We start from the raw sequence: 57,671 nt of genomic DNA, 5'->3' as shown, positions 1-57,671 counted from the left end.
GACGGCGGCGCTGCGGTTCGGCTTCGAGAGCTGCGAGTCGGAGCGGATCATCAGCATCGCGCGGATCGGCAACACTGCCTCCGAGCGGGTCATGGCCAAGCTCGGCCTGCGGGCCGAGCGCGAGACCACCGTCCCCGGCAACGGCACCGCCGTCCGCGTCCACGAACTGACCCGCGCGCGGTACCTCGCCCGACGGCCTGCCTGACCGGGAAAACCGCTGGCCCCGCCCGGTGTTCGCCTCCTAGGCTCGGCACAGCCGAACACCGGGTCCGGGGGGTGCACATGAGCAGGGCCGAGGCGGTACGGGCCGCCAACGCGTTGGGGGAGCGCTGGGTCGGGCAGACCGAGCTGAGGCGGGGCACGGTGCTGATGCCGGCCGGGGTCTGGCCGCTGCTCGGGCTGTTGGCCCCGGCCGGAAGCACTCCCGTCCAGGGCGAGTTGGCGCAGGCGCTCGGAGTGCCGGTCGCGGCCGCCGCCGAGCGCGCCCGCGACCTGCTCGGCCTGCTGCGGGACATCCCGGCGGTGCGCTCCGCGCTGGGGGTCTGGACCGACGACCGGCTGCGGCTGCGCCCGGAGTGGCTGGCCTCCGTCCCGGCGGACGTGGTCGGGCGGTTGAGCGGTGACGTGGAGCGGGACAAGCCGCTGCTGGACGCCTGGGCGAGCGAGCAGACCGACGGCGCGATCGATGAGCTGCCGCTCGAACTGGACCCGGACACCCGCCTGGTGCTGGCCGCGGCGCTCACCGTCCGGACGGACTGGATCCGGCCGTTCAGCGACTACGGCGCCCTCAGGGGGAACGGGACGGACGGCTGGGGTCGGCCCGTCCACTACCTGTTCCGGGTGACGTCGCTGCTGGACCGCGCCGCCCTGCTGGAGACGCCCGCCGGCCCGGTGACCGAACTTCAGGTGCTCGGGTACGGCGACATCACCGTCCATCTGCTGCTGGGCGAGCCCGAGGCCGACCCCGGCGAGGTGCTGGCCGCCGGGATCGGAGCGCTCTCGCAGCGCCACCGCCGCACCACGGCCGACCGGTTGCCCGTCGGCACGACCGGTCCCGGGCTGACGGTCGGGACGCTGCGGCGCTACGAACCAGAGGACATGCTGGTCACGGGAGTCCCGCAGTTCACCGTGGAGGCCGACCACGACCTCCTGGCCCGCCGGGAGCTCTTCGGACTGGGGACGCTCGCCGTCCCGTCCGCGACCGAGGACCGGCTGCCCGGCCTCTCGGACGGCGTGCCGCCGCTGTTCGTCAACAGCGCGCGCCAGAAGGCCACCGCGACCTTCGGCGCCCGCGGGTTCCGGGCCGCCTCGGTGACGGCCGTGGGGATGGCGGCCGCCGGTGTGGGCGACGAGCGGAGGCCGCCGTACCTGCAGCGCTACGTCCGGGTGGACTTCGGCCGTCCCTTCGGCTTCCTCGCCGTCCACCGCCTCTCCGGGCTGGTCCTGGCGGCGGGTTGGGTGACCGAGCCGGACGCGGCGGTCGACCCCTGGGCGGCGATGCTGCACGGGTCGGAGGAGGAGGACTGAGCGGGACGGACGAAGGGACGGAGGAACGGACGGAAGAAGAAGCGGAAGCAGGGACGGAAGCAGGGACCGAAGCAGGACCGGGGCGCGGGCAGCCGGAGCGCCGCAATCCGGGTCGCCCACCGCAACCGCGCCCGGTGGTGCGTGCGCACTGCGAGACTGGGGTGAGCAGAGTCCGTCACGGAGAGAGGTCACACCCCGCATGCCCAGCAGCGCCGCCGTCGACAACCCGTGGTTCCGCCGGTTCAACCCGTCCGACTTCGCTCCCGCCCGGATCGTGATCTTCCCGCACGCGGGCGGATCGGCCAGCTACTACATGGACTACGCCAACGCGCTCGCGCCGTACGCCGATGTGCTGGCCGTCCAGTACCCGGGCCGGCAGAACCGTTACGCGGAGCCGACGATCGACTCGGTGCCGGAACTTGCCGAGCAGGTCTACCAGGAGCTGCGCGGGTGGGTGGACCGTCCGATCCTCTTCTTCGGGCACAGCATGGGCGCGGCGGTCGCCTTCGAGGTCGCCCGCCGCTTCGCCCGTGACGGCCTGGCCGGGCCGGAGCGGCTGTTCGTGTCGGCCGGCCGCGCGCCCTCGCTGCCCCGGGACACCGCGGTCCACCTGCTGTCGGACGACGGCATGCTGGAGGAGATCGTCCGGCTCGGCGGCACGGACGAGCGGATCCTCGATGTGCCGGCCCTGCGCGAGCTGATCATCCCGTCGCTGCGGGCCGATTACACCGCCATCGAGACCTACCAGGTCTCGGCGGACGTCGTCGTGCCGCAGCCGATCACCGCCCTGGTGGGGGAGACCGACGCCAACGCCACGGTGGAGCAGGTCGCTCAGTGGGAGCGGCACACCAGTGGCGGGTTCAGCCTGCGGGTGTTCCCGGGCGGGCACTTCTACGTCGCGGAGCAGGTGGACGCCGTGGTGCGGCTGCTCACCGCGCACCTGCGCGGCTGAGGCGGCAGGGCCGCTCGCGAACCGCCGCCCCCGGGACCCGACCAGGGGCCCGATCAGGGGGCGGCGGGCGTTCCGCCGGTGCAGCGGTGCAGCGGTGCAGCGGTGCGCCGGTGCAGCGGTGCGGCGGCGTCAGGTCGTGTAGGCCGAGTTGAGCTTGACGTACTCCTCGGTGAGGTCGCAGCCGTAGACCGTGAAGGCGCCGTCCGCGATGCCCAGGTCGATCCGGATCACCACCTCGTCGCCGCCGAGGTACCGGCGGGCCTCTTCGAGCAGGGCGTCGGTGGGCTCCTCCGGGTACATCGGGAGCTCGTCGAAGCCGATGCGGACGGCGGACGGGTCGATGTCGGTCTCGTCCCGGAGCTTGCCGACGGCCATGGTGATGCGGCCCCAGTTCGGGTCGGCCCCGTGCACGGCGGCCTTGACCAGCGGGGAGTTGACCACGCTCTTGCCGACGCGCTTGGCCTGGGCCGCGTCGCGGGCCCCGGTGACCCGGACCTCGATCAGCTTGGAGGCGCCCTCGCCGTCCGAGGCGATGTCGCGCACGAGGTGCAGCGCGCACTCGTACAGCGCCTGCTCGAAGGCGACCGGGTCGACCGGTCCGGCGAGCCCGTTGGCGAAGATCGCGGCGGTGTCGCTGGTGGAGGTGTCGGTGTCGATGCTGAGCGCGTTGAACGTCCGGTCCATGACGCGGCGGAACAGGGCGTCGAGCCGGTCGGCGGGGAGGTCGGCGTCGGTGAAGAAGAAGGTGAGCAGCGTCGCCATGTCGGGTTCGATCATGCCGACGCCCTTGGCGATGCCGACCAGCACGGCGTCGCCGCAGCGGCCCCGGACCTCCTTGTGGCGGGTGTCCGTGGTCATGATGGCCTTGGCCGCCGCGGTGTAGTCGGCCTCCGGGAACGGCCAGGTCAGGGCGGCGAGTCCGGCCCGGATCCGGTCCATCGGGTACGGGCGCCCGATCACGCCGGTGGAGCCGATGACGAGTTCGTCCGGCGAGATCCCGGCGACCTCGGCGACCCGGCGGCGGACCTCGGCGGCGTTCTCCGCCCCGGTGCGCCCGGTGGCGACGTTGGCGTTGCGGGACAGCACGACCATCCCGCGGCTGCGTTGGAGGGCGGCCGACTCGCGGCTGAGCACGACGCTCGGGCCGGCGAAGCGGGAGCGGGTGAAGACCGCCGCGGACCGGCAGGGGACCTCGGAGACGACGGCCGCGAAGTCGTCCTCCACGTCCTTGAGGCCCATGTTCGTCGTGACGGCCCGGAAGCCGCGGGGCCGGAAGCCGCGGGGTGCGACAGCTTGCATGGTGGATCGGTCCCTCTCCGAGTGGTCCCGGTTCGGTACGGCGCGGCGGGGCGACGTGCCGTGCCGTGCAGTGCCGAACCGCGAGTCGGTGAATAGATTTGCGGAGATCTGAATACATCAACCGCTTCGGTGTGGTCAATGAGTTATCTCAATGCATGACTATGCGAAGGAGATCGGTGGCTCGGACGGCCTGGACGAGGCCCGGGCGTTCCGTCGCGTCCGGCCCCTGCCGGTGGCCCGGCGGCTCGACTACTGTGCCTGTTGACGCACCGTCAACAGGTCGTCAGCGGATCGTCAACAGATCGTCGACAGACACCGGGAGGCCGTCGTATGCGCCGGATCGCCGTCGTCGGAGCGGGCCAGGCCGGCCTGCAGCTCGCACTCGGGCTGGTGGCCGACGGATGCGAGGTGACGCTGGTCGCCGAGCGCACCCCGGAGCAGGTGCGGGGCGGGCGGGTGCTGTCCACCCAGGCGATGTTCGGCCCGGCGCTGCGGATCGAGGCCGAAGCCGGGCTGGACCTGTGGGCGGGCGAGGCCCCGGCGGTGGAGTCGGTGGACGCGGCGCTCGTCGTCCCGCCGGCCACCCGGGCGCTGGAGTTCACCATGACCCTCGACGAGCCCGCCCAGTCCGTCGACCAGCGGATCAAGCTGGCCCGCTGGCTGGAACTGCTCGCCGAGCGCGGCGCCCGGGTCGAGTACCGCACGCTGGATCCGGCCGGGCTGCACCAACTGGCCCGCCGGCACCAGCTGACCGTGGTCGCGGCGGGCCGCGGCGAGCTGGCCGGGATCTTCGAACGCGACCCCGGCCGCTCGGCCTTCGACCGGCCCCAGCGCGCCCTGTCCTGCCTGTACGCGCACGGTGTCGGCTCGCCCGACCCGGCCGCCGGCCCCAGGGCCCGGATGCACGCCCTGCCCGGCCTGGGCGAGCTCTACCTCCAGCCGGCCCTGACCCGCACCGGCCCGTGCGACATCCTGCTCTGGGAGGCGCTGCCCGGCGGCCCGCTGGACGTCTTCGGCGACGGGCCCGCGCCGGAGGTCCAACTCGACCGGATCCGCGCCCTGTTGGCCGAGCACCTGCCGTGGGAGGCGGAGCTGTGGCGGGACGCCGAGCCGACCGACGAGGGGGCCGGGCTCTGGGGCGCGGTGACTCCGACCGTCCGCCGCCCGGTGGCCGAACTGGGCTCGGGCGTCGACGCCGTGCACGTGCTGGGCCTGGGCGACGCAGTGGTGGTCAACGACCCGATCACCGGCCAGGGCGCCAACGGCGCGGCCCGCGCGGCGGAGGCGTACCGGCGGGCGATCCGCGAGCACGGCGACGCCCCGTTCACCGCGGACTGGATGTGCCGCACCGCCGAACGGTTCTGGCAGCGACACGCCCGCCACGCCGTCGAGTTCACCGCCGCCATGCTGACCATGCCGGACCACCTCCAGGGCGTCTTCGCGGCCGCCGCCGAGCACCCGGAGGTCGCCCGCCGGCTCGCCAACACCTACGCCGATCCGAGCGACCACGCCGCCTGGCTGGCCACCCCCGAGCTGACCGCCGCGTACCTGGCCTCCGTGTAGCGCGCACCCGGCCTCCGGGCAACGGCAGCAGCGGCAGCAGCTGCAGCCCGCACTTGCCCCCGGCCCGCTCCCGGGACGACGCTGGAGGGAGGACGGCAACGGGTGCGGGAGGCGAGCTCGTGGACGGTCACCAGCCCGCGGACCGGTCCGAGCGCGGTCACCGGAGCGTGCCGCACACGGCGGACCTGCGGGTGGAGGCATGGGCGCCGACGGCCGAGGGCTGCATCGGCGAACTGGTGCACGGCGTCGTCGGCAGCTTCGCCGACCTGTCCGGCGCGCGGATCGTCGGCGAACGCGCCTGCACGGTGCTCGCGGTGAGCGACCCGGACCTGCTCGCGGGTGTCCTGGAGGAGGTCATCTACCGGATGGACGCCGACGGCGAACTGCCCGCCGCGCTCGTGCTCGGGCCGGTCCACGGCCTGGACGGCGCCCGGAGCATCGAGGTGCGCTTCCGGATGGCCGACACGGCGACCGCCGCCCTGGTCGGCGCCGTGCCGAAGGCCGTCTCGCTGGAGGGCCTGGAGCTGGGCGAAGGGCCGGGCGGCTGGACCTGCGCGGCCACGGTGGACGTCTGAAACGCGCTGCGGGAACCACGCGGCTACGGGAGCGGGGTGAGCGAGGTGGAGATCGCACCCGTCGAGGCGGGCCGCTACCGCTGGCGGATCGAACCGCGCCCGCCGATGCGGGTGCCGGGCGTGGTCTTCGCGAGCAGCGCACTGCTGCCGCAGGCTGCCGGGGACCGCGCGCTGGAGCAGGTCGCGAACGTGGCGACGCTGCCCGGGATCGTCCGCGCCTCCTACGCGATGCCCGATGTGCACTGGGGCTACGGCTTCCCGATCGGCGGGGTCGCCGCCACCGACGTCGAGCAGGGCGGTGTGGTCTCGCCCGGCGGGGTCGGCTTCGACATCTCCTGCGGGGTCCGGTTGCTCGCCGCCGGGGTGGACCGGGACGAACTCGACGCCGAGCGGATCCGTCGGCTGATGGACCTGCTGGACCGCAGTGTCCCGCGCGGGCTCGGCCGCGGCGGTCTGTGGCAGCTGGCCGGGCCGGCGGAACTGGACGAGCTGCTGCTCGGCGGCGCCCGCTACGCCGTCGAGCACGGCCACGGCGTGCCGCGCGACCTGGAGCGCTGTGAGGACCGCGGCGTGCTGGCCGGCGCGGCCCCCGGCGAGGTGAGCCACCGGGCCGTCGAGCGGGGACTGCAGCAGGTCGGCAGCCTCGGCTCGGCCAACCACTTCCTGGAGGTGCAGGCCGTCGGCGAGGTGTACGACGCGCAGACGGCCGCCGCGTTCGGACTGCGGGCGGGCCAGGTCTGCGTCATGATCCACTGCGGCTCGCGCGGGCTCGGCCACCAGATCTGCACCGACCACGTCCAGGCCATGGAGCGCGAGCTGCACCGCTACCGGATCGAACTCCCGGACCGCCAACTCGCCTGCACCCCGGTCGACTCCCCGCGCGGCCGCGCCTACCTCGGCGCCATGACCGCCGCCGCCAACTACGGGCGGGCGAACCGCCAGCTGCTCTCCGAAGCCTCCCGGCGGGCCTTCGCCACCGCCCTCGGCGTCGGACTGGAGCTGGTCTACGACGTCTCGCACAACCTCGCCAAGCTGGAGACCCACGAGGTGGACGGCATGGCGCGCCGGCTGTGCGTCCACCGCAAGGGCGCCACCCGGGCCCTGCCGCCCGGCGACCCGGACCTGCCCGCGGACCTGGCCGCGGCCGGGCAGCCGGTGCTGGTGCCCGGGACGATGGGCACCGCCTCGTACGTCATGGTCGGCCTGCCCGGCAACGAGGCCTTCCGCTCCGCCTGCCACGGCGCAGGGCGGGTCTGGAGCCGCCACCAGGCGCTGCGCATGGTGCGCGGTGAGCGGCTGATGGGCGAACTGGAGGCGCGTGGCATCGCCGTCCGGCCCGCCTCGATGCGGGCGCTGGCCGAGGAGACGCCCGAGGCGTACAAGGACGTGGACGCGGTGGCCGCCGTCACCGAGGGCGCCGGACTGGCCCGGCGGGTCGCGCGGCTGGTGCCGCTGGGGGTCTGCAAAGGGTGAGCGGGTGAGGCGTGGTCGGGCCCGGGCGCGTCCCCCGCCCCGCCCGGGCCCGGCGCGCCATGGTGGTCCGATGCGTCGGTGCGGCGCGTCGGTGCGGTGCCTGGCACGCGTCGGTCAGGCGCCGGTCAGGCACCAGTCACAGGAGGTGGGCATGCCGGGGAGCACGGTCGGGCCGGTGATCGAGCTGCGCTCGCTCACCAAGCGCTACGGCACCACGATCGGCATCGAGGACCTCGACGTGACGGTCGAGGCAGGCGAGGTGTTCGGGCTGCTCGGCCCCAACGGCGCCGGGAAGACCACCACCCTGCGCTGCCTGGTCGGCCTGCTCGGACCGAGCGCGGGCCGGGTGCGGGCCGGGTGCGGGTGCTCGGCCTGGACCCGGTGGCCGACCACGGCCGGCTCGCCCCCGCGCTCGGCTACCTGCCCGGCGAGCTGCGCCTCTACCCCGAACTCACCGGGCAGCAGACCCTCGACCTGCTCGCCGCCCTCCAGGGCGCCCCGGTGCCCCGGCAGCGCGAGCTGTGCGAGCGGCTGAAGCTCACCCCGGCCGAACTCGCGCGGCCGGTGGGGGAGTACTCACGCGGGATGAAGCAGAAGCTCGGGCTGGTCCAGTCGCTCCAGCACCGGCCCGCCGTGGTGGTGCTGGACGAACCCAGCGAGGGGCTGGACCCGCTGGTCCAGGAGACCCTCTTCGAACTGCTCGCCGAGGAGACCGCGGCCGGGCGCACCGTGCTCCTCTCCAGCCACGTACTTCCCGAGGTGCAGCGCACCTGCGGCCGGGCCGCGATCGTGCGCAGCGGGCGACTGGTGACCGTCCGCTCGGTGGCCGAGCTGCGCCGGGCCCGGGCGCGCCGGGTGCGCCTGGTCTTCGCCGACGGGCGGGGCGCCCGGCCGCTCGGCGCCGCCGAGCGGTGGTCCCCGCGCTGGGAGGGCCGGTGGGTGGAGCTGCTGGTGCCGCCCGACGAGGTGGTCCCGGCCGTGCGCGGCCTGCTGGCCGAACTGCCGGTGGCCGACCTGACGGTGGAGGAGGCGGGTCTGGACGAGGCCTTCCTCGACCTGTACCGCTCCACCGAGCAGGAGGACCGGCCATGACCCCGGCCACCGTCAGCCGCCGCCTCCCGCTGGTCTGGCTCGCTCTGCACCGGCGGCGCCGGATGCTGCTCACCCTGCTGATCGCCATGGTCGTCTTCGAAACCCTGATCGTGGTGATCGCCGGAACCGTGCCGAACGGCGAGCTGTTCGGCGCCCGCCGCACCCCGCCCGGTGCGTTCAAGGCCTTCAGCGGTTCCAACGGCGACGTCTCCATCGCCAGTTACCCCGGGCTGCTGGGCGCCGGGCTCACCCACCCGGTCTGGATCGCGCTCCAGCTGACCGTGATCGGCTCGCTGGGCGCCGCCGCCGTCGCGGCCGACGTGGAGTCCGGCACCATCGAGCTGCTGATGACCCGCCCGGTCTCCCGGCGCCGCCTGCTCGCCGAACGGGCCGGTGCGCTGATCGCGGCCTCGGTGCTGCTCAACGCCGCCGCCACGCTGGCCGTCGCGCTCGGGGTGGCCTTCTCCCCGAAGCTGCGTGCGGCCGTCCCGGAGGGCGGGGTGTTCAGTGCCGGACTGCTGGGCTGCGCCCTCGCCTTCTGCCTGATCGGGCCGGTGCTGGCGGTGTCCGCGCTCAGCCGGCGGCGGGCGCACGTGGTCGGCGCCGCCGTCGCCCTCGGCGCGGGCGGCTTCGCGCTCAACTTCGTCGCCCTGGCCTGGTCCCCGGCCCGACCGCTGCGCTACCTCAGCCCGTTCCACTACTACGCGCCGGGTGACGCGCTCGCGCACGGCGGCCTGCCCTGGACCGCGCCGGTGGTACTGCTCGGGGTGGGGCTGCTGGGGCTGCTGGCGGCCTTCCGGCTGCTGGAGCGGCGGGACCTGGCGGTTTAGGGGCGTCCCGGGGCTGGACCCACCCGGCCCCGGACCCACCCGGGCCGGGAGCGTCAGACCAGGTCGAAGCGGGTGGGACCGCCCTGCGCCCAGACGCCCCGGGAGGCCTGCCCGGGGTAGCGGACGGTCTCCGAGCGGGCGCTCAGGACCCGGGTGAGCTGCTGCTCCGGCTCGTGGGCGGCCCAGCCGGGATCGCCGGTGGTGACGAAGCCGATCCAGGCCCGCTGGAGCTCCCGGGAGACCTCGACGGCCTCCGGCGCGGGCGGGTCGCCGAGGAAGTGCCGGCCCATCGGGCTGTCCAGGGAACCGAAGGCCAGTGGGACGTCCAGGCCGTGGCAGGCGCCGAACACCCCGCCCAGGGCGGGGGCCGGGTAGGCGAGTTCGAAGAGGTGGGAGGTGCCGCCGGCCGCGGTGTTCCCCTCGGCGAGGTGGAGCGAGGGCATCCGGAACAGGGAGTCGGAGAAGACCGCCTCGACCAGGGCCTCCGGGGAGGCGCCGGGGAAGGCGGCGCGGTAGGCGTCCGGGCCGTCCGGGCGCGGGGCCAGCTGAGCCAGGGCGGTGCGGGCGTCCTCCTCGGTGAAGGAGCCGTGCCGGCCGGACAGGACGGCGAACAGCCGGAACTCCTCCCGGGCGTGGCCGACCAGCAGCTCGATGCCCTTGGCCCGCCCGGCGGCCAGGGCGGTCCAGGGCTCCTCGGTCAGGACCTCGCCGTCGACCACCGGGACGGTGGCGACGCCGGTGTGGGCGAGCCGGCCCCAGCGGTCGAGCTGCCCGGGGAGGGCGGCGCCGAGCTCGGTGACGGCCGCGGCCAGCTGCCAGGGGTCGGTCCCGGCGAGGGCGGCGGCGGTGGGCGCGGTGCCGAGCCGCTCCGCCAGGGCGACGGTGACCTCGGCGGCCAGCGCGGGGGTGGCGAGGTTGCCGCCGACGGAGTGGGCGATCGCCCGGTGGAACAGCCCGCGGGCCCGGGGCATGGTCAGCAGGGCGGCCACCGAGGAGGCCCCGGCCGACTGGCCGGCCACGGTGACCCGGTCGGGATCGCCGCCGAACGCGGCGATGTCGGCCCGCACCCACTCCAGCGCCGCGATCTGGTCGAGGAAGGCGCGGTTGGCCGGGGCGCCGTCCAGCAGCGCGAAGCCCTCGGCGCCCACCCGGTAGTTGACGGTCACCACGACCAGTCCGGCCCGGGCGAGTTCGGTCGGGTCGTACAGCGGGTCGCCCGCGGTGCCGGAGATGAAGCCGCCGCCGTGGATCCAGACCAGCACCGGCAGGGCGGCCGAGCCCGGGTCCGGTGTGTGGACGTTGAGCGTCAGCCAGTCGGTGCCGGTGGTCGGTCCGGCCTGGAGCGGCCCGGACTGGGGGACGACGGGCCCGAACTCGAAGGCGTCGCGGACGCCGTCCCAGGGCTCGGGCGGGGCGGGGGCGGCGAAGCGGAGCGGGCCGACCGGCGGGCGGCCGTAGGGGATGCCGCGGAAGGCGGCGAGCCCCCGGTCCAGGAAGCCGCGGACGGTTCCCCCGGTGGTGTGGGCGACGGGCTGAACGAGCACGGGACGCTCCTCCCTCGGAATGCCACCAGCGTTATCGGTCAGCTGTATTATGTCAAGCGTATGGAAAAGGCCCGACCGGGACCGGCCGATTGGTCGATCGGTCGGTCGGGAGTCGTCGAGGAGTGCCGGGCATGCCCAAGCAGGTGGACCACCAGGAGCGCCGCGAGACCATCGCCCGCGCGCTGTGGCGGGTGGTGGAGCAGCGCGGCGCCGCTCAGTTGACCCTGCGCGAGGTCGCCCGGGAGGCCGGGATCTCGCTCGGGCAGCTGCAGCACTACTTCGGCACCCGGGCGGAGCTGCTCGGCTTCGCGATGGACCTCGCCGGGGAGCAGAGCGGCCGCCGGGTCGCCGAGGCGCTGGCGGGCCTGGGCGAACGGCCGCACCCGCGCGCGGTGCTGCGGGCGATGCTGGTCGAGCTGCTGCCGCTGCGGCCGGACTCGCGCGTCACCAGCCGGATGAGCGCCGCCTACGTCCTGGAAGCCCTGCATGACGAGGAGGTCCACGCGCGGGCGCGCGAAGACCTGGTGCGGGGGCGCGAGGCGGTGGAGCGGGTGGTGCGGCAGGCGATCGCCGACGGGCTGGTGGCGGCCGACCGCGACCCGGTGGTGGAGACGGACCTGCTGCTCGCGCTGACCGGGTTCACCACACTGCTGGAGCTGGGCGTGGTCGGGCCGGACGCCGCGCTCACCGCCGTCGACCGGCACCTGGACCGGCTCTTCGCCGGGGAGGACCGCCCCGGCGGGGAGGGCCGGTCGGGTGGCCGGTGACGGCGTGGCACGCTGGGCGGGTACCGCTGCCGGACCGTACGGCGCCGGCCCCGCACCGTACGGCCTCGACCCCGCGACCCCTTGAACCCACGACCCCTTGACCCCGCGACCAGGAGCACCCGCATGGACCGACCCGCCGCCCTCCGCCTCGACGCCACCGCCTCCGGGCACCCGGCGGGCATCCTCGACGCCGCCGAGCAGGCCGAACGCCGGGGCATGGACCGGCTGGTGGTCGCCGAGACCGCGTACGACCCGTTCCTCCAGCTCGCCCGCGCCGCCGACCGCACCGAGTCGATCGAGCTGGCCACCGGCATCGCGGTGGCCTTCGCCCGCACCCCGATGACGCTGGCCTACCAGGCCTGGGGGCTGCACGCGGCCTCCGGTGGACGGGCCGTCATCGGGCTGGGCTCGCAGGTCAAGCCGCACATCGAGAAGCGCTTCGGGATGCCCTGGGACCGTCCGGCGGCCCGGATGCGGGAGTACGTGCACGCGGTGCGGGCGATCTGGCACAGCTGGCAGACCGGTGAACGGCTGCGGTTCCGGGGCGAGTTCTACACCCACACGGTGATGACTCCGGTGTTCTCGCCGGACCCGGTCCCGTCGGGGGTGCCCCGGATCCTGCTCGCGGGCGTCGGGCCGCTGATGACCCGCACCGCCGGGGCGGTGGCCGACGGCTTCCTCGGCCACCCGTTCTCCTCCACCGCCTACCTGGCCGAGCAGGTGCTGCCCGGGCTGCGGGAGGCGCGGGCGCAGGCGGAGGCCGAGGGGGCCGAGTGGACCGGGCGGCCGTTCGAGGTCGTCGGCAACGTGCTCACCGCCACCGGCCGGACCGAGGAGGAGCTGGCGGCCAACCGGGCCGGGGTGCGGGAGCGGCTGGCGTTCTACGCCTCCACCCCGGCCTATCGCCCGGTGCTGGCGCAGCACGGCTGGGAGGGACTGCAGGAGGAGCTGCACACCCACTCGGTGCGCGGGCGCTGGGCCGAGATGACGGCGCTGATCTCCGACGAGGTGTTCGACACCTTCGCGGTGTCCGGCACGGTCGAGGAGGCCGCCCGGGAGATCCACCGCCGGTACGCGGGGCTGGTCACCCGGCTGTCCGTCAACCTGCCCGAGGACGCGGACCCGGTGCTCGGGCTGGACGTGCTGGCGGCGGTGCGGGCGCTGGGCTGAGCGGAAACGGTCCGGAAGCCGCCGTGGAGGGACGGCGATCGATCATGAACTGATCAAGATGAGACACATTCGGGCAAGCGGCTTCCGCCGGTCCGCCCGGGCGGGAGGATCGCGCTGAGCAGGTCAACCGTGCCCGGTCGGCGCGAGCCTGTCATGTCTTGGCCATTCGCTCTTGGCCGTCCGCCGACGATCGTGGGGGTGCCCGCGTGTCCGTGTCCGACGATCGCACCGCAGCCGACGACCCGTACCAGACCTCCGAGGATCGCGGCGCGGCCGACGACCCGTACGAGCCCTACGGCCCCTGGGGGCCCGTCGAGGAGGACGAACTCGCCGACCTCGACGAGTTCCTGCGCGTCTGCGCCGAACTGACCGGCTTCGACGTCCCCGAACTGCGCGCCACCGGCATGGCGGACGAACACCACCGCACCGCCCTGGCCCACCGGGTCCGCGACGAGCACGCCCTCGTCCACCTCTGGTACGTCGGCTCCTGGCCCGGCGAGGCCCCGACCTCCGCCCGCGCCCACGACCACGGCCTGGTCTGGCGGACCTTCCGCGCCAGCCCGCCCGGCGCCACCGCCCCCGGCCACGGCAGCTGGGCCGAGGCCCCGTACGGCGGTGAGCAGCGATGAGCGCCCGAACGGACACCTGGGACGCCGTCGTGGTCGGCGCGGGCTTCGCCGGCAGCCTGGTCGCCCAGCGCCTCGGCGCCCGGGGCTGGCGGGTGCTCGTCCTGGAGGCCGGCCGACCCGTGCCGGGGAGCAGCGCGACCTCCGCCGCCCACCGCGCGGCCGGCGGCGGCCCGCCCACCTCGCCCTACCCGCACAACCCCGACGCCCCCTCGCCCGACGTCACCGACCTCACCGGCCTCCCGGACGGCGGCTTCACCGCCACCGGCCACCTCCGCCAGTACGGCCCGCTGCCGTACGCCAGCGGCTACCTGCGCGCCAACGGCGGCACCGGACTGCTCTGGACCGGCCTCGCCCCGCGCATGCACCCCGAGGACTTCCGCACCGGCGACCTCGGCCACGGCCGCAACTGGCCGATCGGCTACCACGACCTGGAACCCCACTACCGCGACGCCGAACAGGAACTCGGCGTCGCCGCCGACGCCGAGGAACAACGCCGAGCCGTCGGCCTGCCCCTCCCCGACGGCTACGCCTTCCCGATGCGGGCGATCCCCGCCAGCCATCTCGACCGGCAGCTGGCCCGCGCCCTCGACGGCCGCACCGTCCGCGACCCCGCCATGACCGACCCGGCCCGGCTCGCCGTCACCCTCACCCCGCACGCCCGCAACGGCCTGCCCACCCGCCCCGGCACCGGCCACGGCGCGCCCTGCGCCGGGAGCGCCAGCTGCGTCCCGGCCTGCCCGAGCGGCGCCAAGTACACCCCGCTGCGCACCCAGGCCCGCTGGGCGCCCGGCGTCGAACTGCGCACCGAGGCCGTGGTCAGCCGGGTGCTCGCCGACCCGGTGACCGGGCGGGCCACCGGGGTCGAGTACCTGGCCGGCGGGACGGCGCACCGGGTGACCGCCGACCTGGTGGTGATCGCCGCGCACGCGATCGAGAACGCCCGGCTCCTGCTGCTGTCCGGCCTGGCCAACCGCAGCGACCAGGTCGGCCGGAACCTGATGGACCACCCCGCGCTGCTCACCTGGGGGCTGATGCCCCGCCCGGTCGGCCCCTACCGGGGGCCGGGCTCCACCAGTGGACTGGAGGCCTTCCGCTTCGGCGGCGCCCGCCACCACCGGGCGCCGTTCCGGATCGAGATCGGCAACTGGGGCTGGTCCTGGGCCGGCGGCACCCCCGAGGCCGAGGCGGCCGCGCTGCTCGCCACCGGACTGCGCGGCAAGGAGCTGCGCGAACGCCTCGGCGACCGGCTCGGGCGGCAGTTCTCGCTCCAGTTCGAGCTGGAGCAGCCCGCCGACCCGGCCAACCGGGTCACCCTCGACCCGGACCGGCGCGACCCGCTCGGCCTGCCCGCCCCCGCGATCCACTACGACCTGGGCGGCTACGTCCGCGAGGGCATGGCCTCCGCCCGCGCCGTCTCCGACCAGCTCTTCGCCCTGCTGGGCGCCGAGGACCACACCGCCTACCCGGGCGCCGGCTGGCCCGGCCGGCTGGAACACCGGGGCGCGGTGTACGGCTACCGGGGCGCCGGCCACGCCGGCGGCACCCACCTGATGGGCGGTTCCCCGGGCACCTCCGTGGTCGACCAGTGGCAGCGCTGCTGGGACCACCCCAACCTGTACGCCGTCGGCTGCGGTTCGATGCCCTCGCTCGGCACCTCCAACCCCTCGCTCACCATGGCCGCCCTCGCCCTGCGCAGCGCCGACCGGATGCACCAGGACCTGCTGGCGCTGCGCCGGCCGGCGACCCTCTCCCCGCCCGTGCCCCCCTCGCTTTCGGAGCCCTCATGACCGGCCTGCCGCTGCCGCCCGTCCCGGAGCCGTACCACCTGCCCTTCCACTACGGCGCGCTGCACAACATCGGCGTCGACTACCTGGTGGACCCGGAGCGGGCCCGCCGCCTGCTGGACAAGCGCCACCCCGGGCTGAGCGCCGCCACCTTCGACGGCGGGGCCTGCGTCTCGCTCAACTACCAGCTGTACTTCGCCCAGTACCCGAACGGCGGCGGCATCACCGAGGAGCTGGAGATCAACCTGATCGCCCACCCGGTGTTCGCCGAGGAGCGCATCCCGGTGGTCAACTACGGGCAGTACGCCCGGGGTTACGACCAGACCAAGCTGCTCGGCATCGCCCGGCTGCACGTGCTGTGCGACAACCCGCTCGCCATCGACGCCGGGCGCCGGCTGTACGCCGAGCCCAAGCACCCGGGCTGGTTCGAGACCACCCTGCCCTCGCTCAACGCGCCCGCCGTGCGCGAACGGTGGAGCATCTCCTGCCGCCGGGCCGAGCTGGGGTCGGACGGGCTGGGGTCGGACGGGCTGCACCGGCACCAGGAGGAGATCCTCGCCCTGGACGTCGACCTGGTCGGGCTCACCCCCGAGCCGGTGAACAACACCCCGATCACCGGCTACGGCACCGACGAGGAGGGCAAGCTGCTCGCCGGGCCGCTGCACGTCCACCACCCGTACCGCTACTACGCGTTGGACGACCGCACCGCCGACCGGGTCCGGCTCGACCTCGGCAACCCTGCGGAGGAGGCCGCCCGCGACCTCGCCCAACTGGTCGGCGAGGCCCCGGCGGCCGGGGTCTGGACCTACCAGTCCGCGCCGGTGGCCGCCCACCACCGCGCCTACTACGTCCGGTGACGGTGCGCCCCTTCCCGGGAGGGAGCACCGCCGTGCGCCGGGACGTCGTCGACGGGCGGATCTGGACGGCCATGCCGTACACCGTGCTCGCCGACGACGGCACCACCCTGACCCTGGCCGCCCGCCCCGGCACCGAGAGCCTCGCCCCCGCCAGCTGGACCACCTCCCGGCGTGACGGGGACGTCGCCGCCCGCAAGCGCGGCATCGACGACCTGGCCGCCGGCACCTGGGAACTCGACCGGTGGACCTGGCGCGACACCGTGGTGATCAGCCGCTTCACCGCCGGGGAGCCGTTCAGCGTCCACCGCTTCCTCAACCCCGAGGGCCGGCCGTTGCGCTGGTACGTCAACTTCGAGCTCCCGTACCGGCGGACGGCCATCGGCATCGACACCTTCGACCTCTTCCTGGACCTCGTCGTCACCCCCGACCTGGCCTCCCGCACCTGGAAGGACGAGGACGAGTACGCCGAGGCCCGGCGGCTGGGCGTGATCGACGAGGCCACCCACCGGCAGGTGGACCGGGCCCGGGACCGGGCCCTGGCCCAACTCCACGACCGCACCGGCCCGTTCGCGCCCGACCGGGCGGCCTGGACGCTGCCCCCGCCGGGGCCGCTGCCCGTCCTGCCTGACACCGCGCTCAGCACCCCGGCCGCCCGCTGGGGGTAGGCTCACGTCCCGACATGGACGACACCCACGAGATCGACGGACTGAGCGACGTCGAGGCGCTCGACCACCTGCACGAACCCGGGGCCTACCTGCGACTGGCCCGACGGACCGCCGACCCCGGGGTGCTGCGCGTACTGGCCCGGTGCGAGTACTCCTTCGTCTGGCACGCGATCGCCCGGAACGCCGCCGCGCCCGTCGACGCACTGGTCGCCCTGGCGCCCCGGCGGCACGACAGCTGGGACGACAACTGCCTGCTGCGGCTGCTGGCCGCCCACCCGGCGGTGACCGGCGAGGCCCTGGACGGGGTGGCCGAGCTGGTGGCCGAGCGGCTGAGGGAGGGCGAACGCCCCTTCGCCGCGGTGCTGGAGCTGGCCCGGCGGCCGGAGCTGACGGCGGAACGGCTGAACCGGCTGGGGCACCTGGCGGGTGCCTCCGGCCGGCTCCGCCGGGGTCTCAGCCGTGCGCTGGCGGCCCGCCCGTCCGGCTGAGTTCGGCCGTCGGCTGGCCGCCTCCGCCGGCCGGGGCCGGTGCGGGCGCCTTGGCCCAGCGGCCGGCGAGGACGGTGCCGACGACCAGCTGGAGCTGGTGGTAGGCCATCAGCGGCAGCACCATCACGCCCGCCTCCGAGCCGAACAGCACGGTGGCCATCGGCAGTCCGTTGGCCAGGCTCTTCTGCGAACCGCACAGCATCGCCGCGATCGCGGCCGGGCGGTCGAGCCCCAGCCCGCGCGCGCCGAGCCCGGTGACGGCCAGGGCCGCGGCGAGCAGGGCGAGCAGGACCACCAGCATCCCGAGCAGGGCGAACGGTGTCGCCCGCTGCCAGATGCCCTGGGCCACCGCCGCGCTGAACGCCGTGTAGACGACCAGCAGGATCGAACCGCGGTCCACCGGGGTCAGCAGCCGTTTGTGACGGGCCACCAGGCCGCCGATCCACGGCCGCAGCACCTGCCCGAGCAGGAACGGCGCCAGCAGCTGGAGGCCGATCCGCAGCAGCCCGTCCGCCGACAGCCCGGAGTGCGAGCCCAGCAGCCCGGCGACCAGCAGCGGGGTGAGCAGCAGTCCGGCGAGGCTGGAGTACGTCCCCGCGCAGATCGCCGCCGGGACGTCGCCCCCGGCGGCCCCGGTGAGCGCCACCGAGGACTGGACGGTGGACGGCACCAGGCAGAGGAACAGCACCCCGGCCTGCAACTGCTCGGTCAGCGGCACGGGCGTGAGCAGCGCGGTGGCCAGCCCGAGCAGCGGGAAGAGGGCGAAGGTGGCGGCGAGCACCAGCCCGTGCAGTCTCAGGTGGCGCAGCCCGGCCAGGGTCTCGCGGGTGGACAGCCGGGCGCCGTAGAGGAAGAACAGCAGCGCCACCGCGAGGTCGCAGGCCGTCGCGGCGAACCGGGCCGAGGCGCCGGAGACCGGGAACAGCGCGGCCAGGCCGACCGTCCCGGCCAGCGCCAGCAGGTACGGGTCGAACCTGCGCCACCACGGCGGACGGGCCGGGGCGGTGCGGACCGGGCGGTCGGTGCGGGCCCGACGCCCGGAGGCGGCCGTCATCGCCCACCCCCGCCGCCGACCAGACCCCCGACCAGGCCTCCGACCGGACCCCCGGCCAGGGACCCGAGCGGGGATCCGGCGCCGTCGTGGTCGCTCCCCGCCGAGCCGCTGCCGCTCTGGACGTTGGCCGTGCGGTCGACCTCCAGCCAGGAGTCGGCGTTCGAGTTGTCGACGACCGTGATCAGGCTGCCGCCCGCGGCGGCCGGGGCCGCGCCGGCCGCGAGCAGGGCGCAGGCCCCGGTCAGCCCCAGGACGGTGGCCCGCAGTGCGGCGGCCGCCGAGGACGGGGCGGGCCGGCGCGGCCCGGGGCTCAAGCCCTCACGTCCGCGAGCCGGCGGGAGCGCGTGATGTTGCGCTCCAGCAGCTCGGTGGACTCCCGCACGCCGACCGGCTTGGCCTGCCCGGCCTGGGCGGGCAGCCGCCCGTCGGCGGACTTCAGCCCGATGAGCGCCTCGTCGATCGCCCGGTGGGCCGCGAACAGGCACGGCGTGCTGTAGATCGCCACGTCCACCCCGAGCTCGGTGAGCTCGGTGAGCGACAGCCGGGGGGACTTGCCGCCCGCGATCTGGTTGAACAGCAGCGGCTTGTCGCCGACCTCCTTGCGGATCCGGCGGATCCACTCCTCGCTGCGCACGCCGTCGACCAGCACCACGTCGGCGTCCGTCTCGGCGAGCGCGCGGGCGCGGCGCAGGATGTCGGCCTCCTCGGTGGCGTCGGTGCGGGCGACCACCAGGAGGTCGGTGCGGTCGGCGAGGACGAGTTCGAGCTTCGCCAGGTACTCCTCGAGCGGGAGGACCTGCTTGCCGTCGGCGTGGCCGCAGCGTCGCGGGCGCTTCTGGTCCTCCAGGATCACGCCGGAGGCGCCGATGGCCTCCAGCCGGCGCACCACGTGGCAGGCGACCTCGGGATCGACGTAGCCGTCGTCGATGTCGACCAGCAGATGGTGCTGGGGGAAGGCGCCGCGCAGCCGTTCGACGAAGGCGACCATGTCGGGCCAGGCGATGAAGCCGATGTCCGGCAGGCCGTAGTAGGACGCGGCGAAGCCGAAGCCGGAGACGAACATGCCGTCGTAGTGCTCGGCCGCGATGGAGGCCGAGTACATGTCGTGGACGCCGATCAGGGGCGTGGTGCCGGGGTCGGCGATCGCCGAGCGGAGTCGCTGCCCGGGGCCCGCAGAAGTGGAACCGTGGAACATGGGTCTCTCCTCACTCACCAGGATTTTGCCTCAACTTGGGTTTCTCAAGACCAAACTGAGGTGGCATCACTATGAGGTCTTTAATGCTCCATGGGCAAACCTTTAATGTAGATTCACCCATGTGAGTGAACGAATTTTCGACAATGCGTCAGTCATATGAAGTAAACATTCCGGGTCCGATCTGACGGTCGAGTGTCAACAGGGCTCCGGCCCGCTTAACGGTGCGGCTCACCGGCGCCGTCTCGATGCTCCGGACGGCGTCCAGCGCGGCGATCCGGGTGGTCAGGTAGCGCGCGAGGTCGAGGGAGTCCCGGCAGTTCACGGCCGCCAGCAGATTGGTGGGCCCGGTGGTGTGCGCCACCAGCGACACCTCCGGATGCCCCGCCAATTCGGCCGCCACGGCCCGGAGCCCGGATGGCCGAACCGACATCCACAGCCGGGCCTCCGCCCGGAACCCCAGCGCGGCCGGCGGCACGTCGACCAGGAAGGCCAGCACCCCCGCCCGTCGCAGCAGTCCCAGCCGTCGCCGCACCGTCGACTCCGACCAGCCCGTCGCCGCCGCGAGCTCGGTGTGGCTCGCCCGCCCGTCCCGCGCCAGCAGGTCGAACAGCGGGCGGTCGCCGGGGCCCACCGGCACCTCGGCGGCCCCGCCGCCGTCGGCACCCCCGGCCGGCGGGGGCGGGGCGAGCAAGGCGATCTGCTCGGGCGTCAGGCAGGCCGGGCCGGCCCAACTGCTCGGCAGGGCGTGGCTGTCGAGCAGCAGGTGGGCGGAGACCGAGCTGATCCGGCCGGAGCGGGGGAGGCGTTGCAGCAGCAGTTCCCCGCCGTCCTCGGCGCCGCCGGTCCGGATGCTGCAGGAGATCTCGGTGCCGCCGGAGAGCACGTGGACGTAGGAGGTGTCGGGCCGGGCGGCCAGGGCGTGGGCGATGGCGGTCGCCGCGTCCGGTGTGCAGCGCAGCCGGACCGTCCACGCCTGGTGGCCGAGCGGGCCGCCGTTGAGGGCGCCGACGACGCGCAGCACGCCCGCGCCGCGCAGCCGCCGGTAGCGTCGGGCCACCGTGCTCTCCGAGACGCCGAGCGCCTCGCCGACCAGCCGTAGCGGGGCCCGTCCGTCGATCTGCAGGGCGTGCACCAGGCCGCGGTCGACCCCGTCCAGGGTGAGGGATTCCGTCTTCATACGGCGTCAGTGTGCCAGTATCCGCCGCCGTCGCGGCCCTGGCTGGTGGCGGCCGACCGGTGCCCGGAACCGTGGGGGCGTCCCGTTCCGCAACTATCCGGAGGAAGCCCCGTGCGTACCTGGTGGCCCCTGGCGGCCGTCTGCCTCGGCACGTTCCTGTTCCTGCTCGACACCACCGTGCTGTCCGTGGCGCTGCCCGCGATCGGCGCCGGGCTGTCGGTCCCGCTGTCCGCGCTGCCGTGGGTGGTGGACGTTTACACGCTCGTCCTGGCCGTGCTGATGCTGCCCGTGGGGGCGCTCACGGACCGGCTCGGCGCCCGCGCCGTGTACGCCGCCGGACTGGCGGTGTTCGGCCTGGCCTCGCTGGCCTGCGGGGCGGCGCCCACCGTGGGGGTGCTGATCGCCGCGCGCGGCGTGCAGGGCGTCGGCGGGGCGGCGATGGCCGTCACCACCTTCGCGCTGATCGGCTCGGTCTACCGGGGGCCCGACCTCGGCCGGGCGATGGGCGTCTTCGGCGCGGTCACCGGGCTGGCGGCGGCGCTCGGCCCGGTGCTCGGCGGTGTCCTCACCGAGTACGCCGGCTGGCGTTCGGTGTTCCTGGTCAACCTCCCGCTGACCGTGTTCACCCTGCTGCTGTCCCTGCGGGTGCTGCCCGGCGGGCGGCGGAGGGGCGTGGGTTCGGGTTCGGCCTCGGGTGAGCCGGCTGCGGCACGGCCCGGGGCCGGCCGCATCGACCTGCCCGGCACGCTCGCCTTCGCCGTCGCCGCCGGTGCGCTGACCTGGGCGCTGTCGTCTGCGGGGGTGCGGGCGTGGATCGCCTCGGCCGTGGCCGGGATCGCCGTGGTCGCCTTCGTCCGGATCGAGCTGCGCAGCAGTGCGCCGCTGTTGGAGCCGAGGTTGTTCGCCCGGGCGTCCTTCTCGGCGGTGCTGGGCTGCGTGCTGGCGTCCACGGCGGCCTTCGCGGCGCTCGTCCACACCTCGGTGTGGCTCCAGTCGGGGCTCGGCCTCGGGCCGGTGCGGGCCGCCCTCGCGCTGACGCCGCTCGCGGCGGCCTCCGGCCTCACCTCGCTGATCAGCGGCCGTCGGTTGCACGGCCGCTCGCCGCGCGCCGTGCTCGGCACCGGACTGCTGCTGAGCGCGCTCGGCTGCGCGGCGCAGGCCGCCGCGGACGCGGGCTCCTCGGCCGGCTCGCTGGCGTTCGGGCTGGCGCTCACCGGCGTCGGCGTGGGGCTGTTGGGGCCGGCCATGGGGGCGGCCGTGTTCGCGGCGCTGCCGCCCGAGCGGGCGGGGACGGCGGCCGGTGCCATGGCCACCTTCCGACAGCTGGGCCAGACCCTCGGGGTCGCGGGCTTCGGCCTGCTGTTCCTGCGCGGCGGGGCCGCGACGGCCGAGGGCCTGGACCGGGTGCTGCTGGCGGCCGCGGTGGTCGCGGGGCTCGGGGCGGTGCTCGGGTTCGTGTTCGGGCCGGGGGCGGCTTCCGGGCGGACCGCGGAGCCGGCCGCGACTCCGGAGCCGACCTCGGGGCGGCGGAAGGTCCGGTGAGGGTCAGGGGGTCGGAGTGGGGCGCACCGCGCGGCGTTCGCGGAGGGTGCGCAGGACCCGGCGGGTGGCGCGGGTGGCGACCGGGGGGAGGAGGTCCAGGGCGATCCGGCGGGGGGCGGAGCGCTGGAGCTGGGCGGGCGTCTTGACCCGGTAGTTGAGGCGGAGGACCTGGTGGCCGGCGATGGCGTCCTCGTCGACGGCGTAGTCCTCGGCCCGCCAGTCGCGGGCCAGCAGGGTCCGGCGGGTGGCCTCGGCGTCCCCCCAGGTGCCGTAGAACTTCATCGGGGTGAGCAGCACCGGCCGCAGCCCGCCGGTGAAGACGGCCTCCCAGACGGCGGCCGAGACGCCCGGGGTGTGCTCGGAGCGGTAGTCGTCCAGCGAGATCAGCCCGTCCTCGGCGAGGGCGGCCCGGGCCACCAGGATGTCCCCGCTGACGTGCTCGTACAGGTGGGAGGCGTCGACGTGGACGAAGCGGCAGCTGCCCGCCGGGATCCGGCCGTCGGCCAGCACCGAGGTCGGGGCCTGGACGATCTCGGGCAACTCGCTGTGGAAGGCGAGGTAGTTGGACTCGAAGGCGCTGCGGGTGAGCGTCTTGCGGTAGGACATCGACATCTCGGCGGCGTTGTCGGCGTCGGCCGCCTCGGAGTCGAAGAGGTCGCAGACGGTCAGCCGCTCGCCCGGCTGGAGGTGGTCCCCGAGCAGGACGGCGCTGCGGCCGAGGTAGCTGCCGAGCTCCAGGACGTCCCCGGTGACCCCGGCCGCCGTCTGGGCGGACAGCAGGTGGGAGAACGCGGCCCGGTCCAGGCCGAAGAACCAACCGGGGATGTCGTCCCGCTTGCGCGGGGCCGGGCCGGCGACGGTGGTCTCTTCACGGGGCACGGCTGCCTCCAAGGCTGGCGGGGCGCGGTGGTGGATCACGCCGCGGAGGGGCGGTGTGGTCGTGAGGCAGATCATCATAGCCAGGCTCGGGCCGCGCGGGGCGGGGAGTCGAAGGCGCAATTCCGGGGCGGTGCGGCGCCGTTCGGGCAGCCGTTCGGGCGGGTGCCGGGCCGGGTGTTCGGGTGGGCGGTCGGGGCCTTGCTCGGGGCCGGTGGGCCGTCCGGGCGGTTCGGGTGCCACCCGCCGGTCGCGGGCACTACTGCCCCTTCCGGCCCTCCGAGTCCTCCGTGCCCTCCAGTCCCGTGATGGTCTCGGCCAGCCAGGCCCGCTCGGCCGCGCCGGAGGCCCGGGCGACCAGCAGCATGCCGCGTCGGAACGGGTTCGGCTCGCGCTCGGCGGTGACCGGGTGGCCGTCCCCGTCGTAGAAGAAGCTGCTCGGCGCCTCCAGGAAGTCCAGCCGGCGGCGGAGCACGGCGGCCTGGCGGGCCGGGTCGGCCAGCTGGTGGAGGAAGGCGGCGAGGGTGAAGAAGCGGATCTGGTCGGTGATCTCGGCCTGCTCGGGGTCGGCCAGCCGTCGCAGCAGGTCCGCCCGGCCCTCCTCGGTGAGCTCCAGGGTCTGGCGCGGCGCGGCCCCGGTGCCGGGTTCGGTGCGGCGGTGCAGCAGCGCGGCCTTCTCCAGCCGGGTGATCGCGGGGTAGAGCGCGCCGTCGCTGACCGGTCGGACGTGGCCGGCCAACCCGGTGATCCGGGACTTGAGTTCGTAGCCGTGCAGGGGCTGGTCGTACAGGAAGCCGAGGATCGCGAGCGTCAGCACGGTCGGGAGCCCTTTCGTCGGAGTGCGCCCCATGATGCGCCCGGTTCCATGGTCGATGCTACCTCTTGGCGCTGTACATCGATTCGATGTATATCTACTCGAGGCAGCCGCCCGTGGTGGAGTGGGCGGCGCGATGAGGGGGGACCCATGCGCGAACAGTCGATCCGGCTGGCCCGACTGGCCGGACCGGTCTACGCCGAACTGCTCTCCGGAGTGATCGCCACGGTGATCGGGACGCTCTGGGTGGCCGGCCTCGGCGGGGCCGCCGTCGCCGCCGTCACCCTGGCCGGGACCATCGAGAACCTGCTGCTCGGACTCGTCCTGGTGGTGGCCTCCGGCGTCAGCGTCCGGCTCGCCCGGGCCCTCGGCGCCGGGGACCGCGACGAGGCCGGCCGGATCACCCGCGCCGCCTGGCGGCTCTGCGCGCTCGGCACCCTCGCCCTCGCCGTCCCCGGCTTCCTGCTGCGGGACCGGATCGCGGCCGCCTTCCTCGACGGCGAGGCCGCCATCCGGGCCGCCGAGTACCTCACCGTCGCCTTCCCGGCCTTCGGACTGTTCTTCGCCCAGCGCGTCGCCGACGAACTCTTCAAGGGCGCCGGCGACACCCGCACCCCGATGCGGATCGCGCTGCTCTCCAACGCCCTGCTGCTGGTCCTCGACCCGCTGCTGATCCTCGGCCCCGGCCCGCTGCCCGCCCTCGGCGTGCCGGGCGCGGCACTGGCCCTGGCCGCCGCCCGGGCGGTCGCCCTCGCCGTCACCCTGCGGCTGCGGCCCCGGATCGGCGGGCCGGTGCGGGGCGTCGGCGCGGCAGCCGCCGGCATCCTGCGCGCCGGTGCGCCGTTCGGCCTGGACTTCACCGCCCGGATGGCCGTCGGGACGGCCCAACTCGCCCTGGTCGCCGGGTTCGGGGTCGCGGCGGTCGCCGGGTACGGCATCGGCTACCGGCTGCTGCTCGTCCTCACCATGGCCTTCTACGCGCTGCGCCAGGCCGCCGCCATCCGGGCCGCCCGGCTCGCCGGGGCCGGCCGGGCCGAGCCGCTGCGCGACCTCCGGCGCGCCACCGCCCGCCTCTCCGCCGGGCTGGGCGCGGCGGCGGCCCTGCTGGCGGCCGGTGCGGCGGGGCCGCTCACCGCGCTGTTCACCGACGACCGGACGGTGACCGCCCAATCCGTCGGCTTCCTGCACCTGACGGCCCTCTACCTGCTGCCGTACGCCCCGGCGGTCGCCCTCGGCGGCTACCACCAGGCGACCGGGGCCGGGCGGGTGTTGGTGGTGTCGGCGGTGTTGGGGCTGGGGGCTCAACTGGGTGCGGCGGTGGTGTTGTCGGGGTGGTGGGGGGTGGACGGCGTGTGGCTCGGGCAGCTGGTGGGGGCGGTGGTGCAGTTGGTGGTGTTGGTGGCCCTGGCCCGGGGTGGGGTCGGCGGGGTGGAGCGTGGGCGTGGGCGGGTGTTGGTGTCGGTGGAGTGAGCGGTGCTCCCGACACCCGGGGCGGGGCCGCGGGGGTCGGGAGCGGGTGTGCCGTGCTCAGGACGCCGGAGTGCGGAGGTGCTCGGCGAAGGCGTGGGCGGCCGCGAAGTCGTGGGTGTCGGGGCGGTGCTTGTTGATACCGCCGACCAGGCGGAACGGGAGCCAGGTGTCGTGGCCGCGGGCCGTGAAGCCGCCGACGACCTGGAAGCCCTTCGCCGCCAGGGTGCGCTCCGCCGGTCGGGTGGCGGGCCGGAAGCCGGGCTCGGGCAGGCCGCTGGTGGCGAACACGAAGGCCCGGCCGGGCCGTTCGGTGCTCGGGAGGGTCTGGATGAACCGGCTCAGCCGCGGGTGGAGCCGCCAGGTGAAGACGCCCGAGCCGAAGCCGACCAGGTCGTAGTCGGCCAGCTCGGCCGGGTCCAGCTCCTCCGGCTCGACCACCGACGCGGCCAGCGGCCGGGCCATGGCCTCGGCGATCCGCCGGGTGTTGCCGTGGGACACCGAGACGCACACGATGACGGCTTTCATGAGGAAGACGCTCCCTTCGCTCTGCAGGTACCCGATGGACCGGACAGGGCGGCGGAACGTGACATCGGGAGTCCGGGGAGACGCCGCCGCGGCCGTAGCATGGGTGCCCGGCCGGTCGTGGGGGCGGGGCGGGGTGGGGAGGACGGCGATGGAAGCACACGGGCCCGGTGGGCCCGCCACCGCGCGCCGGGGCGGCTGAGTCCGGTGGCGAGCGCGCGCCGGGAGCGCCGGGAGCTGTGGCGGAGGTGCCGGACTCTGGCGGCGGAACTGCGGCTGCCCGGGCCCTTCGACGCCGAGCGGCTGGTCGCCGCGGTGGGCGCCCGGTTCGGCCGGCCGGTCGAGCTGCTGCTCCTGCCGTCCCGCACCTGCGGCCCGTGCGGCGTACTGGTCAGCACCGACCGCGCCGAGTACATCGGCTACCCCGTCGACACCACGCCGATCCACCAACAGCACATCGTGCTGCACGAGTTGGCCCACCTGTTGTGCCACCACCGGGGGCGCGCGGACGGTGCCGCCGAGGCGGCGGCGGTGCCCCGGAGCCTGCGCCCCCACCTCTCCGACGAGCTGGTCCGCCGGGTGCTCGGACGGCACGGGTACAGCGAACCGGAGGAGCGGGAGGCGGAGTTGATCGCCTCGCTCGCCCGGCAGCCCGTCGCGGGCTTCCCGCTGGTCGGGCCGCCGGGCACGACGGGCGGCGCCGGGGCGGACGGGCCCGGCGGTGGGGTGCGCCTGGACGTCGTCTTCGGGCTCTCCGCGCCGGAGCGTACGGAGGAAGGGAGTTGAGCTCCGCCGTCGCCTACCTGATGTGCGCGCAGGCGGTGCTCGCGACGGTCGTGCGACTGGCGCTCACCCGTGGCCTGCGCAGGCCCCCGGGCGAGCGCCGGTTGATGGCCTTCCTGCTCGGCCTCGGTGCCGGCGTGGCCGTCCTCGCCCCCGGCACCCGGGCCGCCGTGCCCTGGGACGGCGCCGCCCGACTGCTCCCGCTGCTGGGCGTCGAACTCAAGCTCGGGGCGGAGTGCGCGCTCGCCCTGCTCGGGTACGGGCTGCGTCCCCGGGGTGACGGCCGGGGCGGCACCGCGGGCCGGCGTCAGGCGGTTGGCTCGGCTCTGGTGATGGCGCTCGCCGCGGCCGCGTACCTGGGTGGCGGGGTGCGGCCGGAGGGCACCGAGCTGGTGGCCGGTGCCGGTGGACGGGCGCAACTCGTGCTGTACGACGCGCTGTTCACCGCGCACGGCTGCTGGTGCGTCGGGGTGTTCGGGCTGGTGATCCTCCGTTCGTCCGGGCGGGTGGCCCCCGGCCTGCCGCGCACCGGACTGCGGCTGATCGCCGCCGGGGCCGCGTTCGGCCTGGCCTGGTCGGCGCTGAGCGCGGTGCCCCTGCTGGAGGCCGTCGCGACCGGCCGTCAGGAGATCGCCGAGAACACCGTCGCCGCGCCGGCCGCCGTGCTGTGCCTGGCGCTGGGCATCGGCGGGACGACGCTCGCGGTGTGGACGGAGGCACTGACCCGCTCGGCGCGCCGGGCCCGGGCCTGGCGGGACCACCGGCGGCTCGGGCCGCTGTGGACCGCGCTGCGCACGGCGGTTCCCGGCCTCTCGCTGGCCGAGGCGGTGGGCGGGCTGGGGCCGGGCGGGCCGTTGCGCGACCCGGAGTTCGCGCTCTACCGGCGGGTGATCGAGATCCGGGACGGCCAACTCGCCCTGCGGGCGCACCACCGGCCGCAGGCGGTCGAGTGGGCCGCCGCGGCGAGCGCGGGGGACGCGGCGGTCGTCGAGGCCGCCGCCCTCGCGGTGGCGCTGGAGTCGGTGGCGCTGGAGTCGGTGGCGTCGGGGTCGGCGGCGCTGGAGTCGGTGGCGGAGGCCGCGTCGGCCGGGCCCGGCCCGCGTGAGCTCCCGGCCGACCTGGCGGCGGAGACGGCGTGGCTGGTGCGGGTGTCGACCGCGTTCGCGCACTCGCCGGTGGTGGCGCAGGCGCGCCGTCGGGTGCGCGAGGGGCAGCCGGCCCGGCCCGACCGTCCGTGAGCCGCCGGGCGGCGCGCACCTCGGGCGGTGCGCACCTCGGGCGGTGTCCGGAACGCCGTTCGATTCATCCGGACCATTGGCCCGGCCTTTTCCCCTCCAGTACCTTCCGCCGCAATTCCGCACACCCGCCCCGAGGGTCATGGTGGTAACTCTGCCGCGCCCGCGAAAATCTGGTGACAGGCCGTTGCGAGCCGACCACCACGGTTTCGGCCAACCAATTCACAGGCGTCATCAGGCGTTCCGTCCGTGGTCGGGAGCCACACCAGGGATTTCACCGGTCCGATTCCCATGAGAATTGCTTTCCGTTCAATCGGAAGGGGTTGCGAGCGGGTGATCCGCCGTGAAGACTGTTCCGCGTTCGTCTTTCGAACGTTCGCGCCGTCGAGGATTGCGCTGTCCCCCGGGGTCGTTGTGGCGGGTGCCGCACGGTGGCCCCGGGGGACGGACGCAGGGGGGATTGCGATGCCGGGTGGGGCGACCCTGCGGGGTGCGGGCCGACGGGTCCGCAGGCCGGAGTGTTCGGGGTGGCCGTCCGGTCCCGACGGCCGGATCCGGGTATTCGGCTGCCCGGAGTTTTCGGAGTAGCGGGGAAATCAGGTCGTATTCGTGCCATCCGGTCGCCGCGCGCCGTCGCGGCCCGGAGCGCCTCCGCGTGCGCCGTTTTCGCGCCGTTCAGCGCCGGGAGGCGCCCCCGATCCCGTTCGTGTCGGGTCGGCCGCAGTCGGACGGTGTCCGGTCAATCACGTTGTTCGCGCGGCTCTTTGCGCCGTGCGGCGCCGGGGGCCGGAAATTCGGCAAGGCGTTCCTCACCAATCCGGAATTCATCCGCGGGCGCGTCGTCGCGTCCGCACCCGAGAACCAGTCAACGGGAGCCACCGCCCATGCCGTACCCCGCCTCCGCGCCGGTCCGCGAGCGCGCCCCGCAGCTGTTGCGGCGCGAGTTGCAGCACCGGCTCGACACGCTCGCGCGCCGCCACCGGGTGCCCGGCGCCCAACTGGTCCTGGACACCGGGGCGGAGCTGGTCGCCCTGCACACCGGGGTGGCCGACGCCGCCACCGGCACCCCCTTCACCGGGGACACCGCCGTGCCGGTCGGTTCACTCACCAAGCCGTACACCGCCGCGCTGGTGCTGCTCCTCGCCGACGACGGGGACCTCGACCTCGACGACCGGGTCGCCGCCCACCTCCCCGAGTTCCGGCAGCTCCCGGATCTGACGATCCGTCAAATCCTCAGCCACACCGGTGGACTCCCGGCAGGTGCGGACTCCGACGCGGCCGCCCGGACCACCGTGGCGCACTACCTGGCCGCGGTCTGCACCGCCCGGGACGCGCTGTTCCCACCCGGGACGGGCTTCTCCTACTCCAACGCCGGCTACGTCGCCGCCGGGCGCCTGGTGGAGTCGGTGACCGGGATGGCGTGGCGGGAGGCCGTCGTGGCCCTGCTGCTGGAACCGCTGGACACGGTGCCCGCCTTCCTCGGCACCGAAGTCGGTACCGAGCCCGGCGTCGAGCCCGGTACCGCCCGCCCGGTCGCCGCCGGGCACGCGTTCAACGCCACGACCGGGCGGGTCCGGCCGGTCCGGCAGAACCTGGCCCCGCTGGAGGCGCCGGCCGGAGCACTGCTGCTGAGCGCCGCCGACCTGGCCGCGTTCGGCGGCGCGGCGATCGGCCGGGCCAAGGCGCTGCCCGCGGACGTCGCCGACGAGCTGCGCCGCCCGCAGCCCGGCGCCCGGCCGGGCGCGCTCGCCGACGGCTGGGGAGCGGGCCTGGCGCTCTACCGGCAGGACGGGCGGCTCTGGTGCGGCCACGACGGCAACGCCATGGGCACCTCCTGCCACCTGCGGGCCGAGCCGGACAGCGGAGTGGTGGTCGCCTTCACCGGCAACGCCGGCTCGGCCACCGCGCTCTGGCGTGAACTCGCCGCCGAAATATCGGAGTTGATCGGCCTTCCGGTGCCCGCCGTGATCGCCCCGGTGGCCTCGGCAGGCCCGGCGGCCCCGGCTGACCCGGTCGACCCGGCGGAGTGCGCGGGCGACTACCGCAACGGCGGGATCCGGTACCGCGTCGAGGTTGCGGGCGATGGAGGGCTCACCCTCTCCGTGGACGGCGACCTGCCGCTCGCGCTGCGCTGCTTCGCCGACCTCCGCTACGACCTGATCGCCCCCGACACCGGTCGGCCCGAGCCCGGCGGGTGGTTCCACCGGGACCGGGCCACCGGGGTGATCGACCGGGTGCAGGTGTCCGGGCGCACCGCGCGGCGGGCCGGGCCCGCCTGAGCCGGCAGCCGGAGTCGGCCGGCCGGTGAGTCGCTCCCGGCCGCGCACCACCGTCGAACCGCTGTACCCCCTGCGCGGCGCACCCTGCCGTGCCCAGCACAGCCGCGCCACAGGCGCACCACCGTTCCCGCGCCGCCGAGGGCCGGTCCCCGCCCGCCCCGTTGCCCGTGTCGCTCCCTCCCCGTTCCGGAAGGACCCTCCGTCATGGCCGACTGGCCCACCCAGCCCGTGCGTCCGTCCGCCCAGCCGCAGGCCCGCGACACCGCCGGGGCGCCGGACGGCGCCACCGACCCGTCCCCGACGGGCCGCACCCTCGACGGGCTGTTCGCCGCCCGGGTGGCCGGGACGCCGCACGCACCCGCGCTGACCGACGGCCGGCGCACCTGGAGCTACCGGGAACTGGCCGACCGGGTCGAACGCCTGGCCCGCGCGCTGAGACGGCGCGGCGCGGCGACGGACCGGACGGTGGCGCTGGTCCTGCCGCGCTCGATGGAACTGGTCGCGGCCGAACTGGCCGTCGCCCGGGCAGGCGCCGCCTTCCTGCCGGTGGACCCCGGCTACCCGGCCGAGCGACGGGCGCTGATGCTCGCCGACGCCGCGCCCGCGGTGGTGCTGGACGACCCGGCCTGGGTTGCCGAATCGATGGAGGGGGCCGAAGCGACGGGCGCGGCCGGGGACACGGTGGACGGCCTCCGCGCCGAGCCCGGCACCGACCACGCCGCGTACGTCATCTACACCTCCGGCTCCACCGGGACGCCCAAGGGCGTGGTGGTCACCCACCACGGGATCGCCGGGTTCACCGCCGCGGCCGTCGAGCGCTACGCCGTGCGCCCCGGTGACCGGGTGCTGCAGTTCTCCTCGCCCAGCTTCGACGCCTCCGTGCTGGAGCTGTTCTGCTCCGTCCTGGCCGGCGCGACCCTGGTCGTCCCGCCGGACGGCCCCTGGCTGGGCGCCGAGCTCGCCGCCGTGCTGGACGAGCACCGGATCACCCACGCCCTCATCCCGCCCGCCGCCCTGGCCACCGTGCCCGCCGGGGCCGGGCGCCACCTGCGCACCCTGATCGTCGGCGCCGAGGCCTGCCCCGCCGAGCTGGTCGACCGCTGGGCGCCCGGCCGTCGCATGATCAACTCCTACGGTCCGACCGAGGCCACCATCGTCGCCACCTGGACCGGCCCGCTCAGCGCCGGAACCGGCACCCCGACCATCGGGGCGGCGCTGCCGCACACCCGGGCGTATCTGCTCGACGCCCGGATGCGCCCCCAACCGGCAGGAGTCGAAGGCGAGTTGTACATCGGTGGGGAGGGCGTGGCGCGCGGCTACCTGGGCCGCCCCGGGCTGACCGCCGCCCGCTTCACCGCCGACCCCTTCGGGCCGCCCGGCGCCCGGCTCTACCGCACCGGCGACCGGGCCCGGTGGACCGCCGACGGGCAGCTGGAGTTCCTCGGCCGAGTCGACCGGCAGGTGAAGATCCGCGGCTTCCGGATCGAACCGGGCGAGGTCGAGGCCGCGCTGCGGGCCCAGCCGGGCGTCGACCAGGCCGTGGTGGTGGTCCGGGAGGACGAGCCGGGCCACCCCCGCCTGGTCGGTTACGCCACCCCCGCCGACCCGGCGCGCGCCCCGGAGCCGGCCGCCCTGCGCGCCGCCCTGGCCGCCGCCCTGCCGGCCCACCTGGTGCCCGCCGCCGTCGTGGTCCTGCCCGCCCTGCCGCTCACCCCGCAGCTCAAGGTCGACCAGCGCGCCCTGCCCGCGCCCGCCCGCCCCGGCGCCGTCGAACCGCTCGCCCCGCGCACCGGCCGGGAGCGCGCCCTGGCCGCCGTCTGGGCCGAGGTCCTGGGGGTCGACGCGGTCGGGGTGCACGAGGACTTCTTCGACCTGGGCGGGGACTCGATCCTCGCCGCCCGCGTCCTGGCCCGGATCGCCGAGCGACTCGGCGCCCGGCTCACCCTCCGGGACGTCTTCACCGCCCGCACCGTCGCCGCCCTGGCCCCGCTGCTGGACGACCGGCCGGCCGACCGGGCGCCGGAGCCGATCCCGCCCGCGCCGCGCGGCGGGCCGCTGCCCGCCTCCAGCGCCCAGCGCCGGCTCTGGTTCCTGAACGACCTCGACACCGGCGGCACCGAGTACAACACCGGCGTGGCGCTACGGCTGCGCGGAACGCCCGACGTCGAGGCGCTGCGCCGGGCGCTGCACCGGCTCGCCGCCCGCCACGACGCGCTGCGCACCACCTTCGCCCTCCTCGACGGGCAGCTCGTCCAGCGTGTTGTCGAGGCCGCCGATCTGCCGTTGTACACCGCGGACCTCGGCGCGCTGCCCGTCGCGGAACGCGAAGCGGCCGCCGAGCGGCTGCTCACCGAGGATCTCGGTCGCCCGTACGACCTGGCGGAGGGTCCGCTCAGCCGGGCGCTGCTGGTCCGGCTCGCCGCCGAGGACCACCTGCTGCTGCTCGGCCAGCACCACATCGTCACCGACGGCCGCTCGGTCGGCGTGCTCACCCGCGAACTCGCCGCGCTCTACCGGGCCGAGGCCACCGGCGAACCGGACGGGCTGGCCGCGCCCGGCCTCCAGTACCCCGACTTCGCGCACTGGGAGCAGCACCACGCGGAGCAGCGTGACGCGGACGGGCGTGACGCGGACCGGCACCACGCCGAGAAGCGCCGCCAGGGCGCCGGGGCGGCCGCCGACCTCGCCTACTGGAAGCGTTGCCTGGCCGGGCTCCCGCCGCTCCAACTGCCCACCGACCGGCCCCGGCCCGCACTGCGCACCACCGCCGGCGCGGCGCACCGCCACCACCTCCCGGCCGAGCTGACGGCCCGGCTGCGGAACCTCGCGTCGGGGCGCGGCACCACTGTGTTCACCCTGTTCGCCGGCGCGTCCGCGCTGCTGTTCTCCCGCTACTCGGGCCAGCGGGACGTGGCCTTCGGCACCGTCACCGACGGGCGCGACCGGCGGGAGCTGGAGGAGGTCACCGGCTTTTTCGTCAACACCGTGGTGCTGCGCGCCGACGTGGACGGGAAGGCCACCGTCGACCGGTACGTGGAGGGCGTGCGCACCACCCTGCTGGACGCCTTCGCGCACGCCGCCGCGCCGTTCGACCGGGTGGTCGAGGAACTCGCCCCGCCCCGGGACCCGAGCCGGACCCCGCTGGTGCAGGTGCTGGTCGTCCAGCAGAGCCCGACCGCCCCGGCCCTCGCGGGCGGCCTGCGGTTCGCCGACCACCCGCTGCCCCGGCCGGCCGCCCGGTTCGACCTGGTGCTGGAGTTCACCCCCGACGGGGAGGGCGGCTGCACGCTGACCGTCGAGTACAACACCGACCTCTACGACGAGCGCACGGTGGCCCGGATGGCGCGCCACCTGCACCGCCTGCTGGCCGGGATGGCGGACGGCCCGCAGCGCGTCCTCGACGAACTGCCGATGCTCTCCGAGGAGGAGCAGCGCACCCTGCTGGACTCCTGGAACCCGCCGCTGCCCGGCCGGTCCGCGACCCCGGACGCCGCACTGCCCGCACTGCCCGAAGTGCCGGTACTGCCCGCGCTGTTCGAGGCCCGGGCCGCCGAAGCCCCCGGGCGCACCGCCGTCGTCCACGGCCCGGTGCGGCTGGACTACGCGGCGGTGAACCGGCGGGCCAACCGGCTCGCCCGGCTGCTGGTCTCCCGGGGCGCGGGGCCGGAGCGGCTGGTGGCGCTGTGCCTGCCCCGAACGGCCGACCTGCCGTCGGCGGTGTGGGCGGTGCTGAAGTCCGGCGCGGGGTACCTGCCAGTGGACCCGGCGTACCCGGCCGAGCGGATCCGGCTGATGCTGGCGGACGCGGCGCCCGTGCTGGTCCTCGCCACCCGGGAGACGGCGGCCGCGCTGCCGGAGGGCAGCCCCGTCCTGCTGCTGGAGGACGGCGCGGACGCCTCCGACGACGGCGCCGAGGACGCCGATCTGACGGACGCCGACCGGCTCGGGCCGCTGCTGCCGGACCACCCCGCCTACGTCATCCACACCTCCGGCTCGACCGGCCGCCCCAAGGGCGTCGTGGTCACCCACCGCAGCGTCGCCGTCCTCGCGGACTGGGCGGCGGAGCGGTTCGGGGCCGACGGGCTGGCCCACGTGGTCGCCGCCACCTCGCTCAACTTCGACGTCTCGGTCTTCGAGCTGCTCTGCCCGCTGCTGGTGGGCGGATCTGTGGAGGTGGTCGCCGACCTCACCGCCCTCGAACCCGACGCCGACGGGCCGCGCCCGGTCGGCCTGCTCAGCGGCGTGCCCTCGGCGGTCTCCCGGCTGATCGCCGGGGGAGCCGCCCCGGTCGCCCCGGACACCGTGGTGCTGGCCGGTGAGGCGCTCTCCGCCCGGGCGGTGCGCGACCTGCGGCGGGCCCTGCCCGGCAGCGCCGTCGCCAACCTCTACGGCCCCACCGAGGCCACCGTCTACGCCACCGCCTGGTTCGCCGGGGACCGGCTGCCGGAGCAGGCCCCGCCGATCGGCCGACCCCTGGGGCTGACCAGGGCCTATGTCCTGGACGCCGGGCTGCGCCCCCAACCACCGGGCGTGGTCGGCGAGTTGTACCTCGGTGGCGGCGGCCTGGCGCGCGGCTACCTGGGGCGCGCCGGGCTCACCGCGGCCCGGTTCGTGGCCGACCCGTACGGCGGGCCCGGCGGCCGGATGTACCGCACCGGGGACTTGGTGCGGTGGAACGCCGACGGGGACCTGGAGTACCTCGGCCGGATCGACCAGCAGGTCAAGGTCCGCGGCTTCCGGATCGAACTGGGCGAGGTGGAGGAGGCGCTGCGCCGCTGCCCGGGCGTGGCCGAGGCGGCCGCCGCCGTCGCCGAGACCGACGGCCACCGGCGCCTGGTCGGTTACGTCGTACCCGGCCCGAACGGCTCGAACGGCTCGAACGGCCTGAACGGTCCGGGCGGCCCGGCCGGCGGGGCGGACCCCGAGGCCGTACGGCGCACGCTCGCCCGGACCCTGCCCGACCACCTCGTCCCCGCGACCGTCGTCCTGCTGCCCGCCCTGCCGCTCACCCCCAACGGGAAGCTGGACCGCGGCCGGCTCCCCGCCCCGGGGCCGGTCGCCCGGACCGTCCGCCACGTCGCGCCCCGCACCCCGTCCGAGCAGGCGCTCGCCGGCATCTGGACGGACGTGCTGCGGCTGGAGCGGGTCGGCGCGGACGACAACTTCTTCGACCTCGGCGGCGACTCCATCCTGGGCATCCAGGTGGTGGCCCGGGCCCGGCAGGAGGGGCTGCCGCTGACCTCCCGGGACCTCTACCGGCACCAGACCGTCGCCGCGCTGGCCCGGTGCGCGGACGCCGCCGAACGGCCCGCCGCCGTCGCCGCCGCGGCCGCCACCGGGGCGGGGGTGCCGACCCCGATCCAGCGCTGGTGGCTGGAGCGGTCCGCCGGGCGGGCCGGGCACTTCAACCAGGCGCTGTCCCTGCTGCTGCCCGGCGACCTGGACGAGGCGGCGCTGGAGGAGGCGCTGAACGACCTGGTCGCGCACCACGACGCGCTGCGCTCCTCCTTCCTGACGACCGGTGGTGAGTCGGACGCCGCGCGCTGGCGGGTCGAGGAGCACACCCCCCGGCTCCGGCTCGGCCGGCACGCCGGGCCGGACGGCGACACCCCCCACCTGGGCCCCTTCACGCTGCACGGCGGGCAGCACGGCCCGCTGCTGCGCGCGGTGCTGCACGCGCGGGGCGCCGGGTGGCCGCCCGTCCTGCACCTGGCCGTCCACCACCTGGTGGTCGACGGGGTCTCCTGGCGGGTGCTGCTGGAGGACCTCGACACTGCCTACCGGGCCCGCTGCGAGGGCCGGGACAGCGCGGCCGCCCTGCCCGCGAAGTCCACCCCGCTGCGGCAGTGGGCCGAGCGGCTGGCCGGGTTCGCGGCCGCGGGCGGCTTCGAGGACGAGACCGAGTACTGGGCGCGGGCCCTCCCGTCGCAGTCGGCCCTCGCCTCCGACCCCGGCTCCGACCCCGGCCCCTTCCCGCCCGACGACCCGGCGGCCCCCGACGACTACGCCTCCGCCCGCTCGGTGACCGTACGGCTCGACCCGGCCGACACCGCCGCCCTGCTGCGCACCCTGCCCGACACCTACCGTACCCAGGCCAACGACGTGCTGCTGTCCGCGCTCGGCCGGGCCCTGTGCGGGGCGGGCGGGCTGGAGCACGTCCTGGTGGACGTCGAGGGGCACGGGCGCGAGGAGCTGTTCCCCGAGCTCGAACTCGGCCGCACCGTCGGCTGGTTCACCACCAGGCACCCGGTCGCGCTGGCCGTGCCCGCCGGGGCGGGCTGGGACGCGGTGCTCAAGCAGGTCAAGGAGCAGCTGCGGGCCGTCCCCCGGCGCGGGCTCGGCTTCGACGCCCTGCGCCACCTGGGCCGCCCCGGCACGGCGCAGGCTGTTGAAGGTCGCTGTGTCCCGACCGCCCGGATCAGCTTCAACTACCTGGGCCGGATGGACGTTTCGGGCGACCAGGACGGGCTGCTGCGCGGCACCTTCCGCCCGCTGGAGCTGGACGCCGACCCGCGTGCCGAACGCCCGCACCCCCTGGAGGTGGTGGGGCAACTCGTCGGCGACACACTGGAGTTCAGCTTCCACTACGCCGAGCCCCGGTACCGCCCGGAGACCGTCGAGGCGCTGGCCCGCCGCTACGCCGCGGAACTCGCCGACCTCGCCCGCTTCGCGGCCCGTCCCGGCGCCGCCGGGCGGACCCCGTCCGACTTCCCGCTGGCCCGGCTCGACCAGGCGGCCGTGGACCGGATCACCGGCGACGACCCGGGCGCGATCGCGGACGTCCTCCCGCTGACGCCCACCCAGGCCGGGATGCTCTTCCACGGCCTCGCGGACGACGACAGTGGAGCCTACTTCCAGCAGCTGGACTTCGTCCTGGACGGTGTGCCCGATCCGAACCGGCTGGCCCGGGCCTGGCAGCGGGTCAGCGACCGCACCGAGGTGCTGCGCGCCCGGGTCCGCTGGCAGGACGTCCCGGAGCCGCTGCTGGTGGTGCACCGCCGGGCGGAGCTGCCGGTCACCGAGCTGGACTGGCGCGAGGTGCTCGAGGAGGAACGTTCCGCCCGGCTGGCCGAGCTGCTGGACCGCGACCGGGCCCGCGGCCTGGACCTCAGCCGGGCGCCGCTCCAGCGGCTGGTGCTGATCCGGCTCGCCGCGGACCGGGTGCGGGTGCTGTGGTCCTTCCATCACCTGGTGCTGGACGGCTGGAGCCTGTTCCAGGTGCTCTCGGACGTCTTCGCCGTCCACGCCGCCCTGGCCCGCCCCGAGCCGGACGCGGCCGACCCCGCCGCGGCCGACCGGGACGCGGCGAACCCCGACACGTCGGACTCGGACGCGGCGGTGCTCCCGTACGGCACCCTCCCGGACCGCCGCCCCTACCGCGACTACCTCGCCTGGCTGGCCGAGCGCGACACCGCCGAGGCGGAGCGGCACTGGCGTACCCGGCTGGCCGGGACCACCGAGCCGACCCCGCTGCCCTACGACCGCGAGCCGCGCGGCAGCCACCGCGCCGAGTCCACCCGGGCGGTGCCGTTCACCCTGCCCGCCCCCGCGACCCGGGCCCTGGAGGAGCTGGCCCGGGGCGCCGGGCTCACCCTGAACACCGTGGTCCAGGGCGCCTGGGCGATCCTGCTCGGCCGCCAGGCGAACCGCGGCGACGTGCTCTTCGGCACCACCTCCTCGGGCCGCCCGCCCGAGCTGCCCGGGGTGGAGACGATGACCGGCCTGTTCATCACCACCCTGCCCACCCGGACCGCGGTACCCGCCGACGGCACCCTGCTGGACTGGCTGCGCGAGCTCCAGCACGAGCAGAGCGAGGACCGCCGGCACGGCTTCCTGCCGCTCACCCGGCTCCGGGCCGCCACCGAACTCCCCGAGCAGACCGCGCTGTTCGACAGCATCGTGGTCTTCGAGAACTACCCGGTCGACGAGGACGCGGCCGCCGCCCACGGCCTGCGGCTGCGCGAACTGGACGGGATCGAGACCACCAACTACCCGCTCGCCCTGCTCGCCCATCCAGGGCCGGAGCTGGCCCTGCGGCTGTGCTACGACCCGCGGCTGTTCGACGCCGCGACGATCCGGCGCACCGCCCGGCAGCTCACCGCCCTGCTGACCGCCCTGCCCGAGGGCGCCGGACGGCCGCCCGCGCGGATCCCGCTGCTGGCCGCGGGGGAGCGCCGGAGGGTCCTGGTCGACTGGAACGACACGGCCGTCGAACGGCCCGAGCGGGACATCGCCGAGCTGTTCGCCGAGCAGGTGCGGCGCACGCCCGGGGCGATCGCCGTGGAGGCGGGCGAGGAGCGCCTGAGCTACCGCGAACTGGACGCCTGCGCCGCCGCGTTGGCGGGTCGGCTGGCGGCACGCGAGGTCGGCCCGGAGTGCCCGGTCGGCGTCCTGATGAATCGTTCCGTCGCGCTGGTGGTCGCCCAGCTGGCCCTGGTCCGCACCGGCGGGGTGTACGTCCCGCTGGACGGCCGGGCGCCGCGCGAGCGGCTGCACGGGATGCTCGCCGCGGCCGGCGCCGAGCTGCTGCTCACCGACACCGACCGGGCCGGAACCGCCGCACAACTGCGCCCCGCAGAACAGGTGTTGCTGGTCGACGGCGCTCCGGTCGATGGTGGTCCGGCCGACGGCGCTCCGGCCGACGGCGCTCCGGCCGACAGCTGGGAGGACAGCGCCGCAGCCCCGACCGTCCACCCCGACAACCTCCAGTACCTGATGTTCACCTCCGGCTCCACCGGCACCCCCAAGGGCGTCGCGGTGCGCCGCCGGGACGTCGTCGCGCTCGCCCAGGACGCCGCCTTCGCCGGCCACGACCGGGTGCTGGTGCACTCCCCGCACGCCTTCGACGCCGCCACCTACGAACTGTGGGTGCCGCTGCTGCGCGGCGGCACCGCCGTCCTCGCCCCGCCCGGGGACGTGGACGCCGCCGTCGTCCGGCGCGCCGTCACCGAGCAGGGCGTGCGCTGCCTGTTCCTGACCATCGGGCTGTTCCGCCTGCTCGCCCAGGAGGACCCGGGCTGTCTGCGCGGCGCCCGGGAGGTGTGGACCGGCGGCGAGGCGGTGCCGGGCGCGGTGGTGCGGAGGGTCCTGGAGGCCTGCCCCGGGCTCACCGTCGTCGACGTCTACGGCCCGACCGAGACCACCACCTTCGCCACCCGCCGGGCCTTCCGCGCCGGTGACCCGCTGCCCGCCGTGCTGCCGATCGGCCGCCCGCTCGACAACACCCGGGCGTACGTCCTGGACGGCGCGCTCCAGCCGCAACCCCCGGGCATCACCGGTGAGTTGTACCTGGCCGGGGCCGGTCTGGCCCGGGGTTACCGGGGCCGGCCGGGGGAGACCGCCGCCCGCTACCTGCCCGACCCCTACGGCCCGCCCGGCGGCCGGATGTACCGCACCGGGGACACCGTCCGGTGGAGCGAGGACGGCGAACTGCACTTCGTCGGCCGCGCGGACGACCAGATCAAGATCCGCGGCTTCCGGATCGAACCCGCCGAGATCGAGGCCCGGCTGACCGCCCACCCGGCCGTCGCCGAGGCCGTGGTCGGCCTGGACCGGGACGGCGGGCGCAAGCGGCTGGTCGCCCACCTGGTGCCCGCCGAGGGCGCCGGGGTGCCCACCGCCGCCGACCTGCGCGCCCACCTGGCCGCCGACCTGCCCGACTACATGCTGCCCGCCGCCTTCGTGACGGTGCCCGCGCTCCCGCTGACCGCCAACGGCAAGGTCGACCGCCGCCGGCTGCCCGCCCCCGACTGGTCGACGGCCGGCGGCGCCGCCCACCGCGCCCCGCGCACCGGGGCCGAACGCGCCCTGGCCGGGATCTGGGCGGAACTGCTCGGGGTGGAGCGGGTCGGGATCGACGACGACTTCTTCCTGCTCGGCGGCGACTCCATCCTCAGCATCCAGGTGGTCTCCCGCGCCCGCGCCGCCGGCCTCGCGCTCTCCCCGCGCGACCTGTTCCGGCACCCCACCGTCGCCGCGCTGGCCGCGGCCGCCGGCACCGCGGTGACCGTCGTCGGCACCGAACCGGTCAGCGGCGAGGTCGGCCTGACGCCCATCCAGCACTGGTTCCTGGACCCGAACCCGGCGCAGGCCCACCACTTCGACCAGTCCGTGGTGGTGGAGACGCCCGGCGCGGTCGACCCGGAGGCGCTGCGCCGCGCCCTGGCCGCCCTGTGGGCCCACCACGACGCCCTGCGCTGCCGCTTCACCCCCGGCCCGGACGGCACCCGGCGGCAGCACTGCGAGCCCGCCGACGGCACCGCCCCCGAGCTGCTGACGGTCCACCACCGGGACGACGAGGCGGCGGTCACCGCGGCCGCCCGGGCCGGGTTCCGGCTGGACACCGGCCCGCTGCTCGCCGCCAGACTGTTCCTCCGCGGCGGCACCGGCCCGGCCCGGCTGCTGCTCGTCGTCCACCACCTGGCCGTCGACGGCGTCTCCTGGCGGGTGCTGCTGGAGGACCTGGAGACCGCCTACCGGCAGGCCGTCGAGGGCCGCCCGCTGCGGCTGCCCGCCCGCACCACCTCCGTCCGGGAGTGGACCCGCCTGCTGCGCGCCCGCACCGAGGCCGGCGGCTTCGCCGCCCAGCGCGCCCACTGGACCGAGGCCGTCCGGGCCTGCGCCGCCCCGCTGCCGGTGGACGGCGAGGGCGCCGGCACCGCGGCCGAGCTGCGCGCCGACACCGCCGCCGAGCTGCGCGCCGTCACCGTCCGGCTGGACCGTGAGCAGACCGACCGGCTGCTGCGCCGGGTGCCCGCCGTCTACCGCACCCGGATCGACGACGTGCTGCTCACCGCCCTCGGCCGGGTGCTCGCCGACTGGACCGGGCGGCGCACCGTCGCGATCGGACTGGAGGGCCACGGCCGGGAGGACGGCCTGTTCGAGGGCGTCGACCTGTCCCGTACGGTCGGCTGGTTCACCTCGCTGTACCCCGTCGCCCTGGACGTCCCCGAGGCTCCCGACGGGGACTGGGGCGCCGCGCTCAAGTCCGTCAAGGAGCAGCTGCGGGCCGTCCCGGACCGCGGTCTCGGCTACGGCGCCCTGCGGTACCTGGCCCGGGACGAGGCGTTCGCCGACGCCCCCGCGCCCGGCATCAGCTTCAACTACCTGGGCCGCTTCGACTGGTCCGCCGAGGGCGCCGCCCTGGTGCGGGCCGTCCCCGGCGGCCTGGGCGGTTCGGAGGCGCCCGGCGCCGAGCGGCCCCACCTGCTGGACGTGGTCGCCCGGGTGGAGGGCGAGGAGCTGGAGATCGGCTGGTACTACAGCGCCGGCCGGCACCGCGCGGACACCGTCCGCGCCCTCGCCGAGGGCATGCTGGACGCGCTGGAGGGGATCCTCGCCCACTGCGCCGAACCTGGCGCGGGCGGGCGCACCCCCGCGGACTTCCCGCTGGCCCGGCTGGACCAGGCCGCGGTGGACCGGATCGTCGGGGACGGCCGCGCCGTCGCCGACGTCTACCCGCTGACGCCGATGCAGGCGGGCATGCTGTTCCACAGCCTGCTGGAGCCGGCCGGCCGCACCTACGTCAACCAGGTCCAGCTGGTGCTCACCGGGGTCACCGACCCGGCGGCGCTCGCCGAGGCCTGGCAGCGGACCGCGGACGCCAACCCGGTGCTGCGCACCCGGCTCAGCTGGCAGGACACCGCCGAGCCGCTCCAGGTGGTGCACCGGAGGGCCGTCCTGCCGGTCGCCCGGCACGACTGGACGGACCGGCCCGCCGAGCAGGTCGAGGCGGACACCGCCCGGCTGCTCGCCGCCGACCGGGAGGCCGGGATCGACCTGGCCGCCGGGCCGCTGATGCGGCTCTCGCTGGTCCGGCTGGCCCCCGACCGGGTGCGGCTGGTGTGGACCTTCCACCACGTGCTGCTGGACGGCTGGAGCGCGGCCCAGGTCTTCGACGAGGTCTGCGAGCGCTACGCCGCGCTGAGCGCGGGGCTCCCGCCGCGGCCCGTCGAGCGCGCCCCCTTCGCCGACTACCTGCGCTGGCTGTCCGGGCAGGACCAGGCGCAGGCCGAACGGCACTGGCGCGACACCCTGGCCGGCTTCCCCGCCCCGACCGAACTGCCCCGCGACCGGCGCCCCGACGGGGCCCACCGGGCCAGCTCCTCCGCCAAGGTGCGGATCGACCTCGGGGCCGAACTCTCCGAGCGGCTGCGGGACACCGCCCGGCAGGCCGGACTGACCGTCAACACCGTCCTCCAGGGCGCCTGGGCGCTGCTGCTCTCCCGCTACGGCGGCGGGGAGGACGTGGTCTTCGGCACCATCGTCTCCGGCCGGCCCGCCGAACTCCCCGGCGTCACCTCGATGGTGGGGCTGTTCATCAACGCCCTGCCGACCCGGGTGCGGATCGACGGGCGGCGCCCGCTGGGGGAGTGGCTGCGCGAGCTGCAGGGTGCCCAGTCGGAGGCCCGCCGGTACGACTCCGTCTCCCTCGCCCAGCTCCAGACCTGGAGTGAACTGCCCGGCGGGACGGCCCTGTTCGAGAGCCTGGTGGTCTTCGAGAACTACCCCTTCGACGCCGGGGCGCTGACCAGGCACGGCCTGGCGGTGGAGACCGAGAGCGTCCTGGAGCCGACCAGCTATCCGCTCAGCGTGGTGGTGGCCCCCGGCGAGTCCATCGCGATCGACCTCGACCACGACCCGGCCGCCTTCGACACCGCGACCGTCCAGGGCCTCGGGGCGAGCCTGCGCACCCTGCTGGCCGGCATGGCGGCCGGCCTCGGCCGACCTGCCGCCGAACTGCCGCTGCTGGCAACGGAGTCGGGCCGCGAACTGGTCGGACGCCTGGGCGGCGCGGTGACCGATCCGCCCGAGGGCACCCTGCCCGAGGCCTTCGCCCGGCAGGCCGCCCGTACCCCCGACGCCCCGGCCGTCCGCTCCGGCGACACCCTGCTGACCTACCGGGAGCTGGACGAGCAGTCCAACCGGCTGGCCCGGCTGCTGATCGCGGCCGGGGCCGGGCCGGAGCGCTTCGTCGCCCTCGCGCTGCCGCGCACCGCCGAACTGGTGGTGGCCCTGCTCGCGGTGCTCAAGAGCGGAGCGGGCTACCTGCCGGTCGACCCGGGCCACCCGGCCGAGCGGATCGGCTTCCTGTTCGAGGACGTCCGGCCGGAGGCGGTGATCACCGACTCCGGGGCCGGACGGCGGCTGCCCGAGGGCCCGTTCGCCCGGATCGTGCTCGACGACCCGGCCTGCGTCGCCCGGCTCGCCGCCGCGCGCGGCGACGCGCTGGACGTGCAGGAACGATCCGCCCCGCTGCTGCCCGGGCATCCGGCCTATGTCATCCACACCTCCGGGTCCACCGGCCGCCCCAAGGGCGTGGTGGTCGCCCAGGCCTCCGTGCTGGCCCTGACCGACTGGGCGGCCCGGGAGTTCACCGGCCGCGGCCTCGCCCACGTGCTGGCCGCCACCTCGCTCAACTTCGACGTCTCGGTGTTCGAGATCTTCTCACCGCTGCTCTCCGGCGGCTGCGTCGAACTCCTCCGCGACCTGCTCGCCCTCGCCGAGCGCCCCGGCCCCCGGCGCGCCGGACTGGTCGGCGCGGTGCCCTCCGCGCTCGGCGGGCTGCTGGCCGACAACGCCGTCGAACTCACCGCCGACACCGTGCTGCTGGCCGGCGAGGCGCTGCCCGCCCGCACCGTGCGCCAGGTCCGGGAGGCCGTCCCCGGCTGCCGGGTGCTCAACGTCTACGGCCCCACCGAGGCCACCGTCTACGCCACCGCCGCCGTCTGCGACCCCGCCGACCCCGACCGCGACCCGCCGATCGGCCGGCCCGTCGGCGGCGCCCGGGCCCACGTGCTGGACGGACGGCTGCGCCCGGTGCCGGTCGGCGCCCCCGGGGAGCTGTACCTGGCCGGCACCGGCGTGGCCCGCGGCTACCTGCGCCGCCCGGCCCTCACCGCCGCCCGCTTCCTGCCCGACCCCTTCGGCCCGCCCGGCGCCCGGATGTACCGCACCGGCGACCTGGTCCGCTGGACGGCCGACGGCGAGCTGCGCTACCTCGGCCGCGCCGACGACCAGGTCAAGGTGCGCGGCTTCCGGATCGAACTCGGCGAGGTGGAAGCCGCGTTGGCCCGCCACCCGCGGGTCGCGGCGGCCGCCGCCCGGGTGGTCGAGCAGGACGGCCACCGGCGGCTGGTCGGCTACGCCGTCGCCCGCGAGGGCGCCCTGCCCGACCCCGCCGAGTGGCGGGCCTTCCTCGGGCAGAGCCTCCCCGACCACCTGGTGCCCGCCCTGGTGGTGCCGCTGGAACGGCTGCCGCTCGGCGCCACCGGGAAGCTGGACCGACGCGCCCTGCCCGTACCCCGGCGGCACACCCCCACCGCGTCCGGTGCGCGGCCGCCCCGCACCGACACCGAGCGCACCCTCGCGGCGATCTGGTCCGAGGTCCTCGGCGTGCCCGAAGTCGGCGCGGAGGACAACTACTTCGCCCTCGGCGGCGACTCCATCCTGGGCATCCGGATCGTCTCGGCCGCCCGCCGGGCCGGGCTCGCCCTGACCCCCCGCCACCTGTTCGCCCACCAGACCCTGGCCGAACTCGCCCGCGCCGCCGAGGAGTCACCGAACGCGCCCGGCATTGCCGAACAGGGCCCGGTGACGGGCGACGCCCCGCTCACCCCCGTGCAGCACTGGCTGTTCGACACCCTGGACGGGGACCCGGCCCGGCTCACCCAGTCGCTCGCCTTCCGGCTCGCCGCCGACACCGACGAACAGCTGCTACGGGAGGCGCTGGCCGCCGTGCTGGCCCGGCACGACGCGCTGCGGCTGCGCTATCGGCCGCTCGGCGACGGCCGGTGGCACCAGTACGGCACCGCGCCCGGCCCCGCCCCGGAGCTGCCCACCCACCACCTCGCGGACGCGGCCGAGTTCGAGGCGCTGCGCGGCGAGCTGGCCGGAGCCTTCGACCTGGCCGCCGGACCGCTGCTGCGCGCCGCCCTCTGCCGCCTGGCCGACGACCCCCACCCCGTCCTGCTGCTGGCCGCGCACCACCTGGTGGTGGACGCGGTGTCCTGGCGGCTGGTCCTGGAGGACCTGGACACCGCCCACCGCGCCCTGCGGGACGGCCGGCGGCCCGACCTCGGCCCCAAGACCACCTCCTTCCGGGCCTGGGCCGAACGGCTCACCGCGCACACCGCCGCCGGCGGCTTCGACGGCGAACTCGCCCACTGGCAGCGCCCGGAGGGCGCCGTCGACACCACCCTGCCGACCGACCTGGACGGCGCCGACACCGCCGCCGTCGAGGAGTCGCTGACCGTCGCCCTGGACGCCGAGCAGACCGGGCGGCTGCTCCAGGACGTCCCCGGGGCCTACCGCACCCGGATCAACGACGTCCTGCTCTGCGCCCTCGGCCGGGTGCTCGCCCGCTGGACCGGCCGCGACCGGGTGGCCGTCGCCCTGGAGGGCCACGGCCGCGAGGAACTCCTCGACGGCGTCGACCTCTCCCGCACCGTCGGCTGGTTCACCGCGGTGTACCCCGTCGTCCTGGACGTCCCCCGCGCCGCCGACACCGGCACCGTGCTCAAGGCCGTCAAGGAGAACCTGCGCGCCGTCCCGCACGGCGGCCTCGGCTACGGCGCCCTGCGCCACCTGCGCCGGGCCCCCGGGCTGCCCGCCCTGCCGCAGCTCTCCTTCAACTACCTGGGCCGGCAGGACCGGACCAGCGCCCCCGGCGGCCTGCTGCACGCCCCGTACGGACCGCTCACCGGCGGCCTGGACGCCGCCGCCCGGCGACCCCACCTGCTCGACGTGCTCGGCCGGGTGGCGGACGGCCGCCTGGAGTTCACCTGGTCCTACTCCCGCGAACGCCACCACCGGGCCACCGTCGAACGGCTCGCCGCCGAACTGCTCGCCGAACTGCGGGAGATCGTCCGGCACTGCGCCGAACCCGGCGCCGGCGGCCGCACCCCCGCCGACTTCCCGCTCGCCCGGCTGGACCAGGCCGCCGTCGACCGACTGGCCGGCACCGGACGGGAGGTCGCGGACATCCAGCCGCTCACCCCCACCCAGACCGGCATGGTGCTGCACGGCCTGGACGAGGCCGGGCACGGCCTGTACGTCGAACAGCTCACCTTCGTCCTGGAGGGCGTCCGCGACCCGGAACGGCTGGCCGCCGCCTGGCAGCACGTGGTCGACCGCACCCCCGTGCTGCGCACCGCCGTCGCCCTGCACGACGTTCCCGTCCCGCTGCAAGTGGTGCACCGGCGGGCCACCCTCCCGGTCACCCACCACGACTGGAGCGGGTACGGAGAGGCGGAGCGCACCGAACGCCTGGAACGGCTGCTCGCAGAACAGCGCTCCCGCCCGCTCGCCCTGGACCGCGCCCCGCTGCTGCGCCTCCAGCTGATCCGGCTCGGGGCGGACGGCATCCGGGTGGTGTGGACCTTCCACCACGTGCTGCTGGACGGCTGGAGCGTCTTCCACGTGCTCGCCGACGTGCTGGCCGCGCATGCCGCGCTCACCGCCGGGGAGGCGCCGGACCTGCCCGAACGGCGCCCCTTCGCGGACTACGTCAGCTGGCTGGCCGCCCGCCGCGCCCGCGACACCGGCGCCGCCGCCGAGCACTGGCGCTCCGTCCTGGCCGGCTTCGCCGCCCCCACCGCCCTGCCGTACCACCGCCGGCCCGCCCCCGGCGACACCGCCCGCTCCGGGCAGTGGCTCTCGCACCGGCTGAGCGAGGAGGAGACGGCGCGGCTCCAGGACTTCGCCCGCCGCCACCGGCTCACCCTCAACACCCTGGTGCAGGGCGCCTGGGCGCTGCTGCTCGCCCGCCGCAGCGGCGAGGACCGGGTGTGCTTCGGCACCACCGTCTCCGGCCGCCCCGCCGACCTGGCCGGCTCGGACGGCATCATCGGCCTGTTCATCACCACCCTGCCCGCCCTGGTCGCCGTCGACGGCACCCGGCCCTGCGCCGACTGGCTGCGCGGCCTCCAGGAGGAGCGCGCCGAGGACCGCCGGTTCGAGCACCTGCCGCTCGCCGAGATCCAGGCACTGAGCCAACTCCCGCCGGGCACAGCGCTGTTCGACAGCCTGGTGGTGCTGGAGAACTACCCCGTCGACGAGGGGACGGTCGCCGCCCACGGCCCGCGGATCCGCGACCTGGACGCCCGGGAGGCCACCAACTACCCGCTCACCGTGGTCGTCTCGCCCGGCGAGCGGCTCGCCGTCGAACTCGGCCACGACCCCCGCCACCTCGACGCCGCGACCGCCGAGAGCCTGGCCGGCCAACTGCTGCACACCCTCACCGTGCTGGCCGGCACCGACGGCACCGTCCGGCTGGACGACCTCGACCTGCTGCCGCCCGGCGAACGCCGCCGACTGCTGCACGGACCGTCCCGCCCGGCAGCGGTCCCGGTCACCCCGGCCACCCTGCCCGCGCTGGTCGAGACCGCCGTCGACCGCTGGCCGACCGCCCCCGCCCTGAGCGCCCCCGGCCTGGAGCTGACCTTCGCCGAACTGGAGGGCGCCACCAACCGGCTGGCCCACCGGCTGATCGCCCGCGGCGCCGGCCCCGGCACCCTGGTCGCCCTGCTGCTTCCGCGCTCGGCGGAGATGCTGCTCGCCGAGCTGGCGGTCGCCAAGACCGGCGCCGCCTTCCTCCCCGTCGACCCCACCTACCCGGACGAGCGGGTGGAGTCGATGCTGCGCGACGCGGCGCCCGCGCTCACCCTGGACGCCAAGGAGACCGCGGCCCTGCTCGCCGCCCCACCCGACGACACGGCGCCCGACGACACCCCGGCCCATCGGCCGACCGACGCCGACCGGACCCGCCCGCTCGACCTGGACGACCCCGCCTACGTCATCTACACCTCCGGCTCCACCGGCACCCCCAAGGGTGTCGTCCTCACCCACCGCGGCCTCGCCGCCTTCGCCGCCGCCGAGGCCGCGCACTACCGGGTCGCCCCCGGCGACCGGGTGCTGGCCTTCGCCACCCCCAGCTTCGACGCCTCCGTGCTGGAACTGTGCCTGGCCCTGCCGCACGGCGCCGGACTGGTGGTGCCCGCCCCCGGGCCGCTGCTCGGCGGCCGACTCGCCGAGCTGCTGCGGGCCGAGCGGATCACCCACACCCTGCTGCCGCCCGCCGCCCTGGCCACCCTGCCCGCCGACACCCCCGGCACCCTCCCCGCGCTGAAGACCCTGATCGTGGGCGCCGAGGCCTGCGGCGCCGACCTGGTCGCCCGCTGGGCCCCGCACCACCGGATGGTCAACTCCTACGGCCCCACCGAGGCCACCGTCGTCGCCACCTGGTCCGCGCCGCTCGCCCCGGACGGCGCCGCCCCGCCGATCGGCCGCCCGCTGCCCGGCACCGGCGCCCACCTCCTGGACGCCCGGCTCCGGCCGGTACCCGACGGCACCCCGGGCGAACTGTGGCTGAGCGGACCGTCGTTGGCCCGCGGCTACCTCGGCCGCCCCGGCCTGACCGCCGCCCGCTTCACCGCCGACCCGTACGGGCCGCCCGGCAGCCGGATGTACCGCACCGGCGACCTGGCGCGCCGCGACCACCGGGGCGAACTGCACTACCTGGGCCGCACCGACCACCAGCTCAAGCTGCGCGGCCACCGGATCGAGGCGGGCGAGGTCGAGGCCGTCCTGGGGCGCCACCCCGGGGTGCTGGACGCCGTGGTGAGCGTCCGCGAGGACGAGCCCGGACTGCCCCGGCTGGTCGCCCACCTGCTGGCCGCCCCCGGAACCGAGCCGCCGACCGGCGCCGAACTGCGGGCGCTCGCGGCCCGCTCGCTGCCCGGCCACATGGTCCCCACCGCGTTCGCGGTCCTCGACCGCTTCCCGCTCACCCCTGGCGGCAAGACCGACCGCGCCGCACTGCCCGCTCCCCGTCCGGTCGGCCCGGGCCCCGCCGAGCGGGTGGCGCCCCGGACGCCCACCGAGGAGGCGGTCGCCGGGATCTGGGCCGACACCCTGGGCACCGAGGTCGGCGTCACGGACGACTTCTTCCTGCTCGGCGGCGACTCCGTGCGGGCCCTGCTGATCGCCTCCCGCGCCAACGATGCCTTCGGCGTCACGCTCACCCCCCGCGACGTGCTGGTCTCCCGCACCGTGGCCGACCTGGCCGAACTGGTGGAGGACCAGGTGCTGAGCGAACTCGAAGACGCCGCGTCCGGCGGCCCCGACGATGACGAACGGTGAGGATCCGACGATCATGACGCCCGAGACGCCGAATCAGCCCGAGACACCCGAGCCGTCGACGCCCGAGACGCCGAATCAGCCCCGGACGCCGTCGAAGCGGGACCGCGCCGCCGCCCTGCCCGCCGACCTGCGGGAGGCGCTCCGGCTCCGGCTGGCCGGCCGCTCCGCCGCCGGGGCCGCCGCGACCGGCATCCCGCGCGCCGACCGCGACCGCCCGCTGCCGCCCTCCTCCGTCCAGCAGCGGCTCTGGTTCCTGGACCGGCTGCGCCCCGGCGACCCGCGCTACAACAGCGCGCTCGCCGTCCGCTTCGGCGGGCCGCTGGACGGTACGGCGCTCAGCGGCGCGCTGGCCGCCGTGGTCGCCCGGCACGAGGCGCTGCGGACCGTCTTCGAGGAGGCCGACGGCCGCCCGGTGCCGACCGTACGGCCGGCCGGGCCGGTGCCGCTGCCGGTCCGCGAGGTCGAAGGTGACGCCCTCGACGCGCTGCTGCTCGCCGAGTACTCCCGCCCCTTCGACCTGCGGCACGGCCCGCTGCTGCGCGCCCTGCTGCTCCGCGAGTCCGCACACTCGCACGTCCTGCTGCTGACCGCACACCACATCGTCACCGACGGCTGGTCGATGGGCGTCGTCCTGGACGAACTGTGCACCGCCTACCGGGCCCTGGCCCGCGGGGCGGAGCCGCAGCTGCCGCCCGTCGCCGTCCAGTACCCGGACTTCGCGGCCTGGCAGCGCGAGCAGCACTCCGGCGCCCGGGCGGACAGACAGCTGGCCCACTGGAAGCAGGCCCTGGCCGGAGCGGTGCCGCCCGAACTGCCGCTGGACCACCCCCGGCGCGGCGAGGAGGCCGGCCCCGGCGCCGTCCACACCTTCACCGTCCCCGCCGCGCTCACCGCCCGACTGCGTGAGCTCGCCGCCGAGCAGCACGGCACCCTGAACACCGCCCTGACGGCCGGCGTCCAGGCGCTGCTGGCCCGCTGGTCCGGCCGACCGGACGTCACCGTCGGCTCCCTGACGCCCGGGCGCACCCGCACCGAGCTGGAGCGGGCCGTCGGCTGCTTCGTCAACACGGTCGCGCTGCGCACCCGGGTCGACCCGGCCGACGGCTTCCGCGCGCTGCTGGCGGCCGCCGCCGCGACCGGCAACGACGCCCTCGCGCACGGCGACACGCCCTTCGAGCGGGTCGTCGAGGCGGTCGGAGCGCCCCGCGAGGCCGGCCGCAACCCGCTGTTCGACGTCCTGGTGCTGCTGCACCCCGCGCCGCCCGCGGCCACCGCCCCGGCCGGCACCGCGATCACCCCGGTGGAGGTGCCCCGGCAGGCCGCCACCTTCGACCTCAGCGTGGAGTTCGTCCCCGACGGCGAGGCGCTCACCGGCCTGCTGGAGTACCGCACCGACCTGCTCGACCCGGCCACCGCCCGGCGCACCGCCGACCAGCTGCTGCGGCTGCTGGCCGGCGCCGCCGCCGAGCCGGACCGCCCGCTCGGCACCCTGCCGCTGCTCTCCCCGGAGCAGACCCGGCAGGTCGTCCACGACTGGAACGCCACCGCCCGGCCGGTGGAGCCCGTCACCCACCCCGAGCTGGTGCAGCGCCGGGCCGCCCTGACCCCCGACGCCCCCGCCCTGGTCGCCGGGGGCGAGGAGTTGAGCCTCGCCGAGCTCAACCGCCGCGCCAACCGGCTCGCCCACCGGCTGATCGCCCGCGGCATCGGCCCCGAACGGCTGGTCGCCCTACACCTGCCGCGCACCGCCGACTTGATCACCGCGATCCTCGCCGTCTGGAAGACCGGCGCCGGCTACCTCCCGCTGGATCCGGCGCTGCCCGCCGAACGCGTGGAGTTCCTGCTCGCGGACGCCCGCCCGGCCCTCGTCCTGGACGAGGCGGCGCTGCGCGCGCTGCCCGCGGACGGCCCCGCCACCGACCCCGGCGACGCCGACCGCACCGCCCCGCTGGACCCGTCCAACACCGCCTACGTGCTGTACACCTCCGGCTCCACCGGCCGCCCCAAGGGCGTCGCCGTCCCGCACGGCGCCCTGGCCAACCTGCTCGCGGCCCACCGGACCGGCTTCGTCGCCGAGGCCGGCGGCGGCCCGCTGCGGGTCGCGCTGACCGCCTCGTTCTCCTTCGACACCTCGCTGGAGGGCGTGCTGCTACTGGCCGACGGCCACCCGCTGCACCTGGTCGACGAGACCACCCGGATGGACCCGGCCGCCCTGGTCGAGTACGTGGTCCGCCACCGCATCGACTTCCTCGACCTGACCCCCTCCTACCTGCGCCAACTGCTGCCCGCCGGGCTGCTCGACGACCCCCGGCACCGCCCCCGGGTGCTGATGCTCGGCGGCGAGGCCGTCGGCCCCCGGCTCTGGCGCGAACTCGCCGCCCGCCCGGACGTCGCCGCGTACAACTACTACGGCCCCACCGAGTGCACCGTCGACGCGCTGGCCTGCCGGATCACCGCCGGGGACCGCCCGCTGATCGGCCGTCCGCTGCCCAACCTGCGGGCGTACGTCCTGGACGACCGGCTCCAGCCGGTGCCGCCCGGGGTCGGCGGCCAGCTCCACCTGGCGGGCGCCCAGCTCGCCCGCGGCTACGCCGGCCGCCCCGGGCTGACCGCCGCCCGCTTCACCGCCGACCCGTACGGGCCGCCCGGGGCCCGGATGTACCGCACCGGCGACCTGGCCCGCTGGACGGCCGACGGACGCCTGGAGTACCTCGGGCGCGCCGACGACCAGGTCAAGGTGCGCGGCCACCGGATCGAGCCCGGCGAGATCGAGGCGGCGCTGCTCGACCTGCCCGGCGTCGCCGCGGCCGCCGTCGCCGCCCCGGCCGACCGGCACGGCCACCTCCGGCTGGCCGCCTACCTGGTCTTCGCCGAGGGCGCCGCCCGGCCCGCGGCCGAGCTGCGGGCGGCCCTGCGGCGCACCCTGCCCGACCACCTGGTGCCCTCCTCCTTCACCACGCTGGCCGCCCTGCCGCTCACCACCAGCGGCAAACTGGACCGCCGCGCCCTGCCCGCCCCCGAAGTCGGCGCCACGGAAAGGGAGTTCGTCGCCCCGCGGACCCCCGAGGAGGAGACCCTGGCGGCGATCTGGGCCGAGGTGCTGGGCGTGCCCCGGGTCGGCGTTACCGACAACTTCTTCGAGCTCGGCGGCGACTCCATCCTGAGCATCCAGGCCGTCTCCCGGGCCCGCGCGGCCGGGCTGCTGATCGGCTCCCAGGACGTCTTCCGCCACCAGACCGTCGCCGACCTGGCCAGCGCCGCCCGCCCGGCCGTCGCCCCGGCCGGCACCCCCGCCCCCGCGCCGCACCGGGCGGCCGGACCGGCCCCGCTCACCCCGGTCCAGGACTGGTTCCTCGCCGCCCACGGCCCGCTGCGCCACTTCACCATGTCGATGCTGCTCGACCTGCCCCGGCGGCTCGACGAAGCCGCCCTGGACGCGGCGCTGCGGGCGCTGGTCGCCGTCCACCCGGCGCTGCGCACCCGCTTCACCCACGGCCCGGACGGCTGGCGGCAGCAGCCGGTGGACGCCCCGGACACCGGACCGCTCAGCACCGCCGACCCGGCCCTCGACCCGGCCGAGGCCGCCGACGCCGCCCGCGCCGCCCTCGACCCGGCCACCGGCACCCTGCTGCGCGCCGTGCTGTTCCGCGCCGTCGGCGACGCCCGCCCCCAGCTGGTGCTGACCGCCCACCACCTCGCCGTGGACAGCGTCTCCTGGCGGGTGCTGCTCGCCGACCTCGAACGGGCCTACCGGCAGGCCGAGTCCGGCGCCGGGCCCCGGCCGGAGCCCGAAGCCACCCCGTTCACCGACTGGGCGCACCGGCTGGCCGAGCACGTCCGCTCCGGCGCGCTCGACCGGGACCTGCCGTACTGGACCGCCGAGCTCGGGCGGCCCGCCCGCCCGCTGCCCGTCGACCGCCCCGGCGTCCCGACCGCCGGCTCCGTCCGCACCCTGCGCACCCGGCTGGACGCCGCCACCACCGAGGCCCTGCTGCGCAGCGTCCCCGAGGTCTACCGCACCCAGGTCAACGACGTGCTGCTGAGCGCCCTCGGCCGGGCCCTCGGCGACTGGACCGGCGCGCCGGAGGTGACCGTCGCCCTGGAGGGCCACGGCCGCGAGGACCTGTTCGACGGCCTCGACCTCGCCCGTACGGTCGGCTGGTTCACCACCCGCTACCCCGTCACCCTCGCCCCCGCCGGCCCGGCCGGCGCCCCCGACTGGGCCGCGACCCTCAAGCGGGTCAAGGAGGGGCTGCGGGCCGTCCCGCACCGGGGCCTGAGCTTCGAGGCACTGGCCCGGCTGCGCCAGGACGACCCGGCCGCCCGCGCCCTGCGGGACGTCCCGCTGCCCCAGGTGTGCTTCAACTACCACGGCCAGTGGACCGCCCCCGCCGACGGCGACTTCGCCCCCGCCGGCCCGGCGCCCGGCCGGGACCTCGCCCCCGACGCGCCGCTGGACCACCTGCTGGACGTCTCCGCCGTGGTCGCCGACGGCGAGCTGGAACTCACCTGGCACTACAGCGACGAGGTGCACGAGCGCGCCACCGTCCAGGCCCTCGCCGAGGCCACCGCCGCTGCGCTGACCGCCGTCGTCGAGCACTGCGCCCGCCCCGGCGCGGGCGGGCGCACCCCCTCCGATTACCCGCTCGCCGGGCTGGACCAGGCGGCCCTGGACCGGATCGTCGGGGACGGCCGCGACGTCGAGGACCTGCTGCCGCTCACCCCGCTCCAGGAGGGCATGCTCTTCCACCGCCTGGTCGGCGGCCCCGACGACGTCTACCTGGACCAGGCCGACCTGCTGCTGGAGGGCGTCACCGACCCGCAGGCCTTCGCCCTCGCCTGGCAGCGGGTCGCCGACCGCACGCCCGCGCTGCGCACCTCGGTGGTCTGGGAGGGCGTGCCCGCCCCGCTGCAGGTGGTGCGCCGCGGCGTCCGGCTGCCCGTCACCGACCTCGACCTGCGGGCCCTCGACCCGGAGGAGCGCGCCGAACGCCTGGAGCGGCTGCGCGCCGAGGACCTCGCCCGGGGCCTGGACATCGCCACCGCGCCGCTGACCAGGCTCACCCTGGTCCGGCTGCCGGAGGCCCGGCTGCACCTGCTGTGGACCTCGCACCACCTGATCCTGGACGGCTGGAGCCTCGCCCAGGTGCTCACCGAGGTGTTCGAGGAGTACGCCGCCCTCACCACCGGCACGACTCCCGCCCCGGCGGTGCGCCGCCCCTTCGGCGACTACGTCCGCTGGCTGGCCGCCCAGGACACCGGGGCCGCCCGGGCGTACTGGCGCGGTGTGCTGACGGGCTTCGCCGACGCCACCCCGCTGCCCGCCGACCGCGTCCGGCGCGGCGCCCACCGGGCCCGCTCGGCCGAGAGCCACCGGACGGGCCTGTCCGAGCGGGACTCCGGGCGGCTGGCCGACGCCGCCCGCCGGGCCGGGCTCACCCTGGGCACCGTGGTGCAGGGCGCCTGGGCGCTGCTGCTCGCCCGGTACGCCGGCGAGCCGGACGTGCTGTTCGGGACGACGGTCTCCGGCCGCCCCGAGGAACTGCCCGGCGTCGAGTCGATGATCGGCATGTTCATCAACACCCTGCCCACCCGGGTCCGGGTGGAGAGCGGGCGCACCGCCGCCGACTGGCTGCGCGGGCTCCAGGACGCCCAGGCCGGGGCCCGGCGGCACGCCGCCGTCTCCCTGGCCGAGCTCACCGGGTACAGCGAACTGCCGCCCGGCGCCGCGCTGTTCGACAGCATCGTCGCCTTCGAGAACTACCCCTTCGACGACGCCCGCGCCGCCGGCACCGGGGTGCGCCTGGCCGCGGTCTCCGCCCGGGACGCCACCAACTTCCCGCTGGTGCTGCGCGCCCACCAGGGCGAGCGGTTCGGCTTCGAACTCGCCTACGACCCGGAGCTGTTCGACGCCGACACCGTCCGCACCCTGGCCGGGCGGCTGCGCCTGCTGCTCACCGGGCTGGCCGACGGCCTGGACCGGCCGCTGCGCGAACTGCCCTGGACCACCGCCGAGGAACGCCGCCGGGCCGCCGGGCCGGCGGGCGCCCACGGCCGCCCCGACCGCACCCTGGTCGACCTCTTCGAGGCCCAGGCCGCCCGCACCCCGCAGGCCGAGGCCGTCAGCTGCGGCGCCGAACGCCTCGACTACGCCACGCTGGACGCCCGGGCCGCCCGGCTCGCCCACCGGCTGGCCGAACTCGGCGCCGGGCCCGAGCGGTTCGTCGCCCTCGCGCTGCCCCGCACGGCCGAGCTGGTGGTGGCCGTACTCGCCGTCCTCAAGACCGGAGCGGCGTACCTGCCGCTCGACCCGGGACTGCCCGATGAGCGCCGCGCCGAACTGCTCGGCGACGCCGCCCCGGTGGCCCTGGTGACGCTCACCGACGTCCGCGCGGCCGTCCCCGTCCTCCCGCTGGCCGACCCGGCCGTGCGCGCCGACCTGGACCGCCGCCCGGCCGCCCCGCTCGGCCCCCGCCACCGCCCGCTGCCCGACAGCCCCGCCTACGCCATCTACACCTCCGGCTCCACCGGCCGCCCCAAGGGCGTCGTGGTGCCGCACGCCAACGTGGTCCGGCTGTTCCAGCACACCCGGGAACTCCTCGACTTCGGCCCGCGGGACGTCTGGACGCTGTTCCACTCCTACACCTTCGACTTCTCGGTCTGGGAGCTGTGGGGCCCGCTGCTGCACGGCGGCCGACTCGTCGTGGTGCCCGAGGGCACCGCCCGCTCCCCGGAGGAGTTCCTCGGGCTGCTCGCCGACGAGGGCGTCACCGTGCTCAGCCAGACCCCGTCCGCGTTCCACCCGCTGGTCCGCGCCGACGCCGAACACCCCGAGCTGTCACGGCGGTTGGCCCTGCGCACGGTGGTCTTCGGCGGCGAGGCGCTGGACGCCACCCGGCTCACCGACTGGTACGCCCGCCACCCCCAGGACGCGCCGCGCCTGGTCAACATGTACGGCATCACCGAGACCACCGTGCACGTCACCCACGCCCCGCTGGACGAGGCCACCGCCGCGGCCGGCGGCCCGGCCCCGATCGGCGAGGGCCTGGCCGACCTGCGGCTGTACCTGCTGGACGCCGACCTCGCGCCCGTCCCCCCGGGCGCGGTGGGCGAGCTGTACGTGGCGGGGGAGGGCCTGGCCCGCGGCTACCTCGACCGGCCCGGGCTGACCGCCACCCGCTTCCTCGCCGACCCCTTCGGCGCCCCCGGCACCCGGATGTACCGCACCGGCGACCGGGCCCGCCGCTCGTCCGACGGCAGCACCCTGCACTACCTGGGCCGGGCCGACCAGCAGGTCAAGATCCGCGGCTACCGGATCGAACCCGGCGAGATCGAGGCCGCCCTGCTCGCCCACCCCGGCGTCGGCGAGGCCGCCGTGGGCGTGCACCAGGACGCCGCCGGCACCCGCCGGCTGGTGGCCCACGTCGTCGCCGGGCAGGGCGCGGCCGAGCCGCCGTCCGCCGCCGAGCTGCGCGCCCACCTGGAGCGGCGACTGCCCGCCTACCTGGTGCCCGCCGCCTACCTGCCGATGGCGGCGCTGCCGCTCACCCCCAACGGCAAGCTCGACCGGCGCGCGCTGCCCGCCCCCGGCCCGCAGGGCTACCCGGGCACGGCCGGCCGGGCGCGCACCGCGCCGGGCACCCCGGCCGAGCGGCTGGTCGCGCGGGCCTGGGCGGCGGTGCTGGACACCGGCGAGATCGGCGCCGAGGACGACTTCTTCGCCCTCGGCGGCGACTCCATCCTCGCCGTCCGGGCCACCGCCCGGCTGCGCGAGGCCTTCGGGCGCGCCGACCTCTCGCCCCGGCTGCTCTTCGACCACCCCGTGCTGGCCCGGCTGGCCGAGGCCCTCGCCGCCGCCGGGGCAGGGGAGCCCGCCGGGGCCTCCGGCCCGGCCGTCATCCCGGTGCTGCCGGACGGCGACGCCGGGGCGCCGCTGTCGTACGCCCAGCAGCGGCTCTGGTTCCTCGACCGGTTCGAGCCGGGCGGCACCGCGTACACCACGCTGTCCGTGCTGCGGCTGCGCGGGACGCTCGACCGCGGCGCGCTTGTCACGGCCCTGGACGGCCTGGTCGAGCGGCACCCGGCGCTGCGCACCACCTTCGCCGAACGGGACGGCCTGGCACGGCAGTCGGTGCACCCGCCGCACCCCGTCGAACTGCCCTGCGAGGACCTCGACCCGGCCGCGGTGGACGCCCTGCTGGAGCGGATCGCCGCCACCCCCTTCGACCTGGCCGCCGGCCCGCTGCTGCGCGCCCGGCTGGCCCGGACCGCCGAGCGCGAGCACCTGCTCGTCCTGGCGGTGCACCACATCGTCACCGACGGCTGGTCGATCGGCGTGCTCGGCCGGGACCTCGCCGAGCTGTACGCCG

Annotated in this window: 32 protein-coding genes (2 of these 32 cut by a window edge); 23 read left to right on the top strand and 9 right to left on the bottom strand. The window is 76.2% G+C overall.

Translation table 11 applies throughout. From position 1 onward, the window contains the following. The 3 genes from ACFVXG_RS03110 to ACFVXG_RS03100 form a co-directional block, all read left to right on the top strand. Nucleotides 1-205, top strand: partial view of a GNAT family N-acetyltransferase gene (locus tag ACFVXG_RS03110; RefSeq protein WP_387923712.1) — the final stretch only. It extends 341 nt beyond the left edge of the window; only the last 205 of its 546 coding nucleotides appear in the window; its start codon lies off the left edge, out of view; the stop codon is at nt 203-205. Nucleotides 206-282: 77 nt separating this feature from the next. Beyond that, complete coding sequence (locus tag ACFVXG_RS03105) at nt 283-1,527, top strand: serpin family protein (RefSeq protein WP_387923710.1); 1,245 nt, start codon at nt 283-285, stop codon at nt 1,525-1,527. Between the two features lie 199 nt (nt 1,528-1,726). Further along, nucleotides 1,727-2,479: a thioesterase II family protein gene (locus ACFVXG_RS03100; RefSeq protein ID WP_387923708.1), complete on the top strand. Its 753-nt coding sequence runs from the start codon at nt 1,727-1,729 to the stop codon at nt 2,477-2,479. Nucleotides 2,480-2,608: 129 nt separating this feature from the next. On the opposite strand, the gene argJ is transcribed toward ACFVXG_RS03100, so the two are convergent. Continuing rightward, complete coding sequence (gene argJ / locus ACFVXG_RS03095; RefSeq protein ID WP_387923706.1) at nt 2,609-3,778, bottom strand: bifunctional glutamate N-acetyltransferase/amino-acid acetyltransferase ArgJ; 1,170 nt, start codon at nt 3,776-3,778, stop codon at nt 2,609-2,611. Nucleotides 3,779-4,108: 330 nt separating this feature from the next. On the opposite strand from argJ, the gene ACFVXG_RS03090 reads away from it, so the two are divergent. From ACFVXG_RS03090 to ACFVXG_RS03065, 6 genes are all read left to right on the top strand, one after another. After that, nucleotides 4,109-5,341: a styrene monooxygenase/indole monooxygenase family protein gene (locus ACFVXG_RS03090; protein WP_387923704.1), complete on the top strand. Its 1,233-nt coding sequence runs from the start codon at nt 4,109-4,111 to the stop codon at nt 5,339-5,341. A 119-nt stretch (nt 5,342-5,460) separates the two neighbouring features. Continuing rightward, nucleotides 5,461-5,916 carry an archease gene (locus ACFVXG_RS03085; protein ID WP_387923702.1) on the top strand — a complete coding sequence of 152 codons (456 nt, stop codon included), beginning with the start codon at nt 5,461-5,463 and terminating at the stop codon, nt 5,914-5,916. A 45-nt stretch (nt 5,917-5,961) separates the two neighbouring features. Beyond that, nucleotides 5,962-7,389 (top strand): RtcB family protein, encoded by a 1,428-nt coding sequence (locus ACFVXG_RS03080; RefSeq protein ID WP_387923700.1) that lies wholly within the window; start codon nt 5,962-5,964, stop codon nt 7,387-7,389. Nucleotides 7,390-7,540: 151 nt separating this feature from the next. Further along, nucleotides 7,541-7,924 (top strand): ATP-binding cassette domain-containing protein, encoded by a 384-nt coding sequence (locus ACFVXG_RS03075; protein WP_387923698.1) that lies wholly within the window; start codon nt 7,541-7,543, stop codon nt 7,922-7,924. Then, nucleotides 7,810-8,481 (top strand): AAA family ATPase, encoded by a 672-nt coding sequence (locus tag ACFVXG_RS03070; protein WP_387923882.1) that lies wholly within the window; start codon nt 7,810-7,812, stop codon nt 8,479-8,481. Before ACFVXG_RS03075 ends, ACFVXG_RS03070 begins: the two co-directional genes overlap by 115 nt. Beyond that, the gene (locus tag ACFVXG_RS03065; protein ID WP_387923696.1) at nt 8,478-9,311 is read left to right on the top strand and encodes an ABC transporter permease; all 834 of its coding nucleotides are present in this window, start codon (nt 8,478-8,480) and stop codon (nt 9,309-9,311) included. The genes ACFVXG_RS03070 and ACFVXG_RS03065 overlap by 4 nt, the downstream gene beginning before the upstream one ends. A 53-nt stretch (nt 9,312-9,364) precedes the next feature. Here ACFVXG_RS03065 and ACFVXG_RS03060 read toward each other — a convergent pair whose 3' ends face one another. Beyond that, nucleotides 9,365-10,855, bottom strand: a complete 1,491-nt coding sequence (locus ACFVXG_RS03060) for a carboxylesterase/lipase family protein (protein WP_387923694.1) — start codon at nt 10,853-10,855, stop codon at nt 9,365-9,367. 131 nt (nt 10,856-10,986) lie between these two features. Here ACFVXG_RS03060 and ACFVXG_RS03055 point away from each other — a divergent pair, with 131 nt between their 5' ends. The 7 genes from ACFVXG_RS03055 (at nt 10,987) to ACFVXG_RS03025 (ending at nt 17,215) form a co-directional block, all read left to right on the top strand. After that, entirely contained in the window at nt 10,987-11,622 is a 636-nt protein-coding gene (locus tag ACFVXG_RS03055) for a TetR/AcrR family transcriptional regulator (protein WP_387923693.1), read from the top strand. A 123-nt stretch (nt 11,623-11,745) separates the two neighbouring features. Beyond that, on the top strand, nt 11,746-12,792 hold the full coding sequence (locus tag ACFVXG_RS03050) for a TIGR03617 family F420-dependent LLM class oxidoreductase (RefSeq protein ID WP_387923691.1): 1,047 nt from the start codon (nt 11,746-11,748) through the stop codon (nt 12,790-12,792). A gap of 212 nt (nt 12,793-13,004) precedes the next feature. After that, on the top strand, nt 13,005-13,421 hold the full coding sequence (locus ACFVXG_RS03045; RefSeq protein ID WP_387923689.1) for a hypothetical protein: 417 nt from the start codon (nt 13,005-13,007) through the stop codon (nt 13,419-13,421). Further along, a complete protein-coding gene (locus ACFVXG_RS03040) occupies nt 13,418-15,208 on the top strand; it encodes a GMC family oxidoreductase (protein WP_387923687.1) in 1,791 nt (596 codons plus the stop codon). Before ACFVXG_RS03045 ends, ACFVXG_RS03040 begins: the two co-directional genes overlap by 4 nt. Next, nucleotides 15,205-16,062 (top strand): hypothetical protein, encoded by an 858-nt coding sequence (locus tag ACFVXG_RS03035; protein ID WP_387923685.1) that lies wholly within the window; start codon nt 15,205-15,207, stop codon nt 16,060-16,062. Before ACFVXG_RS03040 ends, ACFVXG_RS03035 begins: the two co-directional genes overlap by 4 nt. A gap of 32 nt (nt 16,063-16,094) precedes the next feature. Further along, entirely contained in the window at nt 16,095-16,727 is a 633-nt protein-coding gene (locus ACFVXG_RS03030) for a DUF402 domain-containing protein (RefSeq protein ID WP_387923683.1), read from the top strand. 14 nt (nt 16,728-16,741) lie between these two features. Beyond that, nucleotides 16,742-17,215, top strand: coding sequence for a hypothetical protein (locus tag ACFVXG_RS03025; protein WP_387923682.1), 474 nt, complete (start codon nt 16,742-16,744; stop codon nt 17,213-17,215). On the opposite strand, the gene ACFVXG_RS03020 is transcribed toward ACFVXG_RS03025, so the two are convergent. The 4 genes from ACFVXG_RS03020 to ACFVXG_RS03005 all read right to left on the bottom strand — a co-directional run bounded on the left by ACFVXG_RS03020 (nt 17,181) and on the right by ACFVXG_RS03005 (nt 20,641). After that, nucleotides 17,181-18,269 carry a bile acid:sodium symporter family protein gene (locus tag ACFVXG_RS03020; RefSeq protein ID WP_387923680.1) on the bottom strand — a complete coding sequence of 363 codons (1,089 nt, stop codon included), beginning with the start codon at nt 18,267-18,269 and terminating at the stop codon, nt 17,181-17,183. The genes ACFVXG_RS03025 and ACFVXG_RS03020 overlap by 35 nt on opposite strands. After that, the gene (locus ACFVXG_RS03015; protein WP_387923678.1) at nt 18,266-18,583 is read right to left on the bottom strand and encodes a hypothetical protein; all 318 of its coding nucleotides are present in this window, start codon (nt 18,581-18,583) and stop codon (nt 18,266-18,268) included. Before ACFVXG_RS03015 ends, ACFVXG_RS03020 begins: the two co-directional genes overlap by 4 nt. Next, nucleotides 18,580-19,464 (bottom strand): oxaloacetate decarboxylase, encoded by an 885-nt coding sequence (locus tag ACFVXG_RS03010; protein ID WP_387923676.1) that lies wholly within the window; start codon nt 19,462-19,464, stop codon nt 18,580-18,582. Before ACFVXG_RS03010 ends, ACFVXG_RS03015 begins: the two co-directional genes overlap by 4 nt. A gap of 148 nt (nt 19,465-19,612) precedes the next feature. Beyond that, complete coding sequence (locus tag ACFVXG_RS03005) at nt 19,613-20,641, bottom strand: Lrp/AsnC family transcriptional regulator (protein WP_387923674.1); 1,029 nt, start codon at nt 20,639-20,641, stop codon at nt 19,613-19,615. 111 nt (nt 20,642-20,752) lie between these two features. Between ACFVXG_RS03005 and ACFVXG_RS03000 the strand changes: the two genes are divergently transcribed. After that, entirely contained in the window at nt 20,753-22,183 is a 1,431-nt protein-coding gene (locus ACFVXG_RS03000) for an MFS transporter (protein WP_387923672.1), read from the top strand. A 3-nt stretch (nt 22,184-22,186) separates the two neighbouring features. Here ACFVXG_RS03000 and ACFVXG_RS02995 read toward each other — a convergent pair whose 3' ends face one another. Both ACFVXG_RS02995 and ACFVXG_RS02990 read right to left on the bottom strand, forming a co-directional pair. Then, the gene (locus tag ACFVXG_RS02995) at nt 22,187-23,062 is read right to left on the bottom strand and encodes a class I SAM-dependent methyltransferase (RefSeq protein ID WP_387923670.1); all 876 of its coding nucleotides are present in this window, start codon (nt 23,060-23,062) and stop codon (nt 22,187-22,189) included. A gap of 256 nt (nt 23,063-23,318) precedes the next feature. Then, complete coding sequence (locus tag ACFVXG_RS02990) at nt 23,319-23,876, bottom strand: PadR family transcriptional regulator (RefSeq protein ID WP_387923880.1); 558 nt, start codon at nt 23,874-23,876, stop codon at nt 23,319-23,321. A 147-nt stretch (nt 23,877-24,023) separates the two neighbouring features. Here ACFVXG_RS02990 and ACFVXG_RS02985 point away from each other — a divergent pair, with 147 nt between their 5' ends. Continuing rightward, entirely contained in the window at nt 24,024-25,343 is a 1,320-nt protein-coding gene (locus tag ACFVXG_RS02985) for an MATE family efflux transporter (RefSeq protein ID WP_387923668.1), read from the top strand. A gap of 57 nt (nt 25,344-25,400) precedes the next feature. Here ACFVXG_RS02985 and ACFVXG_RS02980 read toward each other — a convergent pair whose 3' ends face one another. Further along, the gene (locus ACFVXG_RS02980) at nt 25,401-25,868 is read right to left on the bottom strand and encodes a flavodoxin family protein (protein WP_387923666.1); all 468 of its coding nucleotides are present in this window, start codon (nt 25,866-25,868) and stop codon (nt 25,401-25,403) included. Between the two features lie 204 nt (nt 25,869-26,072). Here ACFVXG_RS02980 and ACFVXG_RS02975 point away from each other — a divergent pair, with 204 nt between their 5' ends. The 5 genes from ACFVXG_RS02975 to ACFVXG_RS02955 all read left to right on the top strand — a co-directional run. After that, a complete protein-coding gene (locus ACFVXG_RS02975) occupies nt 26,073-26,651 on the top strand; it encodes a ParH-like protein (RefSeq protein WP_387923664.1) in 579 nt (192 codons plus the stop codon). Then, a complete protein-coding gene (locus tag ACFVXG_RS02970; RefSeq protein WP_387923662.1) occupies nt 26,648-27,886 on the top strand; it encodes an MAB_1171c family putative transporter in 1,239 nt (412 codons plus the stop codon). The genes ACFVXG_RS02975 and ACFVXG_RS02970 overlap by 4 nt, the downstream gene beginning before the upstream one ends. 881 nt (nt 27,887-28,767) lie before the next feature. Then, nucleotides 28,768-30,162 carry a serine hydrolase domain-containing protein gene (locus ACFVXG_RS02965; RefSeq protein WP_387923661.1) on the top strand — a complete coding sequence of 465 codons (1,395 nt, stop codon included), beginning with the start codon at nt 28,768-28,770 and terminating at the stop codon, nt 30,160-30,162. 204 nt (nt 30,163-30,366) lie between these two features. Beyond that, a complete protein-coding gene (locus tag ACFVXG_RS02960) occupies nt 30,367-49,302 on the top strand; it encodes a non-ribosomal peptide synthase/polyketide synthase (RefSeq protein WP_387923659.1) in 18,936 nt (6,311 codons plus the stop codon). 13 nt (nt 49,303-49,315) lie between these two features. Next, nucleotides 49,316-57,671: the beginning of a non-ribosomal peptide synthase/polyketide synthase gene (locus tag ACFVXG_RS02955; protein WP_387923657.1), read on the top strand. It continues 11,657 nt past the right edge of the window; only the first 8,356 of its 20,013 coding nucleotides appear in the window; the start codon lies at nt 49,316-49,318; its stop codon lies beyond the right edge, outside the window.

The organism is Kitasatospora sp. NPDC058162 (assembly GCF_042884005.1).
In the GTDB taxonomy this organism is placed as follows: Bacteria; Actinomycetota; Actinomycetes; order Streptomycetales; family Streptomycetaceae; genus Kitasatospora.
This window is presented reverse-complemented; position numbering and strand designations above follow the sequence as displayed.

Bases quoted from the DNA above. Each gene is read 5' to 3' on its own strand.
- ACFVXG_RS02965 (WP_387923661.1), top strand. From the start codon at position 28,768: ATGCCGTACCCCGCCTCCGCGCCGGTCCGCGAGCGCGCCCCGCAGCTG.
- ACFVXG_RS03025 (WP_387923682.1), top strand. From the start codon at position 16,742: ATGGACGACACCCACGAGATCGACGGACTGAGCGACGTCGAGGCGCTC.
- ACFVXG_RS03090 (WP_387923704.1), top strand. From the start codon at position 4,109: ATGCGCCGGATCGCCGTCGTCGGAGCGGGCCAGGCCGGCCTGCAGCTC.
- argJ (WP_387923706.1), bottom strand. From the start codon at position 3,778: ATGCAAGCTGTCGCACCCCGCGGCTTCCGGCCCCGCGGCTTCCGGGCC.
- ACFVXG_RS03010 (WP_387923676.1), bottom strand. From the start codon at position 19,464: ATGTTCCACGGTTCCACTTCTGCGGGCCCCGGGCAGCGACTCCGCTCG.
- ACFVXG_RS03100 (WP_387923708.1), top strand. From the start codon at position 1,727: ATGCCCAGCAGCGCCGCCGTCGACAACCCGTGGTTCCGCCGGTTCAAC.
- ACFVXG_RS03050 (WP_387923691.1), top strand. From the start codon at position 11,746: ATGGACCGACCCGCCGCCCTCCGCCTCGACGCCACCGCCTCCGGGCAC.
- ACFVXG_RS03005 (WP_387923674.1), bottom strand. From the start codon at position 20,641: ATGAAGACGGAATCCCTCACCCTGGACGGGGTCGACCGCGGCCTGGTG.
- ACFVXG_RS03105 (WP_387923710.1), top strand. From the start codon at position 283: ATGAGCAGGGCCGAGGCGGTACGGGCCGCCAACGCGTTGGGGGAGCGC.
- ACFVXG_RS03055 (WP_387923693.1), top strand. From the start codon at position 10,987: ATGCCCAAGCAGGTGGACCACCAGGAGCGCCGCGAGACCATCGCCCGC.
- ACFVXG_RS03065 (WP_387923696.1), top strand. From the start codon at position 8,478: ATGACCCCGGCCACCGTCAGCCGCCGCCTCCCGCTGGTCTGGCTCGCT.
- ACFVXG_RS03040 (WP_387923687.1), top strand. From the start codon at position 13,418: ATGAGCGCCCGAACGGACACCTGGGACGCCGTCGTGGTCGGCGCGGGC.
- ACFVXG_RS02980 (WP_387923666.1), bottom strand. From the start codon at position 25,868: ATGAAAGCCGTCATCGTGTGCGTCTCGGTGTCCCACGGCAACACCCGG.
- ACFVXG_RS02985 (WP_387923668.1), top strand. From the start codon at position 24,024: ATGCGCGAACAGTCGATCCGGCTGGCCCGACTGGCCGGACCGGTCTAC.
- ACFVXG_RS03020 (WP_387923680.1), bottom strand. From the start codon at position 18,269: ATGACGGCCGCCTCCGGGCGTCGGGCCCGCACCGACCGCCCGGTCCGC.
- ACFVXG_RS03075 (WP_387923698.1), top strand. From the start codon at position 7,541: ATGCCGGGGAGCACGGTCGGGCCGGTGATCGAGCTGCGCTCGCTCACC.
- ACFVXG_RS02960 (WP_387923659.1), top strand. From the start codon at position 30,367: ATGGCCGACTGGCCCACCCAGCCCGTGCGTCCGTCCGCCCAGCCGCAG.
- ACFVXG_RS03035 (WP_387923685.1), top strand. From the start codon at position 15,205: ATGACCGGCCTGCCGCTGCCGCCCGTCCCGGAGCCGTACCACCTGCCC.